The 54648-nt window shown below is 72.8% G+C and carries 64 protein-coding genes and 1 tRNA gene (1 of these 65 running past the window's edge); 28 read left to right on the top strand and 37 right to left on the bottom strand.

Going from position 1 to position 54648, the window contains the following annotated elements:
- Both secD and ACYVDA_RS07825 read left to right on the top strand, forming a co-directional pair.
- Positions 1-1144: the final stretch of a protein translocase subunit SecD gene (secD, locus tag ACYVDA_RS07830; RefSeq protein ID WP_460816867.1), read on the top strand. Its footprint begins 1253 nt before the window's first position; only the last 1144 of its 2397 coding nucleotides appear in the window; the start codon falls outside the window, past its left edge; the stop codon is at positions 1142-1144.
- Positions 1145-1307: 163 nt separating this feature from the next.
- Entirely contained in the window at positions 1308-2450 is a 1143-nt protein-coding gene (locus tag ACYVDA_RS07825; RefSeq protein WP_460816864.1) for an alpha/beta hydrolase, read from the top strand.
- Positions 2451-2502: 52 nt separating this feature from the next.
- Here ACYVDA_RS07825 and ACYVDA_RS07820 read toward each other — a convergent pair whose 3' ends face one another.
- On the bottom strand, positions 2503-3990 hold the full coding sequence (locus ACYVDA_RS07820; RefSeq protein WP_460816862.1) for an MFS transporter: 1488 nt from the start codon (positions 3988-3990) through the stop codon (positions 2503-2505).
- 225 nt (positions 3991-4215) lie between these two features.
- Here ACYVDA_RS07820 and ACYVDA_RS07815 point away from each other — a divergent pair, with 225 nt between their 5' ends.
- Both ACYVDA_RS07815 and ACYVDA_RS07810 read left to right on the top strand, forming a co-directional pair.
- A complete protein-coding gene (locus tag ACYVDA_RS07815; protein ID WP_460816860.1) occupies positions 4216-4407 on the top strand; it encodes a ferredoxin in 192 nt (63 codons plus the stop codon).
- 2 nt (positions 4408-4409) lie between these two features.
- On the top strand, positions 4410-5690 hold the full coding sequence (locus tag ACYVDA_RS07810) for an NAD(P)/FAD-dependent oxidoreductase (protein WP_460816856.1): 1281 nt from the start codon (positions 4410-4412) through the stop codon (positions 5688-5690).
- Between the two features lie 15 nt (positions 5691-5705).
- Here the strand turns inward: ACYVDA_RS07810 and ACYVDA_RS07805 are convergent, their stop codons facing one another.
- The 6 genes from ACYVDA_RS07805 to ACYVDA_RS07780 are packed head-to-tail and all read right to left on the bottom strand — an operon-like array spanning position 5706 to position 11752.
- Complete coding sequence (locus ACYVDA_RS07805; RefSeq protein WP_460816853.1) at positions 5706-6524, bottom strand: TauD/TfdA dioxygenase family protein; 819 nt, start codon at positions 6522-6524, stop codon at positions 5706-5708.
- Complete coding sequence (locus tag ACYVDA_RS07800; protein WP_460816851.1) at positions 6521-7624, bottom strand: D-alanine--D-alanine ligase family protein; 1104 nt, start codon at positions 7622-7624, stop codon at positions 6521-6523. The genes ACYVDA_RS07805 and ACYVDA_RS07800 overlap by 4 nt, the downstream gene beginning before the upstream one ends.
- Positions 7624-8967 (bottom strand): ATP-grasp domain-containing protein, encoded by a 1344-nt coding sequence (locus ACYVDA_RS07795; RefSeq protein ID WP_460816849.1) that lies wholly within the window; start codon positions 8965-8967, stop codon positions 7624-7626. The genes ACYVDA_RS07800 and ACYVDA_RS07795 overlap by 1 nt, the downstream gene beginning before the upstream one ends.
- Positions 8964-9803 carry an O-methyltransferase gene (locus ACYVDA_RS07790; protein ID WP_460816847.1) on the bottom strand — a complete coding sequence of 280 codons (840 nt, stop codon included), beginning with the start codon at positions 9801-9803 and terminating at the stop codon, positions 8964-8966. Before ACYVDA_RS07790 ends, ACYVDA_RS07795 begins: the two co-directional genes overlap by 4 nt.
- Positions 9804-9840: 37 nt before the next feature.
- Positions 9841-11052, bottom strand: coding sequence for a sedoheptulose 7-phosphate cyclase (locus tag ACYVDA_RS07785; protein ID WP_460816844.1), 1212 nt, complete (start codon positions 11050-11052; stop codon positions 9841-9843).
- Positions 11053-11089: 37 nt separating this feature from the next.
- On the bottom strand, positions 11090-11752 hold the full coding sequence (locus ACYVDA_RS07780; protein ID WP_460816841.1) for an HAD family hydrolase: 663 nt from the start codon (positions 11750-11752) through the stop codon (positions 11090-11092).
- 238 nt (positions 11753-11990) lie between these two features.
- Between ACYVDA_RS07780 and ACYVDA_RS07775 the strand changes: the two genes are divergently transcribed.
- Together ACYVDA_RS07775 and ACYVDA_RS07770 are read left to right on the top strand one after the other, a co-directional pair.
- A complete protein-coding gene (locus ACYVDA_RS07775; RefSeq protein WP_460816839.1) occupies positions 11991-12506 on the top strand; it encodes a hypothetical protein in 516 nt (171 codons plus the stop codon).
- Between the two features lie 152 nt (positions 12507-12658).
- The gene (locus tag ACYVDA_RS07770; RefSeq protein ID WP_460816837.1) at positions 12659-14788 is read left to right on the top strand and encodes a sensor histidine kinase; all 2130 of its coding nucleotides are present in this window, start codon (positions 12659-12661) and stop codon (positions 14786-14788) included.
- A gap of 61 nt (positions 14789-14849) precedes the next feature.
- Here the strand turns inward: ACYVDA_RS07770 and ACYVDA_RS07765 are convergent, their stop codons facing one another.
- The 5 genes from ACYVDA_RS07765 to ACYVDA_RS07745 all read right to left on the bottom strand — a co-directional run bounded on the left by ACYVDA_RS07765 (position 14850) and on the right by ACYVDA_RS07745 (position 17818).
- Positions 14850-15095 carry a DUF3618 domain-containing protein gene (locus ACYVDA_RS07765; protein ID WP_460816835.1) on the bottom strand — a complete coding sequence of 82 codons (246 nt, stop codon included), beginning with the start codon at positions 15093-15095 and terminating at the stop codon, positions 14850-14852.
- A gap of 114 nt (positions 15096-15209) precedes the next feature.
- Entirely contained in the window at positions 15210-16034 is an 825-nt protein-coding gene (locus ACYVDA_RS07760) for an energy-coupling factor ABC transporter ATP-binding protein (protein WP_460816833.1), read from the bottom strand.
- The gene (gene cbiQ / locus ACYVDA_RS07755; protein ID WP_460816831.1) at positions 16031-16753 is read right to left on the bottom strand and encodes a cobalt ECF transporter T component CbiQ; all 723 of its coding nucleotides are present in this window, start codon (positions 16751-16753) and stop codon (positions 16031-16033) included. Before cbiQ ends, ACYVDA_RS07760 begins: the two co-directional genes overlap by 4 nt.
- A gap of 1 nt (position 16754) precedes the next feature.
- Positions 16755-17111, bottom strand: a complete 357-nt coding sequence (locus tag ACYVDA_RS07750) for a PDGLE domain-containing protein (protein WP_460816829.1) — start codon at positions 17109-17111, stop codon at positions 16755-16757.
- Positions 17108-17818: an energy-coupling factor ABC transporter permease gene (locus ACYVDA_RS07745; protein ID WP_460816827.1), complete on the bottom strand. Its 711-nt coding sequence runs from the start codon at positions 17816-17818 to the stop codon at positions 17108-17110. The genes ACYVDA_RS07750 and ACYVDA_RS07745 overlap by 4 nt, the downstream gene beginning before the upstream one ends.
- Before the next feature lie 68 nt (positions 17819-17886).
- Between ACYVDA_RS07745 and bcp the strand changes: the two genes are divergently transcribed.
- Together bcp and ACYVDA_RS07735 are read left to right on the top strand one after the other, a co-directional pair.
- Positions 17887-18402, top strand: coding sequence for a thioredoxin-dependent thiol peroxidase (gene bcp, locus ACYVDA_RS07740; RefSeq protein WP_460816825.1), 516 nt, complete (start codon positions 17887-17889; stop codon positions 18400-18402).
- A 22-nt stretch (positions 18403-18424) separates the two neighbouring features.
- Positions 18425-18498: transfer RNA gene (locus tag ACYVDA_RS07735), tRNA-Leu, on the top strand.
- A gap of 124 nt (positions 18499-18622) precedes the next feature.
- Here the strand turns inward: ACYVDA_RS07735 and ACYVDA_RS07730 are convergent.
- The 13 genes from ACYVDA_RS07730 to clpS form a co-directional block, all read right to left on the bottom strand.
- Positions 18623-19240 carry a non-canonical purine NTP pyrophosphatase gene (locus ACYVDA_RS07730; protein WP_460816822.1) on the bottom strand — a complete coding sequence of 206 codons (618 nt, stop codon included), beginning with the start codon at positions 19238-19240 and terminating at the stop codon, positions 18623-18625.
- A complete protein-coding gene (rph, locus tag ACYVDA_RS07725) occupies positions 19237-19983 on the bottom strand; it encodes a ribonuclease PH (RefSeq protein ID WP_460816820.1) in 747 nt (248 codons plus the stop codon). The genes ACYVDA_RS07730 and rph overlap by 4 nt, the downstream gene beginning before the upstream one ends.
- A 72-nt stretch (positions 19984-20055) precedes the next feature.
- A complete protein-coding gene (locus ACYVDA_RS07720) occupies positions 20056-20865 on the bottom strand; it encodes an ABC transporter permease (protein ID WP_460816818.1) in 810 nt (269 codons plus the stop codon).
- Positions 20862-21812, bottom strand: a complete 951-nt coding sequence (locus ACYVDA_RS07715) for an ABC transporter ATP-binding protein (RefSeq protein WP_460816815.1) — start codon at positions 21810-21812, stop codon at positions 20862-20864. Before ACYVDA_RS07715 ends, ACYVDA_RS07720 begins: the two co-directional genes overlap by 4 nt.
- Positions 21813-21840: 28 nt before the next feature.
- Positions 21841-22599, bottom strand: coding sequence for an MBL fold metallo-hydrolase (locus tag ACYVDA_RS07710; RefSeq protein ID WP_460816813.1), 759 nt, complete (start codon positions 22597-22599; stop codon positions 21841-21843).
- A gap of 28 nt (positions 22600-22627) precedes the next feature.
- On the bottom strand, positions 22628-23440 hold the full coding sequence (gene murI, locus ACYVDA_RS07705) for a glutamate racemase (RefSeq protein ID WP_460816811.1): 813 nt from the start codon (positions 23438-23440) through the stop codon (positions 22628-22630).
- A 53-nt stretch (positions 23441-23493) separates the two neighbouring features.
- Entirely contained in the window at positions 23494-23913 is a 420-nt protein-coding gene (locus ACYVDA_RS07700; protein WP_460816809.1) for a hypothetical protein, read from the bottom strand.
- Positions 23906-24289 (bottom strand): hypothetical protein, encoded by a 384-nt coding sequence (locus ACYVDA_RS07695; RefSeq protein ID WP_460816806.1) that lies wholly within the window; start codon positions 24287-24289, stop codon positions 23906-23908. The genes ACYVDA_RS07700 and ACYVDA_RS07695 overlap by 8 nt, the downstream gene beginning before the upstream one ends.
- Positions 24286-25233 (bottom strand): PLP-dependent cysteine synthase family protein, encoded by a 948-nt coding sequence (locus tag ACYVDA_RS07690; protein WP_460816804.1) that lies wholly within the window; start codon positions 25231-25233, stop codon positions 24286-24288. Before ACYVDA_RS07690 ends, ACYVDA_RS07695 begins: the two co-directional genes overlap by 4 nt.
- A 23-nt stretch (positions 25234-25256) precedes the next feature.
- On the bottom strand, positions 25257-25547 hold the full coding sequence (locus tag ACYVDA_RS07685; protein WP_460817139.1) for a MoaD/ThiS family protein: 291 nt from the start codon (positions 25545-25547) through the stop codon (positions 25257-25259).
- Between the two features lie 8 nt (positions 25548-25555).
- Positions 25556-26002, bottom strand: a complete 447-nt coding sequence (locus ACYVDA_RS07680; RefSeq protein WP_460816801.1) for a M67 family metallopeptidase — start codon at positions 26000-26002, stop codon at positions 25556-25558.
- A gap of 43 nt (positions 26003-26045) precedes the next feature.
- Complete coding sequence (locus ACYVDA_RS07675; protein WP_460816798.1) at positions 26046-26624, bottom strand: DUF2017 domain-containing protein; 579 nt, start codon at positions 26622-26624, stop codon at positions 26046-26048.
- Positions 26621-26926 carry an ATP-dependent Clp protease adapter ClpS gene (gene clpS / locus ACYVDA_RS07670; protein ID WP_460816794.1) on the bottom strand — a complete coding sequence of 102 codons (306 nt, stop codon included), beginning with the start codon at positions 26924-26926 and terminating at the stop codon, positions 26621-26623. The genes ACYVDA_RS07675 and clpS overlap by 4 nt, the downstream gene beginning before the upstream one ends.
- Before the next feature lie 75 nt (positions 26927-27001).
- Between clpS and ACYVDA_RS07665 the strand changes: the two genes are divergently transcribed.
- Complete coding sequence (locus ACYVDA_RS07665; protein ID WP_460816791.1) at positions 27002-28324, top strand: nicotinate phosphoribosyltransferase; 1323 nt, start codon at positions 27002-27004, stop codon at positions 28322-28324.
- A 40-nt stretch (positions 28325-28364) separates the two neighbouring features.
- Positions 28365-29030, top strand: a complete 666-nt coding sequence (locus ACYVDA_RS07660; protein ID WP_460816788.1) for an isochorismatase family protein — start codon at positions 28365-28367, stop codon at positions 29028-29030.
- A 421-nt stretch (positions 29031-29451) separates the two neighbouring features.
- On the opposite strand, the gene ACYVDA_RS07655 is transcribed toward ACYVDA_RS07660, so the two are convergent.
- Positions 29452-30261 (bottom strand): enoyl-CoA hydratase-related protein, encoded by an 810-nt coding sequence (locus ACYVDA_RS07655; RefSeq protein WP_460816786.1) that lies wholly within the window; start codon positions 30259-30261, stop codon positions 29452-29454.
- Between the two features lie 124 nt (positions 30262-30385).
- On the opposite strand from ACYVDA_RS07655, the gene ACYVDA_RS07650 reads away from it, so the two are divergent.
- Both ACYVDA_RS07650 and ACYVDA_RS07645 read left to right on the top strand, forming a co-directional pair.
- Positions 30386-31084 (top strand): metallophosphoesterase family protein, encoded by a 699-nt coding sequence (locus ACYVDA_RS07650; RefSeq protein WP_460816784.1) that lies wholly within the window; start codon positions 30386-30388, stop codon positions 31082-31084.
- Positions 31078-31938, top strand: coding sequence for a ParB/RepB/Spo0J family partition protein (locus ACYVDA_RS07645; protein WP_460816782.1), 861 nt, complete (start codon positions 31078-31080; stop codon positions 31936-31938). The genes ACYVDA_RS07650 and ACYVDA_RS07645 overlap by 7 nt, the downstream gene beginning before the upstream one ends.
- Before the next feature lie 133 nt (positions 31939-32071).
- Here the strand turns inward: ACYVDA_RS07645 and ACYVDA_RS07640 are convergent, their stop codons facing one another.
- From ACYVDA_RS07640 to ACYVDA_RS07610, 7 genes are all read right to left on the bottom strand, one after another.
- Positions 32072-33259: an ABC transporter ATP-binding protein gene (locus tag ACYVDA_RS07640; protein ID WP_460816779.1), complete on the bottom strand. Its 1188-nt coding sequence runs from the start codon at positions 33257-33259 to the stop codon at positions 32072-32074.
- Positions 33260-33289: 30 nt separating this feature from the next.
- Positions 33290-34129, bottom strand: a complete 840-nt coding sequence (locus ACYVDA_RS07635; protein ID WP_460816778.1) for a carbohydrate ABC transporter permease — start codon at positions 34127-34129, stop codon at positions 33290-33292.
- The gene (locus ACYVDA_RS07630) at positions 34126-35046 is read right to left on the bottom strand and encodes a carbohydrate ABC transporter permease (RefSeq protein WP_460816775.1); all 921 of its coding nucleotides are present in this window, start codon (positions 35044-35046) and stop codon (positions 34126-34128) included. Before ACYVDA_RS07630 ends, ACYVDA_RS07635 begins: the two co-directional genes overlap by 4 nt.
- Positions 35043-36320, bottom strand: coding sequence for an ABC transporter substrate-binding protein (locus tag ACYVDA_RS07625; RefSeq protein WP_460816773.1), 1278 nt, complete (start codon positions 36318-36320; stop codon positions 35043-35045). Before ACYVDA_RS07625 ends, ACYVDA_RS07630 begins: the two co-directional genes overlap by 4 nt.
- 106 nt (positions 36321-36426) lie before the next feature.
- Positions 36427-38103, bottom strand: a complete 1677-nt coding sequence (locus ACYVDA_RS07620) for a glycoside hydrolase family 13 protein (RefSeq protein WP_460816771.1) — start codon at positions 38101-38103, stop codon at positions 36427-36429.
- Entirely contained in the window at positions 38100-38639 is a 540-nt protein-coding gene (locus ACYVDA_RS07615; protein WP_460816768.1) for a DUF1697 domain-containing protein, read from the bottom strand. The genes ACYVDA_RS07620 and ACYVDA_RS07615 overlap by 4 nt, the downstream gene beginning before the upstream one ends.
- Before the next feature lie 4 nt (positions 38640-38643).
- Positions 38644-39849, bottom strand: coding sequence for a homogentisate 1,2-dioxygenase domain-containing protein (locus tag ACYVDA_RS07610; protein WP_460816765.1), 1206 nt, complete (start codon positions 39847-39849; stop codon positions 38644-38646).
- A gap of 37 nt (positions 39850-39886) precedes the next feature.
- Between ACYVDA_RS07610 and ACYVDA_RS07605 the strand changes: the two genes are divergently transcribed.
- The 5 genes from ACYVDA_RS07605 to ACYVDA_RS07585 all read left to right on the top strand — a co-directional run bounded on the left by ACYVDA_RS07605 (position 39887) and on the right by ACYVDA_RS07585 (position 43670).
- Entirely contained in the window at positions 39887-40777 is an 891-nt protein-coding gene (locus ACYVDA_RS07605; protein ID WP_460816761.1) for a hypothetical protein, read from the top strand.
- On the top strand, positions 40774-41979 hold the full coding sequence (gene fahA / locus ACYVDA_RS07600; RefSeq protein WP_460816757.1) for a fumarylacetoacetase: 1206 nt from the start codon (positions 40774-40776) through the stop codon (positions 41977-41979). The genes ACYVDA_RS07605 and fahA overlap by 4 nt, the downstream gene beginning before the upstream one ends.
- 124 nt (positions 41980-42103) lie before the next feature.
- Positions 42104-42634, top strand: coding sequence for a hypothetical protein (locus ACYVDA_RS07595; protein ID WP_460816755.1), 531 nt, complete (start codon positions 42104-42106; stop codon positions 42632-42634).
- An 8-nt stretch (positions 42635-42642) separates the two neighbouring features.
- Positions 42643-43290: a hypothetical protein gene (locus ACYVDA_RS07590; RefSeq protein WP_460816751.1), complete on the top strand. Its 648-nt coding sequence runs from the start codon at positions 42643-42645 to the stop codon at positions 43288-43290.
- Between the two features lie 92 nt (positions 43291-43382).
- Entirely contained in the window at positions 43383-43670 is a 288-nt protein-coding gene (locus ACYVDA_RS07585; protein WP_460816748.1) for a DUF1905 domain-containing protein, read from the top strand.
- Between the two features lie 168 nt (positions 43671-43838).
- Here the strand turns inward: ACYVDA_RS07585 and ACYVDA_RS07580 are convergent, their stop codons facing one another.
- Positions 43839-44249 carry a hypothetical protein gene (locus ACYVDA_RS07580; RefSeq protein WP_460816746.1) on the bottom strand — a complete coding sequence of 137 codons (411 nt, stop codon included), beginning with the start codon at positions 44247-44249 and terminating at the stop codon, positions 43839-43841.
- 139 nt (positions 44250-44388) lie between these two features.
- Between ACYVDA_RS07580 and ACYVDA_RS07575 the strand changes: the two genes are divergently transcribed.
- Positions 44389-45663: an MFS transporter gene (locus tag ACYVDA_RS07575; RefSeq protein WP_460816744.1), complete on the top strand. Its 1275-nt coding sequence runs from the start codon at positions 44389-44391 to the stop codon at positions 45661-45663.
- Here ACYVDA_RS07575 and ACYVDA_RS07570 read toward each other — a convergent pair.
- On the bottom strand, positions 45651-46280 hold the full coding sequence (locus ACYVDA_RS07570; RefSeq protein ID WP_460816742.1) for a hypothetical protein: 630 nt from the start codon (positions 46278-46280) through the stop codon (positions 45651-45653). The genes ACYVDA_RS07575 and ACYVDA_RS07570 overlap by 13 nt on opposite strands.
- A 118-nt stretch (positions 46281-46398) precedes the next feature.
- Between ACYVDA_RS07570 and arr the strand changes: the two genes are divergently transcribed.
- The gene (gene arr / locus ACYVDA_RS07565) at positions 46399-46821 is read left to right on the top strand and encodes an NAD(+)--rifampin ADP-ribosyltransferase (RefSeq protein WP_460816739.1); all 423 of its coding nucleotides are present in this window, start codon (positions 46399-46401) and stop codon (positions 46819-46821) included.
- Here arr and ACYVDA_RS07560 read toward each other — a convergent pair.
- Entirely contained in the window at positions 46818-47258 is a 441-nt protein-coding gene (locus ACYVDA_RS07560) for a MarR family winged helix-turn-helix transcriptional regulator (RefSeq protein WP_460816736.1), read from the bottom strand. The two genes, arr and ACYVDA_RS07560, sit on opposite strands and share 4 nt — an antisense overlap.
- Before the next feature lie 62 nt (positions 47259-47320).
- On the opposite strand from ACYVDA_RS07560, the gene ACYVDA_RS07555 reads away from it, so the two are divergent.
- The 5 genes from ACYVDA_RS07555 (at position 47321) to ACYVDA_RS07535 (ending at position 50848) form a co-directional block, all read left to right on the top strand.
- Positions 47321-47689, top strand: coding sequence for a VOC family protein (locus tag ACYVDA_RS07555; RefSeq protein ID WP_460816735.1), 369 nt, complete (start codon positions 47321-47323; stop codon positions 47687-47689).
- Between the two features lie 19 nt (positions 47690-47708).
- Entirely contained in the window at positions 47709-48779 is a 1071-nt protein-coding gene (locus ACYVDA_RS07550) for a CPCC family cysteine-rich protein (protein ID WP_460816733.1), read from the top strand.
- 44 nt (positions 48780-48823) lie between these two features.
- Complete coding sequence (locus ACYVDA_RS07545) at positions 48824-49600, top strand: cyclase family protein (protein WP_460816730.1); 777 nt, start codon at positions 48824-48826, stop codon at positions 49598-49600.
- A 25-nt stretch (positions 49601-49625) separates the two neighbouring features.
- The gene (locus tag ACYVDA_RS07540; RefSeq protein WP_460816728.1) at positions 49626-50096 is read left to right on the top strand and encodes a tRNA (cytidine(34)-2'-O)-methyltransferase; all 471 of its coding nucleotides are present in this window, start codon (positions 49626-49628) and stop codon (positions 50094-50096) included.
- An 80-nt stretch (positions 50097-50176) separates the two neighbouring features.
- Positions 50177-50848, top strand: a complete 672-nt coding sequence (locus tag ACYVDA_RS07535; protein WP_460816725.1) for a hypothetical protein — start codon at positions 50177-50179, stop codon at positions 50846-50848.
- A 7-nt stretch (positions 50849-50855) separates the two neighbouring features.
- On the opposite strand, the gene ACYVDA_RS07530 is transcribed toward ACYVDA_RS07535, so the two are convergent.
- On the bottom strand, positions 50856-51761 hold the full coding sequence (locus ACYVDA_RS07530; protein ID WP_460816723.1) for an AurF N-oxygenase family protein: 906 nt from the start codon (positions 51759-51761) through the stop codon (positions 50856-50858).
- A 61-nt stretch (positions 51762-51822) separates the two neighbouring features.
- Between ACYVDA_RS07530 and ACYVDA_RS07525 the strand changes: the two genes are divergently transcribed.
- The 4 genes from ACYVDA_RS07525 (at position 51823) to ACYVDA_RS07510 (ending at position 54609) form a co-directional block, all read left to right on the top strand.
- Positions 51823-52530, top strand: coding sequence for a TetR/AcrR family transcriptional regulator (locus tag ACYVDA_RS07525; protein ID WP_460816720.1), 708 nt, complete (start codon positions 51823-51825; stop codon positions 52528-52530).
- Positions 52527-52814, top strand: coding sequence for a DUF4873 domain-containing protein (locus tag ACYVDA_RS07520; RefSeq protein WP_460816718.1), 288 nt, complete (start codon positions 52527-52529; stop codon positions 52812-52814). The genes ACYVDA_RS07525 and ACYVDA_RS07520 overlap by 4 nt, the downstream gene beginning before the upstream one ends.
- 83 nt (positions 52815-52897) lie before the next feature.
- A complete protein-coding gene (locus ACYVDA_RS07515; protein ID WP_460816716.1) occupies positions 52898-53341 on the top strand; it encodes a MarR family winged helix-turn-helix transcriptional regulator in 444 nt (147 codons plus the stop codon).
- Positions 53342-53394: 53 nt separating this feature from the next.
- Complete coding sequence (locus ACYVDA_RS07510; RefSeq protein ID WP_460816713.1) at positions 53395-54609, top strand: MFS transporter; 1215 nt, start codon at positions 53395-53397, stop codon at positions 54607-54609.
- Positions 54610-54648 lie beyond the last annotated feature (39 nt).

The raw sequence follows: 54648 nt of genomic DNA, 5'->3' as shown, positions 1-54648 counted from the left end.
GCTGCTGTTCTTCTTCGCCTCGGGGCCCGTCAAGGGCTTCGGCGTCACGCTGTCCATCGGCGTGGTGGCCTCGATGGTCTCGGCGCTGGTGGTCGCGCGCGTCCTCACCGATTGGGCGGTGCGGCGCTCCTTCGCCACCGGCCGGGTCTCGGGCATCGGCGGCACCGGCCGGCTGCGCACGTGGCTCACCGAGCGGGGGCCGTTCCTGATGCGCCGGGTCGGCGCGTGGATCGCGGTCACCGTGGTCGCCGGGGTGGTCGCGGTCACCGGCATCGCGACCCGGGGACTCGACCTGGGCGTGGAGTTCACGGGCGGGAGGATCGCGGAGTACTCCACCAGCCGCGACGTCTCGGTCGAGCAGGCCCGCGCCGCCGTCAGCGAGGCCGGCTTCCCCCAGGCGGTCGTGCAGACCTCCTCGGGCACCGGCGCACGCGAGAACATCACCGTCCGCACCGGCCAGATCAGCAACGACGAGTCGGCGACCATCCGCGACACCCTGAGCCGCGAGGTCGGCACGGTCACCCAAGAGCGCGACGAGCTGATCGGCCCCACCCTCGGCTCCCAGCTGCGCACCCAGGCGCTGATCGCGTTCGTCATCGCGGTCGCGGCCCAGATGGCCTACCTGGCGTTCCGCTTCCGGTGGACGTACGCCGCCGCCGCGGTGCTCTCGATGGGCAGCGTCGTGCTGACCGTGGTCGGGGTCTTCGCCTGGTGGGGCAAGCCGGTCGACGGGGTGTTCCTGGCGGCGGTGCTCTCGATCATCGGACTCGCCGTCAACGACACGATCGTGGTCTTCGACCGGATCCGCGAGGGGGTCCGGGGACCGAGCGGCGACCGGGCCGGGCTGCGGCGCACGGTCAACGACGCGATCCTCAGCACCGTCCCGCGCACGGTCAACACCGGGCTCGGCGCGATGCTGATCCTGGCCACCCTCGCGGTGCTTGGCGGCGACTCGCTCCAGGACTTCGCCATCGCGCTGCTGCTCGGCCTGTCGGTGGGCATCTACAGCACGATGTTCACCGCGGCGCCGCTGGCGATCTGGGCCGAGGAGCGCTGGCCCGCGAGCGCCGCGCGTCGGCGTACGGCCTCGCCCGACCCCTACGCCGCGGTGCCCGTCGCCGGCCGCGAGAGCGGGTCCCTGTGACGGTCCTGGAACCCGCCGGAGCGTGGTCCGCGAGGCCCGTCTGACGGGGGGCTGAACACCGCCGGGGATGGAGCGGGCCCGTCAGCCTGCCGACAGCCTGACGGCCGTTCCGTTGTCACGTGACCACGGTGGTCACGCTCGGATGGCAGGACTGGTGATGGGGATGCCCTCGCTGACAGGCTCGTTCTTCCTCGACGGTGTGGTCGTCGTGACCGTGGCGGCGTTCGTGGCCGTGGTGGTGCTGTGGCCCCGGCTCGGCGGTCACAACCCGGTGCGGATCGTGACGCGTGCGCTGCTCCTGCTGATGGTCAACGTCCTGGTCCTGCTCACCGCGGCCACCCAGCTGAACTCGGCCTTCCTGTTCTTCGCCGACTGGTCGGACCTCCAGGGGGCGATCACGGGCCACGTCGCGCAGACGCACCTCAACCGCGGCGGGGTGGCCTCGCACGCGGTGCACCAGAGGGTCCGGGGCGCGCACGCGCGCAACGTCGCGTCGGTCCCGCCCCTGCGGGCGCCCGTGACCCGCTCGGGCGTGGCCACCTTCACCGTGCACGGACGGCGCAGCGGGCTGACCGGGCAGGTGGTCGTGCAGCTCCCGGCGGGCTACTCGGCGCCGGGCAACGCCCAGCAGCGCTACCCGGTCCTGGAGGCGTTCCACGGCTACCCCAGCCAGCCGCTGAACTGGGTGAAGGTCTTCCAGATCGGGCAGGCCGTGGAGCAGCAGGTCGTCGCGGGCAAGCTCCGGCCGACCCTGGTGGTGATGCCGCAGATCGAGTTCCCCGACGGCGTCGACACCGAGGGGGTCAACGGCAACCCGGGCCTGCCCCAGGTGGAGACCTGGTTGACCCGCGACGTCCCCGACTTCGTCGCCCACACCTTCCGGGTGCGCCAGGAGCGCAGCGCCTGGTCGACGATCGGCTACTCCGCCGGCGGCTGGGACGCCGCGATGGCCACGGTCCTGCACCCGGCGCAGTACGCCGCCGGCATCATCCTCGGCGGCTACTTCCGGCCCGAGTTCGGACCGTTCTACGAGCCGTACGCCCCCGGCAGCCCGCTGTCGCAGCGCTACGACCTGCCCGCGCTGGTCGAGCGCACCCCGCCGCCGGTGGCCCTGTGGGTCGAGACCTCCCACGCCGACGCCATCTCCTACACCTCGAGCGCGAGCTTCCTGCACCACCTGCGGGAGCCCACCGCGGTGCACGCCGTCGTGCTCCAGAACGCCGGCCACCGCGACTCGGTGTGGATCGCGCTGCTCCCCCAGGCACTCTCCTGGCTCGGCTCCCACGTCGCCGGCTTCCACCCCTGACGGTCCCGCTCCGCCACCGTCGCCGGTGGCCCGGGTACGCCGCCGCTCGGCGTCAGCGGGCGGCGGCGGGGACCGGCTCGGGGGCGGCGGGCGCCGCGACCTCGTCGAAGCCCGGGACCGCGTGGGTGCGGGCCTTGACGACGGGGACGATCAGGGAGACCACAGCCGCGAGACCGGAGGCGACGGTGAGGAACAGGAAGCCGTTGCCGTAGCCGCCCTCGACCGGCAGACCGTCGGGCCGGGCGCCCGAGGTGACGACCGCGGCCATCACTGCGCCGCCGAGGGCACCGCCGACGGTGCGGATGTTGGTGTTCATGCCGCTGGCCACGCCGGTCTGGTGCTGCGGGACGGCGTCGACGACCAGGTTGGACATCGCGGCGAAGGCGAGGCCGAAGGCCAGGCCGAGCACGATCGTCTCGGCCGCGATCATCCACACGGCCGAGTGGAACAGCACCAGGCCGAGCGTCCCCAGGCTGGTCGCCGCGGCCCCCACGAACAGCACCGGCTTGGAGCCGAAGCGTCGCGACAGCGGGCCCGAGGCCAGGCCGGCCAGGAAGGTCGCGGCGGCCTGCGGCAGGAGCAGCAGGCCCGACTCGGTGACGCTGAGGCCGAAGCCGTAGCCGGTGACGCCGGGGGTCTGCAGGAACTGCGGGAGGAACGCGAACATCGAGTACATGCTGGCCCCGAAGAGCAGCGCCACGAGGTTGACCGTCCACACGGTCGGCAGGCGCATCATCCGCATGTCGATCAGCGGCGTGCGGCTGCGGGTCTCGCTGACCACCCAGATCGGCAGCAGCACCACGAAGGCCGCGAACAGCGCGATCACGCCGCCGGAGGCCCAGCCCCAGTGGCCGCCCTCGCTCACGGCGAGCAGCAGCGCCACCAGCCAGGCGCTGAACAGGACGGCGCTGACCAGGTTGATCGGGCCCGGGGTCTTCTCGGGCGACTCGGGCACCAGGAACGCCGCGGCCAGGGCGGCCACCAGCGTCATCACCATCGGGATCCAGAACAGCCAGTGGTAGCTCAGCGCGTCCACCAGCGGTCCGGCCACCACCAGGCCCACGCCGCCGCCGACGGCGAGCAGCGCGGCGGAGACGCCCACGGCCCCGCCGACCTTCTCGCGCGGGAACTCGTCGCGGATGATGCCGAAGGTCAGCGGCAGCACGCCGCCACCGATGCCCTGCACGACGCGGGCGATGATCAGCACGCCGATGGTCGGCGCGAGGGCCGCCACCAGGGACCCGACCGCGAGGGCGGTCAGCGCCAGCACCAGCATCCGCTTCTTGCCGACCTTGTCGCCGACGCGACCGATGATCGGGGTGAAGACCGAGGCCGAGAGCAGGTACGCCGTCAGCACCCACGTCACCGTGACCTGGTCGGTGTGCAGCGCCTTCTCGATGGTCGGCAGGACCGGGTTGACCATCGACTGGAGCAGGGAGAACGACGAGACCGCCACGCAGAGCACCGCGAAGGTGACCCGGTAGTCGGTGCGCGACGCGTCCACGTGGGGCAGGTGGGGGGCGTGGGCGGTGGGGGGCACGGTGCTCCTACAAGCTCAGTAAGACGGCGAGGCCGCGGGGCGCACCGGTGCGCCCGCCGCCAGACGGTTGCACTCGACAACTCCCCACCGGACCGGCGCATTCCTGGCTGGAGCCCCTGTGGTGCAGGCAACAGCCCCGCCTGGTGGAGCGCTGCTAGGTTCGCCCCGGCACCGGGGTGTGTCGGTCAGCGGACCGCACCCGGCCCCCGTCTCCCGGAGGAACCCATGAAGATCGTGCTCGACGAGTCGAAGTGCACCTCGATCGGGATGTGCGAGTCACTGGCCCCCGACGTCTTCGAGATCGGCGACGACGGCTACATGACGGTGCTGGAGACCAGCCCGGAGGAGTCGCGCCGCACCGAGATCCAGGCCGCGTGCGACGCCTGCCCCAACTCCGCGCTCGAGCTGCAGGACTGAGCGTGGCGGGTCCCGACGGGCCCGAGGGTGCTGACCCGCCGGGCCACCTCGTGGTCGTCGGCGCCTCCCTGGCGGGCGTGCGTGCGGCCGAGTCGGCCCGCAAGGCCGGTCACACGGGACCGATCACGCTGGTCGGGGCCGAGGACGAGCTGCCCTACGACCGGCCGCCGCTGTCCAAGCAGGTGCTCGCCCAGGACGGTCCCAGCGACCCGACCCACCACCGCACCGCCGACCAGCTCGCTGAGCTCGACGTCGAGGTGCGGCTCGGCACGAGGGCCACCGCGCTCGACACCGGCGCGCGCACGGTCACCCTGGCCCGGGAGGACGGCGACGAGCAGGCGGCGTACGACGTCCTCGTGGTCGCCACCGGCGCGACGGCCCGTCGCCTCGACGTGCCCGTCGAGGGGCAGGACGTGACGGCACCGCTCCCCCGCGGCGTCACCACCCTGCGCACCCTGACCGACGCCCGCACCGTCCGGTCGGCCCTGGACTCCGAGGCCCGCACGGTCGTCGTCGGCGCCGGCTTCATCGGCCTCGAGGTCGCCACCGCCGTGCTCGCGCGGGGACGGTCCGTCACCGTCGTCGAGGCCGCCGAGCGACCGCTGGCCCGCGCCGTCGGACCGGATGCCGCCGACCTGCTCGTCGCCCTGGTGCGCGACGCCGGCGCCGACCTGCGCACCGGCACGGGTGTCGACCGCCTGCGCGCCGCCGACGGCCACGTCACCGAGGTCGTGCTCGCCGACGGCACCACGCTGCCCGCCGACCTGGTCGTGACCGGGGTCGGCGCCGTCCCCGCGACCGGCTGGCTGGACGGCAGCGGTCTGGAGCTCGAGGACGGCGTGGTCACCGACGCCACGCTGACGACCTCGGTCCCGGGCGTCCTGGCCGCGGGCGACGTCGCGCGGGTGCGCCACGGCGACCACGACCGCCGCGTCGAGCACTGGACCGCGGCCGCCGAGGAGGGGGCCCTGGCGGGCGCCAACGCGGTCGCCCACCTCCGCGGCGACGACCCGCGCGCGCTGGCCACCGTCCCCTACTTCTGGTCCGAGCTGTTCGGCAGCAAGGTGCAGATGCTCGGCGAGGCCCACGGGGCCGACCGCTCCGAGGTCCTCGGCGGGCCCGACGGCCCGTGGCTGGTGCTGCTGGGACGCGACGACCGGCTCACCGGCGTGCTCAGCCGCGACCTGCCGGGCCGGATCATGAAGTTCCGACCGCTCCTCGCGGCCGGGGCGTCGTACGCCGACGGGCTGGCGCTCGCCCGCAACAAGCCCCTGCCGACCTGAGCTGGGACGACGGGGCTAGGCCGACCAGCCGCTCCCGCCGGCCGTCTCGAGCAGCGCGGACCCGGCCACCATGCCGCGGTGCATCACCCGGTCCCCGCTCACGTCCGCGTGGTCGGCCCGGTGGAGCACGCAGCCGTTGTCCCACATCACCACGTCGCCCGGCGACCAGGCGTGGCGCACGGTGTTCTCCTCGCGCGTGGAGTGCTCGAAGAGCGCCTGCACGGTGGCCGCGGCCTCCTCGTCGTCCATCTCGCTGACCGCCGCGCACCGCGCGGGGGTCGAGAGGAACAGCACGGGGCGACCGGTGCGCGGGTGCGGCCGCACGACCGGGTGGACGGCGCTGGTCTCGGCGTCGTCGTCGAGGTCGTCGAGACCCGTCACGACGTGGGTGATGCTGCGGCCCGACACCCGCTCGCGGAGGTCCTCGGGCAGCGTCTCCAGAGCGGCGTACTGGTCAGTGAAGAGGGTCTCGCCGCCCCGCTCGGGCACCTCGACGGTGCGCAGCGCGGTGTAGGCCGGCGGCACCCGGAGGTAGCTGGAGTCGACGTGGAAGGTGCTGCGCGGTGGCGTCGTGCGGCCCACGTTGCTGATCACGTTGAGGTCGGGGTGGTCCTCGACCGGCGTCTCGCCCTGGGTGAAGGCCAGGTCGCCGAAGCCGCGCAGGAACCTCACGAAGGCGTCGTCGTCGAGGTCCTGCCCGGGGAAGACGGCGACACCGTGCTCGGCGAGCAGGTCCTTGAGCTCCTCGGTCTGGTCGGGCGTGACGTCGTGGAGGTCGAGGTCGGTCACGACGACGCCGAGGGTGGAGCCGGGAGTGGCGGGAGTGGTCTTCACGGGGTCCTCCGGTGGGGGGTGGTGGACGGGCGGTCGGACAGGAGGGCGCTCGGGCCGCGGGAGCCGCGGGACAGCGCCTGGTCGACGCCGGCGCGGAACAGGTCGGGCAGCGCGATCCCGGCGGCCGCGGCCATCACGCTGACCACGCTCTTCTCGGCGTAGGAGCAGTAGAGCCCGGCCTCGAGGAACCACGGCCGCCCCTGGGCGTCTACGCGGAAGTCGAAGAGGCTGTAGTCGCGGCAGCCGAGCGCCACGTGGGCCCGGCGCGCGGCCTCGTGAACCGACGGGGTGACCGGGTCGTCGGTGGGCAGGATCCAGGCGTGGTCGGCGTCCTTGGCCACCAGCGCCAGCGCTCCCGGAGCGCCGTCGTCGCCGCCGTCGCGACGCAGCTTGTCGCCCGCGTCCCGGACCGGCTTGGTGTCGCGGTCGACGGCGTACTCCTCCAGGGGCAGGGCCACCAGTTCGCCGTCGACATCGAGCACGCCGCAGCGCACCTCGCGGCCCAGCTCGACGTAGGTCTCGACCAGGGCGGCCGGCGAGTGCTCCAGGGCCCCGGCGACCGCGGCGGCGTACTCCCCCTCGGAGCGCACCAGCGTGAGGCCGGCGGAGTTGTCGGCGTCGACGGGCTTGACCACGACCGGCAGGGCCAGGGGGACGATCGAGGTGTCATCCCCCGCCCGCACGAGCACGCCGTCGGGCACGCGCACACCGCCGCCGGCCACCACGGCCTTGGCGCGGGCCTTGTGGGCCGCGATCCCCATCGCCTCGGCGGTGTTGCCGACGAACGGCACCCCGAGGGCGTCCAGGAGCGAGCGGTAGGTCGTCATCCCGGCCAGGCAGAACATCTGCGGCACCGCCACCTCGGGGTCGAGGTCGGCCACCACGCGCAGCGCCGCGGGGAGGTCCAGCGGCTCGGCCGCGGCGAGCGCGGTCGAGGAGAGGTCGGTCGGGAAGCGCCACGTCCCGCCGGGCTCGACGTGCGCGACCGTGACGTCGTACGCCGGGTCGGCGGTCGCGCGCAGGCAGTCGGCGGCGTACAGGCGGGACAGCTCGGCCATCTCCTCGCTGGTGGGCGAGCCCACCAGGTGCAGGACGCGCATCAGTCGCCGCCCGCCTCGACCAGCTTGCCGATGTTGAAGTCCACGCGGATCCACGCCGTACGCCGGCGCAGGGTGCGCAGGAGCAGCCACGGCACCTGCACGTGGTGCTCCATGAAGAACGGCAGCGGGTCGGAGCGCTCCAGGATCGCGTCGGTCCCGCTCGCGATCGTGCGCAGCCGGGCGAGCCGACCCGGCTCGGTGAGCAGCCGCCAGACTTCGTGGTAGGTCCAGTACGTCGGGCGGCTGGCCGCCGTCGGCACGACCGGCCAGGTCTCGCCGGCCGGCGGCTCGTCCTGGAGGTAGGCCGCCGCGAGGCCGGGGTGGTCGTGCAGCATCGTGATCGCCGAGTGCGTGCGAGGGTTGCACTCGATCGCGAACACCTCGCCGCCGGGCTCCTCGATGAAGTCCAGCGAGACCTGCCCGGTGAACGACGTGCCCTCCACGAACCGGTCGACCCAGGCCCGGATCCCCGGGTGCTCGACCATCGCGTAGTTGATCTGGAACGGCGAGGACTCGCAGCACAGGTAGACCGTCAGCCGCCCGTCGCGCACGGTGCCGTGGGTGCAGTACTCCTGGCCCTCGACGAACTCCTGGAGGATCCAGGGGTTGTCCTCGCTGATCGGCAGCGACCGCACGAACCGCTCCATCGCCTCGACCGGCCCGAAGGGAAGGCGGGTCAGGTCGAGGCGGTGGACCGGGTCGTAGGTAATGCTCTTGAGGATGTAGGGCCGGGTGGCGTCACCGAAGTCGTGGTCGAGCACCTGCTGGGGGTCGGTGACCAGGTGCGTGTCGGGCACGCGCAGCCCCAGCGACTGCGCCATCCGGGCGAAGCGGAGCTTGTCGTCGACCTCCTCGAGCACGTCGGCGTCCAGGTGCACCACCTCGCAGTGCTCGGAGAGCTGCTTCTTGGCGCGGGCGTCGGGCAGGCTCGAGGCCGGGCTGCACACGGGCACGTAGACGTCGACGCCCTCGGAGGTGACCACGTCGACCAGCGCGTCGGCGTACGCCGGGTCCGTCGCGTCGGGGACGGTCCGGAACACGTCGACGGCGCGGGAGAAGCGGTGCCCGGTCAGGGCGTACTTCCCGGCCTCGACCAGCACCACCCGGTGCCCCGCGTCGTGGAAGGCCCGGCACAGGGCCAGCGCCTTGGTCATCTTGCCGCCGCTGACCATCACCGTCAGGGGGCGGTCGCTCGACGTCACGGGCCGCACCGGGCCACGCACCCGGCCGGTCACCCACGCACCGGCCGTGACCGCGGCGTTGACCGGGGCCAGCGCGGTCAGCAGCCCGAGCAGCCCGAGGGTCCGGACGACGTCGCGGGCCCCGGCCCGGGGCGCGCTCACCGGTCGACCCGCCGGATGAGCGTGATCCCGTCCCGGACGGGCAGGACGACCTGGGCGACCCGGGGGTCCTCCGCGACGACCTGGTTGAAGTGGGCGATCGCCGCACCGTTGGGCGAAGGCTCACCCCCGAGCCAGGGGTCGCCCTGCATCAGGGTGTTGTCCACGCAGACCAAGGCGTCCGGTGCGAGCAGCTCCCGATCGAGCAGGGTGGAGAGGTAGTCGGCGTACCCGCCCTTGTCGGCGTCGACGAAGACCAGGTCGAACACCTCGCCGTCGTCGGCGAGGGCGTGCAGCGTGTCGGCGGCCGGGCCGACGCGCACGTCGACCAGGTCACCGGCGGGCGAGGCGGTGAAGCAGTCGCGGGCGAAGCCGGCCACGCCCGGGTCGAGCTCGCAGGCCACGACACCGACCCCCGGGCCCGGGGTCGCGCCCATCTCGTGGAGCGCCTCGGCCATCGCCAGGGCGGAGTAGCCGGTGAACATGCCGACCTCGAGCACCCGCCGCGCGCCGGTGACGTGGACCAGCATCTTGAGCAGTTGACCCTCCAGGTGGCCCGAGAGCATCTCCTGCTCCAGGCCCGGGACGGGACCGCCGGCCGCGCGGGCGCCCCAGTCCTCGGCCGCCGTGCGCGTGGCCAGGCCGGCGAGCGCCTCGGACTCCGGGGTGGAGAGCCGACCCGTGTAGTCGTCGAGCCCCCCGGCCAGCGCCGTGGCCCGACGCAGGTCGGCGAGCACCTCCGCCTCCACCCCCGACCCGTCGAGACGGTCGCTGATCCGCACGAGGGTGTCGGCCAGGATCGAGACCGGGGTGACGGGCCGGGGGGCGGGGAGGGTCATGGGGGGCTCCTGGGAGTCGTGGGTGCTCGGGGACGGGTCAGGCGGCGTCGGAGGTGAACATGTCCTCGCCGTCGCCCCCGCGCGGGTAGGCCTTCACGGTCTCCTTGTGCACCGCCAGGATCCGGTCGAGCTGGTCGGCGTCCAGGTCGTTGGCGAAGACGCAGGTCCCGATCGGCCGCGGGAGCGCCGCGCGCAGGAGCCCGTCGCGGGTCTGCATGATCGAGTCCGTGCCGTGACGCAGCAGCTCCGAGGTGAGGTAGGGGCTGTCGAGGGCCAGGCCCAGGCTGCTCATCACGCCGAGGATGCGGTCGCGCTCGGTGTCGGAGAGGTAGCCCAGCTCGTGCGCGACGGTCGCGCTGAACGCCATGTCGACGTTGATCGCGTGCCCGTGGAAGTACGGCGTCTCCGGGGTCAGCTCGAGCGTCGGGCTCCAGGTGTGGCCGTAGGCGATCACCCGGTCCAGGTCGAGCTCGTGCAGGTTGGGCACCTCGAGGGTGAGCATCGTGCGGATCGCCTCGTAGGTGATGGTGTCGGCGGCGTCCTTGAGGGTGTCGTCGCCGTCGAGGTGGCCGAACCGCGTGCGCAGGAGGTCCTCGCCGTACTTCTCCAGGAGGTCGAAGATGTCGGCGTTGGCCACGACCGCGATCTTGATCAGCTCGGCCATGCCGTTGCGGACCTGGTCCTCGGGCAGCGTCTCCAGCAGGGAGAAGTCCAGCAGCACCTTCTGCGAGGCGTGGTAGGCGCCCAGGCGGTTCTTGTGCTTGCCGTGGTTGACCGCGACCTTGATCGAGACGCTTGCGTCGATCAGCCCGATCAGGGTGGTCGGGATCCGGATGTAGTTCGTGCTCCGGCGGTACGACGCGCAGGCGAACCCCGCCACGTCGGTGGTCAGGCCACCGCCGACCACCAGCACCGGCTCCTTGCGCAGCAGCCCGAAGTCGGCGAACGCGTCGACGATCTTCTCCACCGTCGCCAGCGTCTTGCGCTTCTCCCCGATCCACAGCGAGAAGATCGTCAGCGGGATGTCGTGGTGGGCGAAGTACGCCTCGATCCGGTCCCCGTGCAGGTCGCGGACGTTCTGGTCCACGACCATCAAGCACCGGCCGTAGTCGCGGTAGGTGTCGGCGAGCTCGGTGTTCTCGGGGTCGAACACACCCCGGCTGTAGACCAGGCTGAAGTCGATCGACTCCCGGCCGCGGACGTGGAAGGCGGAGTCGGTCGACTCCAGCTGGGCGTGCACCTGTGACATGTCGTGGGTCTCCTGGGGTGTCAGGCGTCGGTCGGGATCAGGCGATCAGGTCGGGGAGGTCGCCGAAGGACAGCGACTCGATGCGCCGGTCGGCGCGGTCGAAGTCGTGGTCCGCGGTGTTCTCGTTGGGGAAGGCGAGGACTCGCAGGCCGGCCTCGGCCGCGGCCTCGACGCCGCCCACGTTGTCCTCCAGCGCGACGCAGTGCTGCGGCTGCTCCTGCAGGCGGGTCAGGGCGTAGAGGTAGGCGGCGCGGTCGGGCTTGGGCCGGTCGACCTGCGTGGCGTCGACGACGAGGTCGAAGCGGTCGAGGTCGACCTCGGAGCGCACGGCCTCGGCCAGGGCCGCGACGTTGGCCGGGGAGGTGGTGGTCACCAGGGCCAGCCGCATCCCGCCGCTGCGGGCGGAGTCGACGGTCTCCTTCACACCCGGCCGCACGCGGATCTCGCCCTGGCCGAGCTTGGCCACGAACAGCTCCGACTTGGTGCGGTGGATGGCGTCGGCGTCGACGTCCTCGCCGCGGCTCCTCGCGAACTCGGCGATCCGGTCGCGGCCGCCGGAGGAGGCCAGCATGGCGCGGTAGTCGTCGCGGTCCCACTGCCAGTCGAGGCCGTGCTGGGCGAAGGCCTCGTTGAAGGACTCGCGCTGCAGCTCGGAGGTGTCGGCGATGGTGCTGATGGACCCGAAGAGGATGGCGGACATCGTGGGTGCTCCCTGGTTGACGTGGTGGCCGTACTGGTGGCGTTCGGTCGGTTCGTACCCCCTCATCAGAACCTCAACACGTTGTTGACCCTATTTTGTTGAACTTTTTGCTCGGGTGGCGGCACCGGGCGTCTGGGGGTTGTCGTTTCGCCCCCATCCGCCCGGGTACGGGTGACAGAAGGTCCGACAACGCCCTGGCACAGGGGCAGCGGACGAGAAGCAAGAAGAGGGAGCCCCCATGAAGTGGCTGATCATCGCCGTCGTCGTCATCGCCGTCCTGCTGCTGCTCGCAGTGGTCCTGCGGTCGACGCAGCGCAAGAAGCAGGAGGTGGCCCGCGAGCGGGCCGGTGAGCTGCGCTCGGAGGTGGCGACGTCCGCCCACGAGCACCGGGAGCAGGACGCCCTGGCCCGCGAGCGGGAGGCCGAGGCCGAGCGGGCCCGCGCCCAGGCCGACCGGCTCCAGGCGCAGGCCGACCGCGAGCGCACCGCCGTCGACCAGACCCAGGCCCACCACGAGGACCGCCTGCGCGAGGCCGACCGCCTCGACCCCGACGTCGACCACCGCGCCGACGACTACGCCCCCACCGGCACCCGCGACGGCGGGCACGACGCCGGGCACGACGGCCTGCACGACGGGGGCCGCCAGGAGACCCGCACGGGCGACTTCACCTCCGACGGGCGCACCGACGGGCAGGCCCGCGACGGCGGCCTCGAGGACCCCCACCAGCGCGGGGACGGCTCCGACCGCGTCTGAGCACACCCGCACCACCCGGGGTAGTTGATGTCCGAATTACCCCATTTCTGAGTCAGCGCCCCACCTGAGGTCCTACGGTCGTCCTGCGATCCACGGCCCGGGTGGGGCCCGGCCCGGGGACGCTCCCGTCGTCTGACCGAGGACGTGTCGCCGTGCCCAACTCGCGCAACGCAGGACTGCTCACCCCGGCCCTCGTGGTCGGGGTGCCGGCGCTGACCGCGCTCTCGCTGGCCAACACGACCGACCCGGACGTCGTCACCCGCTGGTGGGTGGCCACCTCCGTGGCCACCGCGCTCGTGCTGCTCTCCCCTCGGCGACGCACCCGCCCCCTGCTCGGGCTGCTCGGTGTCCTGTTCCTGGTCGGCGGTCTCGCCGCCGGCCGCGGCTGGGGCTTCTCCGTCGGGTTCGCCCTGGCCAACGTCGTCGAGTGCGGCGTCCTGGTGTGGTGGCTGACCGGCCTGGAGCTCGAGCGCGCCGGGCTGCGCACGTGGACCGAGCTGCGCCGCTGGCTGTGCGGGGTGGCGTTGGCGTGCACCGCGGCCGGCGTCGTGACCGCGGCCACCTTCGGCGTCCTCGGCATCCAGGACGGGGCGCAACTGTGGCGCCCGCTGCTGTGGGTGGCGCTGACCCACGCGGAGTCCCAGGCGGTCCTGCTGCCCCTGGTGCTGAGCCGCGCCGCGCACCGCGTGCGGGTCGCGCGCGTCGAGGTGGCCGGCCACGTCGCGCTCCTGGCCGTGGGGGCCGCCGCCTGCCTCACCGCCACCCCCAGCGACCCCGTGGCGTTCCTGCTGCTGCCGCTGCTGGTGTGGTCCGCGGCCCGGTTCACCCAGACCTGGGCCAGCGTCGAGCTGCTCGGCGTCGCCGTCGGACTCGGCCTCCTCACCGCCGCGGGCCGGGGGCCCTTCGCCCACGACGGCCGCGTGCACAGCCTGCTGGAGATCGCGAGCAGCGCCCAGGCCTTCATCGCCGTCAGCGCCATCACCTCGGTGACCTTCTCGGTGGCGATGAGCCACCTGCGGGACTCCCTGCGCACGATCCGGGAGAACGAGGCCCAGCTCGGGCAGCTGCTGGACTCGGCCAACGGCACCGCCTTCGTGGCCACCGATCTCGAGGGCGTGATCACCTGGTTCAGCCCCGGCGCCGAGATCATGCTGGGGTACGCCGCGCACGAGGTCGTCGGCCGCACCACACCGATGCCCTTCCACGAGGCCCGCGAGGTGCTGGCCCGGGCCCGCGAGCTCGGCCGCACCCCCGACTTCGGCGTCGTAACGGCCCCGGTGGACGCCGGCGCCTGCCAGGACACCCGCGACTGGACCTACGTGCGCAAGGACGGCAGCCGGCTCTCGGTCTCCCTCAGCGTCACCGTGGCCCGCGGACCCGACGGGACTCCCACCGGCCACCTCAGCGTCGTCCGCGACGTCACCGACCGGCGCGCCGCCGAGCAGGCGCTCGTCTTCGCCCTGGACCGCGAGCGCGAGACCAACCAGAAGATGCTCGAGCTGGACCGCGCCAAGGGCGAGTTCGTGTCCTCGGTCAGCCACGAGCTGCGCACGCCCCTGACCAGCATCGTGGGCTACACCGAGCTGCTGGGCGACCCCGACGTGGTGGAGAACCTGACCGAGGTGCAGCGTCAGCTGGTCGGGCGCATCGAGCGCAACGGCGAGCGCCTGCTGGCCCTGGTCGAGGACCTGCTCACCCTGGCCCGCGTCGAGGACGGCAGCTTCGTGCTGGACCGCTCACGCGTCGACCTGCGCGACAGCGTCGTCCGCGCCACCGACGAGCTCGCCCACGCCGCCCACCAGCACCGGGTGCGGCTCACGACCCGGGTCCCCGAGGAGTCGGTGTGCGTCGACGGGGACCCCACCCACCTCGAGCGCCTGGTGCTGAACCTGGCCAGCAACGCGGTGAAGTTCACCGAGCCCGGGGGTCACGTCGACGTCGACCTGACCACCGACGGCGTCCAGGCCACCGTGGTGGTGCGCGACACCGGGATGGGCATCCCGGTCGAGGAGCAGGACCGCGTCTTCCAGCGGTTCTTCCGCTCCACGCTTGCCTCCGAGCACGCTATCCAGGGCACTGGCCTGGGGCTCAACATCGTCAAGGCGATCGCCGAGGCCCACGGCGGCGACATCGACTTCACCTCGGTCCCCGGCGCGGGGACGACCTTCCGGTTCACCGTGCCGCGCAGCCTGCCCGACCTCCTGGGCCCGGTCCCCCGGCCGGCGCTCGAGGTGCTGCCCGTCGACCAGCTCGAGATCCCGCTGGTGCCACGGCGGGTCTGAGCGGAGTCCGACCGTCCCCCGCCGGGACGGCCGGACGTGCCGGGGTGGGATCGGCCCCAGGTCAGGAGGCGATCTTGCGCACCAGCACGAAGAGCGCGACCACGCCGGCGACGCCGATGGCCACCTTGGTGATGTTGTCGGTGCGAGCCGCACCGCTGGGGTCGACGAAGTAGCCCTTCACGTCGGCGGCCTGGCGGCGCGCGATCGTCTTGGGGCTGCTGCGGTGGACGAGCTGGTCGATCGTGCTGGCCAGACGCTCCCTGGTCTGCTCGATGTCACGCTCGAGGGACGACACCTGGTCGGTCACGGTCACTGGCTCCTAGGTCTGCGCTTGATGGGTCTGCGCGAGGTGGGTCTGCGCGTGGTCGGTCGACGCGTCACGACGAGGCACCACCGAGGTGGGGCCGTCGTCGCCAGGAGGCTACCAAGCCCCGCGGGCACGTGGACGCGGGGCGATCGGCGTGGGCGCGACCGGTCGCGGACCCACGGTCGCCGGGTCGAACCCGAAGGGCAGCTCGAGGCGGTGGCGACGCATCAGCTCGGGGTCCCCCAGCAGCTCGTGGGTGGCCCCGTCGGCCACGACCTGGCCGTCGTGCAGGATCACCGCGCGCGGGCACAGCTCCAGGGCGTAGGGCAGGTCGTGGGTCACCATCAGGACCGTGACGTCCAGCGAGCGCAGGATGTCGGCCAGCTCGCGGCGCGAGGCGGGGTCGAGGTTCGACGACGGCTCGTCGAGCACCAGCACCTCCGGCTCCATGGCCAGCACCGTCGCCACGGCCACGCGACGTCGCTGCCCGAAGGACAGGTGGTGCGGCGGCCGGTCGGCGTACGCCGCCATGCCGACCTGCTCGAGGGCGGCCTCGACCCGGACGTCCAGGGCCGCGCCCCGCACCCCGTGGTTGGCCGGGCCGAAGGCGACGTCTTGACGCACGGTCGGCATGAAGAGCTGGTCGTCGGGGTCCTGGAAGACCACGCCGACCCGGCGGCGCACCTCCGCCAGGTGCTTCTTGCCCACCGGCAGACCCGAGACGTGGACGCTGCCCGCCCCGGCCTCCAGGATGCCGTTGAGGTGGAGCACCAGCGTGGTCTTGCCCGCGCCGTTGGGGCCCAGCAGGGCCACCCGCTCCCCGCGGTGGACCTGGAGGTCGACCCCGAACAGCGCCTGGTGGCCGTCGGGGTAGGCGTGCGCCAGGCGGCGTACGTCGAGGACGGGCTCGCCCACCTTCTCCTCCACCTGCTCGCTCACCGCGCCACCTGCGGCGCCGGGCCGTGCGCGTGCGGCGAGGACAGGTCGGGCATGGTGCCGGTGTAGCCGCGCGACAGCATCGCCAGGTGCACCCGCTCCCCGCGCTCGTAGGACCGGATGAACAGCGCGCCGAGCGACCGGGCCAGCACGGGCCAGTGCCGCGGTGACCGCGGGTCGCAGCCGCGGGAGCGCATCGCGGTGCCCATCCGGGCCATCTCCGCCGACACCACGTCGAGGTAGCGCAGCATGAAGCCCATGATCTGCACGATCAGGTCCGGCACATGCAGCCGTCGCAGACCCACCAGGACCTCCTGGGGCTGCGTGGTCGCGGCCAGGGTCAGGGAGGCCAGCACGCCGAGCGTGCCCTTGGCCAGCAGACCCAATGCGGCCCACAGGCCCGGCTCGGAGACCGACAGGCCCAGCACCTGCACGCGGGCGCCCTCGGAGACGAACGGCACCAGCAGCGCGAACACCACGAAGGGCGTCTCCACCACCATCCGCCGGGCGAGGTACGCCGGGGGGACGCGGCTGAGCCGGACCACCCCCAGCAGGACCACGAGGTCCAGCGCCAGGAGCAGCATCCACGCCGAGGGCCCGCGAGGCGTCGCGACGACGACGAGCATGAAGCCGACCAGCGCGAGCAGCTTCAGGTGCGCCGGCGCCCGGTGGACGGGGCTGTGACCGTGGAAGTGCAGGCGGTGACCGTGACCGGCGCCCACCTCAGCGCCCGGTGCGGGACGGACCCGCGGTCTCGGCGTCGTCCTCGTCGTCGCTCCCGCGACGCAGGACCCAGAACAGCGAGCCGCCGATGGTCAGCACCAGCAGGCAGCCGGCCACCCCGGCCAGGCCGCGGCTGAGCCGCTGGTCGCTCACGCCCTTGGTCTCGTAGTGACCGAAGGGGCCCCCGGCCGTCGGCGAGGTCTTCTCCCGGTCTATGAAGCCCGCCTTCGCGGCGACGAAGTTCAGGCCGTCGGGGTGACGGCTGGCGTAGAAGCTGCCGAACCCGGCCAGCAGGAGGGCCAGGAGCAGGCCCACCGCCACGAAGCGGCCGCTGCGCCGGGGCGTCGGGTCGCTCACGGGCGACCACCGGTCGACGCGACCGCGACCGGGTCGCGCACCTCGAGCACCCGGGCCAGGAGCGCGGGCCGGGCTCCGTGCACGAGGTCGGGTCGCACCGCGATCACCGACCCCACGACCAGGCCGGTGATCAGGGCCTCGCCCACGCCGATCACCAGGTGCCACGACACCATCGCGACCAGCACCTTGACCGGCGAGACCGGTGCGGTGCCGCCGATGGCGAAGAGCAGCGAGAACGCGGCGGCGGCCACGGGCACGCTCACGAAGGCCGCGACCGCGGCGGCCGGCGCCACCATGCTCAGACGCCTCGGCAGCAGGCGGCGCACGCCGAGGAAGACCAGCCAGCCCACCCCGACCCCGACCAGGCCCATCAGGGTCACGTTGGTGCCGAGCGCGGTGATCCCGCCGTCGGCCATGAAGAGGGCCTGCACCAGGAGCACCGTGGAGAGGCAGAGCACGGCCGTCCAGGGCCCCACCAGCACGGCTGCCAGGGCCCCGCCGAGCAGGTGCCCGCTGGTGCCGGCGGCGACCGGGAAGTTCATCATCTGGCCGGCGAAGACGAAGGTCGCGACGAGGCCCGCGAGTGGCGCGGTACGGTCGTCGAGCTCGCGACGGGCCCCCCGCAGGGCCAGGGCCACGCCTCCGACCGCGATCACCCCGGTCGCCACCGAGGTCGGGGCGTCCAGGAATCCGTCGGGAACGTGCATGCGCGTCACACTACGTTGTTGCAAGTAGTTCGCAACAACCCTCCGAACGGACAGGAGACCACCTCCCCATGAGCAGCCCCGACCACGCCGACGAGACCGCACCGGCCGCGCCCCACCGCCTCTCCCCCGGCGACGAGGCCCCCGACTTCACGCTGGCCACCGACACCGGCGAGGAGGTCTCGCTGTCCGCGCTGCGCGGACGCAAGGTGATCGTCTACTTCTACCCGGCCGCGATGACCCCGGGCTGCACCAAGCAGGCCTGCGACTTCACCGACTCCCTGGACTCCCTCAAGGCCTCGGGCTACGAGGTCGTCGGCATCTCCCCCGACAAGCCCGCCAAGCTCGCGAAGTTCCGCGAGCGTGACGGCCTGACCATCACCCTGGCCTCCGACGAGGACCGCTCGGTGATGATGGCGTACGGCGCGTTCGGCGAGAAGAAGCTCTACGGCAAGGTCGTGCAGGGCGTCATCCGCTCCACCGTCGTGGTCGACGCCGACGGCCGCGTCGAGGTCGCGCAGTACAACGTCAAGGCCACCGGACACGTCGCCAAGCTCCGCAAGGACCTCGGCCTCGCCACCTCCTGAGGCCACCTAGAGTGTGGGGCGCGCGCCCGTAGCCCAACAGGTAGAGGCCTCAGGTTTAGGTCCTGACCAGTGCGAGTTCGAATCTCGTCGGGCGTACGACGACACCCGGTGCTCCCGGTGCTGGGTCCGCCGAGTGCCACGCCAGGGTCGTGGACGGACGGTCCGGACGACCCTGGTGCGGCACTCGGTGACCCGCGGCCACCTCGGGGCCGAGCCCGGCTCAGCCGAGCAGGCGGGCGACCTCGGGGGCGATGGCGCGCAGGGCGCGGCCGCGGTGGGAGATCGCGTCCTTGGCCTCGGGGGCGAGCTCGGCCGCGGTCAGCCCGGCCTCGGCGCCGGGGCCCTCGTCGGGGACGAAGAGCACGTCGTAGCCGAAGCCACCGCTCCCCCGGGTCTCCCGGACCACCCGGCCCGGCATCGCGCCGGGGACGACGACCTCCTCGCCTCCCGGCACGCACAGGGCGACCGCGCAGCGGAACTGGGCCGCGCGGCGCTCGTCGGGCACGTCGGCGAGCTGCTGGAGCAGCAGCCGGTTGTTGGCGTCGTCGTCCTTGGCCGTGCCCGACCAGCGGGCCGAGAGCACCCCGGGCATGCCGTTGAGGGCGTCGACGCACAGGCCGCTGTCGTCGGCCAGCGACGGCAGCCCGGTGTGGGCCAGGCCGGCGCGGGCCTTGAGCAGGGCGTTGCCCTCGAAGGTGGGCTGGTCCTCCACCGGCTCGTCGTACGCCGTGACGTCGTCGAGCCCCACCACCTCCAGGTCCGGGACGTGCTCGCCGAGGATGCGTCGCAGCTCGGCCAGCTTCTTGGCGTTGCGCGAGGCCAGGAAGACCCGGCTCACGAGCCGGCCAGCGCCTGGGTCTGCAGCCGGGTCAGGTCGGCGCAGCCACCCTGGGCCAGGTCGAGCAGCGCGTCGAGCTCGGCGCGGTCGAAGGCCGCCCCCTCGGCGGTGCCCTGGACCTCGACGAAGGACCCGGCGCCGGTCATCACGACGTTCATGTCGGTCTCGGCGCGGACGTCCTCCTCGTAGGGCAGGTCCAGGCGCGGCACGCCGTCGATGATGCCGACCGAGACCGCCGCCACCGAGCCGGTCAGCGGCTCGCCGGTGACCGCGCCGGAGGCGCGCAGGTGCGCGACGGCGTCGGCCAGGGCGACGTAGGCCCCGGTGATCGCGGCGGTGCGGGTGCCGCCGTCAGCCTGGAGGACGTCGCAGTCGAGCACGATGGTGTTCTCGCCGAGGGCCTGGTAGTCGATCACCGCACGCAGCGAGCGGCCCACCAGCCGCGAGATCTCGTGGGTGCGCCCACCGATCCTGCCCTTGACCGACTCGCGGTCCGAGCGGGTGTTGGTGGCCGAGGGGAGCATCGCGTACTCCGCGGTCACCCAGCCCAGGCCCGAGCCCTTGCGCCAGCGCGGCACGCCCTCCGAGGCCGAGGCGGCGCACAGCACGCGGGTGCGGCCGAACTCGACCAGCACCGAGCCGGCCGGGTGGTCCTGCCAGTGGCGGGTGATCGTGATCGGGCGCAGCTCGTCGTCGGCGCGGCCGTCGGCCCGGGTCGGGGCGGTGGAGGGGGTGCTCGTCATGGGGCCGACCCTAGACGCCCGGGCCGACGGCTCCCGACCCGTCCCCCGGGGTCGTCGGGGCGGGCGAGGTGCCTACTTCACCTCGGCGCGCAGGACGCGCCACAGACCCAGTGCGAGGGGGACGCCGAGCCACAGCAGCCCGGACACCACGAGGTGGGCCCACCCCTCGCCGCTCATCGACCCGTCGAAGAGGGGCCGTTGCGCGTCGGCGAAGTCGATCCACGGCCGCAGGTCGGAGAACCAGCCCAGGAAGTTGGCCCCGAGCGCGAACAGGATCGGCAGCACGAAGCTGTAGGCGAAGTAGACGACGATCGCGGCCGCGGTGTTGAGCAGCAGCGCGGCCAGGGCGAAGCCGGTCAGCATCGCGAACAGCTGGGTGAGCAGGAACCCCCAGATCGACACCTTGTCCAGCGACCACGTCGACCCGGCCGAGGTCAGGGAGTAGAGCGCCGTGGCCAGGACGGCCGCCACCATCGCGACCAGCGCGACGCCCAGCGCCAGGAGCAGGCCGGCCACCAGCTTGGCCAGGATCACCCGGGACCGGTGCGGCTCGAGGGTGAAGGTGACCATCGCGGTGCGCTGCCCCCACTCGCCCGTGACCAGCATGATCCCGAGCACGGGCAGCAGGAAGGAGGAGGTGTACGCCGTGGTTCCGATGAAGGAGCCGAGCGACAGCGCGACGTCGTGCGTGGCGGCGACCAGGAACACCACGACCATCGCCACGGTGGTCAGGATCGCGGTGACCAGCAGCAGCCAGAACCCGGCGCGGGTGTCGTAGCTCTTGCGCAGCTCGACCCGGGTCAGCGTGGCGAACGAGATCGGCCGGTGACGGCCGAGGTCGATCGTGCCGGGAACGGCGGGTGCGGTGGCGGTCGAGCTCATCGGGGACCTCCGGGGGTCGTCGGGGCGGGGGGCCGCGGCGCGGACGACGGGGCACCCGCCGGCTCGCGGGCGTCGGCGGCGGTGAGCTGGAGGAACATCTCCTCCAGGCCGGCGCCCTCGGCCGGGCGCAGCTCGACCAGCACCACGCCGGCCCGGGCCGCGGCGCGCCCGACCTCGACGGGGTCGGTCTCGGCGCGCACTCCCCCGTCGCCCGACGCGGTGTGGGCGATGCCGGCCGAGGCCAGGGCCGCGGCCAGCGCGCCGGCGTCCTCGGCCTGGGCGTAGGTGCCCCGGGTCTGCAGCAGCTCGGCCTTGGTGCCCTGGGCCACGATCCGGCCGCGGCCGATCAGGACCATGTCGTCGGCGATCATCTCGACCTCGTGCAGCAGGTGCGAGGACAGCAGCACGGTGCCGCCGCGCCCGGCGAAGGTGCGCAGCAGCCCGCGCATCCAGTGGATGCCCGCGGGGTCCAGGCCGTTGACCGGCTCGTCGAGGATCAGGATCGAGGGGTCGCCCATCAGGGCGTGGGCGATCCCCAGGCGCTGGCGCATGCCGAGGGAGTAGTCCCGCACCCGGCGCTTGGCCTCGGTGCCGTCCAGTCCCACGAGGTGGAGCATCTCCTCGACGCGGTCGGCGCCCAAGCCCATGGTCTGGGCGCCCACCCGGAGCACCTCGCGCCCGGTCCGACCGCCGTGCTGGGCGGAGGCGTCGAGCAGCACACCGACGTGGCGGCCGGGGTTGGGCAGGTCGGCGAACCGGTGCCCCCCGACCAGCGCGGTGCCGGAGTCCGCCGGGGTCAGGCCCACGACGATCCGCATGCTGGTCGACTTGCCGGCGCCGTTGGGGCCCAGGTAGCCGGTGATCCGCCCGGGGCGCGCGGAGAAGGAGACCTGGTCGACGGCGGTGAACGAGCCGTAGCGCTTGGTGACGTTGTCGAGTGTGATCATCGCGACCCATCATGCCCGCCACGAGCGGCTACACGTCGTACGTCGTCCCCACCCGGGCGAGTTCCACGGGGCCGTCGTAGGCCTGCACGGCCTCGGACAGCACCCGCTCGGCGTCGTGCCACGGCGGCACGTGGGTCAGCACGAGGCGCCGGGAGCGTGCGCGCGCGGCGGTCGCGCCGGCCTCGAGCCCGGTCAGGTGCAGGTCGGGCGGGTTGGGCGCCCCCTCCAGGAAGGACGCCTCGCACAGGAACAGGTCGGCCTCGCGGGCGGAGTCGTCCAGGCCGTGGCAGACCCCGGTGTCGCCGGAGTAGGCCAGCACGCGACCGTCGGCCTCGATCCGCAGGGCGTACGCCGTGACCGGGTGCACCACGCGCCGGGCGGTGACGGTGAACGGCCCGAACCGCACGGCCGTCTGGTCGTAGGACACGAAGTCGAACTCCTCGGTCATGCCGGGGTCCTCCTCCAGGTCGTAGGCCCGCGCCATCCGCGCCGCCGTGTCCGAGGGTCCCCACACCGGGATCCGGGGCATCGCGCCGTCGGGGTGGAACTTGCGCATCACGTAGTAGCCGCACAGGTCCAGGCAGTGGTCGGCGTGGAGGTGGGAGAGGAAGACACCGTCGACGGTGGCGGCGTCGACGTGCTGCTGGAGCGTGCCCAGTGCGCCGCTGCCGAGGTCGAGCAGGATCCGCCAGGTGCGGCCGTCGTGGTCGGCCTCCAGCAGGTAGCAGCTGGCCGAGGACGCGGGGCCGGGGTAGGAGCCCGAGCAGCCGATGACCGTGAGCCTCACCGCGCGCACCTGCCGGGCCGAGCCCGCCTCACGCCGACATCACCCACGCGCCGCCGGTGAACTGGGTGGCCCGCTGGAGCTCCGGGCCCAGGAAGCGGCGCCCCGTGGTCGCGAACTCCTCGGGCTGGCCGGTGGTCAGGAAGCGGTGCTCGGGGTCGCCGTCGGTCTCCTCGAGCCCGTGGCGCACCAGCGTGCGGTAGACGTCCTTGGCGCACTCCTCGGCGCTGCTGACCAGGGTCACCTCGTCGCCGACGACCATCGAGATGACGCCGGTGAGCAGCGGGTAGTGGGTGCAGCCGAGGATCAGGGTGTCGACGCCGGCGGCCACCAGGGGGTCGAGGTACTCATGCGCCGCGGCCAGCAGCTCCGGTCCACCGGTGACGCCGCGCTCGACGAACTCCACGAAGCGGGGGCAGGCGCGGGTGGACAGGGTGACCTGAGGAGCCGCGGCGAAGGCGTCGTCGTAGGCCATCGACTCGGCCGTGGCGCGCGTGCAGATCACGCCGATGCGGTCGTTGCGAGTGGCCGAGACGGCCCGGCGGGTGGCCGGCAGGATGACCTCGACCACCGGGACGTCGTAACGCTCGCGGGCGTCGCGCAGCATGGCGGCGCTGGCGGAGTTGCACGCGATCACCAGCATCTTGACGCCCTGCTCCACCAGGTGGTCCAGGCACTCCAGGGCGTACTCGCGGACCTCGCCGATCGGCTTGGGGCCGTAGGGCTGCCGCGCGGTGTCGCCGAGGTAGACCAGCGCCTCGTGCGGCAGCTGGTCCATCACGGCCCGGGCGACGGTCAGTCCTCCGAAGCCCGAGTCGAAGATCCCGATCGGCGCGTGGCTCACAAGCGCAGAGCGTAGTGCGCCCGGTGGCGCCGTGGGTCGATTGGCGACCCAGGTCACCCGCGCGGCGACACGCGGTCGCGCCTGCTCAGCAGCCACCACAGCCCGGCGATCGGCAGCACCAGCGGCACGAAGCCGTAGCCCGCACCGAAGTTCGACCACACGGTCTGGTCGGGGTAGTCCTGGGGCAGCAGCAGGCTGGTGACCCCCACCGCGAGGACGCCGACCAGCTCGGTGCCGACCGTCACCAGCGCGAGGCGCCGACGGCCGGTGGCCAGGGCGTACGTCGCGACGCAGTAGACGACCGCCGCCAGCGCGCTCAGCAGGTAGGGCACCGGGGCCTTGGAGAACTCCGTGCTCAGCTGGAGGACCGAGCGACCGGTCGCGGCGAAGGCGAAGATGCCGTACACGAAGACGAGCACCCGGCCCGGCCCACGTCCGGTCGAGGCGCGGGAGGCCGCGTCGCGCTCAGCCACGGGCCCCGCCCGCCTGGGCCCAGATGTCGTGCAGGCGCAGGAACATGAAGGGCACCACCAGCACCGCCACGAGCAGGACGGCGGTGCCGCCGCGGGTGCGCTCGCCCGAGGACCACACGACGCCGGCGGGGACGAGCAGGACGGCCCCGAGCAGGTAGCCGACGTACTCCCAGGTCGCCAGGCCGGCCGGCGCGTCGGTGAACGCGCGGACGGCGCCGAGGACCAGGTGGAGCACCAGCAGGGCCTCGACGCCGGCGAGCACGTTGAGCAGCCCGCGGCCCGGGACCCGGTCCCGCACGAGCAGCACGACGAGCCACACGACCGCGGCCGCGCAGCCGACGCCGACCAGCGCCTGGACGACCTCGAAGGCGCTCACGCCCAGAGCTGCCCTTCGAGCCGGTCCTCCGCCTCGTCGACGGTGCCCTCGTAGGCGCCGGTCGAGAGGTACTTCCAACCGCCGTCGCAGACGATGAACACGATGTCGGCGCGCTCGCCGGCCTTGACCGCCTTGGCGGCCTGGCCCAGGGCGGCGTGCAGGATCGCGCCGGTCGAGATGCCCGCGAAGATGCCCTCGGCGGCGAGCAGCTCGCGCACCCGGCGGACCGCGTCACGGGGTCCCACCGAGAAGCGGGTGTCGATCAGGGAGGCGTCGTACAGCTCGGGGACGAAGCCCTCGTCGAGGTTGCGCAGCCCGTAGACCAGCTCGCCGTAGCGCGGCTCGGCCGCGACGATGCGCACGTCGGGCTTGTGCGCCCGGAAGAAGCGGCTGACGCCCATCAGGGTGCCGGTGGTGCCGAGCCCGCCGATGAAGTGGGTGACCTCGGGCAGGTCGGCCAGGATCTCGGGGCCGGTGCCCTCCTCGTGGGAGAGCGCGTTGGCCTCGTTGCCGTATTGGTAGAGCATCACCCAGTCGGGGTGCTCCTCGGCGATCCCCTTGGCCTTGCGGACGGCCTCGTTGGAGCCGCCGGCGGCCGGGGACGAGACGATCTCGGCGCCCCACATCCGCAGCAGCTGGCGGCGCTCCTCCGAGGTGTTCTCCGGCATCACGCAGACCAGGTGGTAGCCCTTGAGCTTGGCCGCCATCGCCAGGGAGATGCCGGTGTTGCCCGAGGTCGGCTCCAGGATCGTGCACCCGGGTCGCAGGGTGCCGTCCTTCTCCGCCTGCTCGATCATCCGCAGGGCGGGGCGGTCCTTGATCGAGCCCGTGGGGTTGCGGTCCTCCAGCTTGGCCCACAGCCGCACGTCCGGGGACGGCGACAGCGTCGGCAGGCCCACCAGAGGGGTGTGCCCGACCGAGTCGAGGAGGTTGTCGTACCGCACGGGCGCCGTTCTCGCAGCCGGGATCAGACCGCGCCGCCGGCGACGGCCGGCAGCACGACGACCTGGTCGCCGTCGGAGAGCTCGGTGCCGAGGCCGCCGGTGAAGCGGACGTCCTCGTCGTTGACGTAGAGGTTGACGAAGCGACGCAGGTCGTCCTGGCCGTCCTTCTGCTCCACCAGGCGGTCCTTGAGGCCGGGGTGGTTGGCCTCCAGGTCCTCGATCAGCGCCGCCAGCGTGGCGCCGGAGGCCTGCACGGCCTTCTCGCCGCCGGTGTAGGTGCGCAGGATGGTGGGGATACGGACCTCGATGGCCATGGTGTGGGTCACTCGCTCTCGGTGGTGGTGGCGTCGCCGGGGGTGACGTGGACGTCTTCCTCGGTCACCTCGCCGTCGATGATTCTGTAGGACCTGAACTCCACAGGGCCTTCACTATTCCCGTGCTCGCGTGTGCTCACGAGCACGTAGTGGGCGTTCGGCTCGCTGGCCAGGCCGATGTCGGTGCGGCTGGGGTAGGCCTCGGTGGCCGTGTGGGAGTGGTAGACCACGACCGGCTCCTCGTCCGCGGCCCACATCTGCTTGTAGAGCGCGAGCAGCTCGGAGGAGTCGAACTCGTAGAAGGTCGGGCTCCCGGCCGCGTTGACCATCTCGACCACGCGCTCGGCCCGGTCGCTGCCCTCGGGACCGGCCACGATGCCGCAGGCCTCGTCGGGGTGGTCGCGCTTGGCGTGCGCCACGATGGCGTCGCGGATCTCGGCGGTGAGCGTCAGCACGTCCGCCAGCCTAGGTGAGCCCGGCGCACGTTCCGGCGCGAGGTCAGTGCACGGACCGGACGAGCGTCTCCTGCAGGTAGCCCAGCCAGTCGTAGATGTCGTGGACCTGGGCGCGCGGGTCGTCGTCGGGCAGCTCGGCCCAGACCTCCTCGTCGCCGTCCTCGACCCCGAGGCGGGTGGCGATGGCGAGCCGCATGTCGGTGAAGGAGCGCATCCAGGTCAGGGCGGCGGCCTCGTCGAGCTCCACGTCGATGAACAGCCCGTCCTCGGGCTCGACCGGGAGGCCGGCCTCCTCGAGGTCGTCGACGACCTGGCTGGCGGCGACGGCCTTGCCCTCGCGCAGGCCCCCCTCGGTGAAGCGGCGGAAGTCGCCGGCCGCCTCCTCGTCGTCGGGGTACGCCGTGGGGAACAGCCGCCGCAGCACCGGGTCGTCGGGCTCGGTGGTCGGTCCGGTGAAGTCGAACATCGCCTCGAGCGGGTCGTCGCTGGTCGTGGGCGTGGCCGACTCGTTGCGCAGCAGCTCGATCAGCTGGGAGGCCAGCGACCGCAGCAGGTCCGCCTCGTACGCCGTGAAGGTGGCCAGGCTGCGACCGCTCCGGCGGTGGCGCCGGAACCCGCTCACGCCTGGTCCGCGCGCTGCATGGTCGCCCACAGGCCGTACTCGTGCATGGCCTGGACGTCGCGCTCCATATCCTCGCGGGTGCCGGTGGAGACCACCGACCGCCCGTCCTCGTGCACCTCCATCATCAGCTTCTCGGCCTTGGACCTGCTGTAGCCGAAGTGCTTCTGGAACACGAAGGACACGTAGGACATCAGGTTGACCGGGTCGTTCCAGACCAGGGTCACCCACGGCGTCTGCAGCTGCTGGAGGTCTTCGACCTCGGGCTCGTCGAGCTCGACCGGTGACGTGGACACGGCGTCCATTGTGCACGTCACCGGCGGCCGGGTCGCCTCCACGGGGTGAGCCCGGGGAGGCGCGCACGTGTCTAGGGTGAGCCCGTGCGCACCCCGACGGCGGCCTCGACGGCCCTGCTGACCGACCACTACGAGCTGACCATGCTGCAGGCCGCGATCGCCTCGGGCGCGGCCCACCGGCGCTCGTTCTTCGAGCTGTTCCCCCGCCGGCTCCCCGAGGGCCGCCGCTACGGCGTCGTCGCCGGGGTCGGCCGGGCGCTGGACGCCATCGAGGCGTTCCGGTTCGGTCCCGAGGAGATCGACTTCCTGCGCTCGGAGCAGGTCGTGGACGAGGCCACGCTGGAGTTCCTGGCCGGCTTCCGGTTCCACGGCAACGTGTGGGGCTACGCCGAGGGCGAGACCTACTTCCCCTACTCCCCCCTCCTCGTGGTCGAGTCGTCCTTCGCCGAGGCGGTGCTGCTGGAGACGGTGCTGCTCTCCATCTACAACCACGACTCGGCGATCGCGTCGGCCGCGTCCCGGATGACCTGGGCGGCCGGGGACCGGCCCTGCATCGAGATGGGATCGCGGCGCACCCACGAGGCGGCGGCCGTGGCCAGCGCCCGCGCGGCGTACGTCGCCGGGTTCACCGCGACCTCCAACCTGCGCGCCCGCCAGCAGTACTCCGTCCCGTCGACCGGCACCAGCGCCCACTCCTTCACGCTCCTGCACGACACCGAGACCGACGCGTTCCGCGCCCAGGTCGACTCGCTCGGCCGCTCGACGACGCTGCTGGTCGACACCTACGACATCGCCGAGGCGGTGCGCCTGGGGGTCGAGGTGGCGGGGACCGAGCTGGGGGCGGTGAGGATCGACTCCGGCGACCTCGGTGTGCTGGCCCACCAGGTCCGCGAGCAGCTCGACGGGCTCGGGGCGCGCGAGACCCGGATCATCGTCACCTCCGACCTCGACGAGTTCGCGATCGCCGGGCTGTCGTCGGCGCCGGTCGACGGCTACGGCGTCGGCACCGAGCTGGTCGTGGGCAGCGGGCACCCGACCTGCGGCTTCGTCTACAAGCTGGTCGCCCGCGAGGACGACGCCGGCACGCTGGTCGGGGTGGCCAAGCGGAGCAAGGACAAGAACTCGATCGGCGGTCGCAAGTACGCCCTGCGCCGGCGTACGGCGAACGGGACGGCGTCCACCGAGGTCGTCGGCATCGGCGAGCCCCCGACCGACGACGGCGACGACCGGGCCCTCATGGTGCCCCTCGTCGAGCGTGGCGAGGTCGTCGGGCGCGAGCCCCTCGAGGCCGCCCGCGAGCGCCACCTCCGCTCCCGCGGCGAGCTGCCGCTGCGGGCCCGCCAGCTGTCCAAGGGCGAGCCGGCGATCGAGACGGTCCACGAGGACCACCAGCACGGCGGTTCGTGAACCAGTCGCCTGAACCAAGGTCCTCGGTAGCCTCGGCCCCATGAGCGCCCCGGACTCCCCCGCCTCGCCTGACTCGCCGTCGGCCCACCAGGTCGCCCGTCGGGCGCTGGTCGTCGTCGACGTGCAGAACGACTTCTGCGAGGGCGGCTCGCTGGCCGTCGCCGGCGGTGCCCGGGTGGCGGCCGACGTCACCGCGCTCCTGCGGCGCCGTGCGGCCGGCCCCTCCGTCGACGGTCCGGGCGACGACGCACCGGGTGACGCCGCCCCCGGTCGGTGGGACCTGGTCGTGGCGACCCGCGACCACCACGTCGACCCTGGCGCGCACTGGTCGAGCACGCCGGACTTCCGCGACAGCTGGCCCGTGCACTGCGAGGTCGGCACCCCGGGCGAGCAGTTCCACCCCGACCTCGACGCGAGCCACCTCGACGCGGTCTTCCTCAAGGGCGAGCACCAGGCGGCGTACTCCGGCTTCGAGGGCAGGTGCGAGGACGGCTCCTCGCTCGCCGACTGGCTGCGCGAGCGCGGCGTCACCGAGGTGGACGTCTGCGGGATCGCCACCGACCACTGCGTCCGCGCCACCGTCCTGGACGCCGTCGCCGCCGGCTTCGCCACCCACCTCCTCACCGACCTCGCCGTCGGCGTCGCCCCCGAGACCACCGAGGCGGCCCTGGCCGAGATGCGCTCCGCCGGCGCCACCCTCACCTGACCCCAGCACCCCCACCCACAGGCGCCAGAACCCCAGGCCCCCAGGCCCCCAGGCCCCAGACCCGGACCCCCAGACCCACCAGGGGTATGCCGAGGAGGCCCATCTGTACGGCGAGGGGGCCCATCTGGTCGCCGAGGAGGCTCGTGTGGTGGCCGAGGAGGCTCATGTGGTGGCCGAGGGGGCTCGTGTGGTGGCCGAGGGGGCTCGTCTGGCCCCCTCCTCGCCCGCCAGGTGAGCCCCCTCACCCGCCAGGTGAGCCCCCTCACCCGCCAGATGAGCCCCCTCACCCGCCAGATGAGCCCCCTCACCCGCCAGATGAGCCCCCTCACCCGCCAGATGAGCCCCCTCACCCGCCAGATGGGCCCCCTCGCCCGCCAGGTGAGCCTCCTCGCGCGGCAGGTGGGCCTCCTCGGCGGGGTGCTCAGGCGCCGTGGAAGTCGGGGGCGCGCTTCTCGCTGAAGGCGCGCATGCCCTCGGCGGCGTCGGCGGTGCGCAGCAGCAGCGACTGACCGGCGCGCTCGCGCTCGAAGGCCTGCTCGAGACCGGTCAGGGTGGCCGCGTTGACGGCGCGCTTGGTGGCGGCGAAGGCCAGGGGCGGGCCGGCGGCCAGGGAGCGCACCAGCGCCTCCAGGCCGGAGGCGAAGTCGGCGTCCTCGTGCAGGTGGGTGACCAGCCCGGCGGCGTGGGCCTCCCCCGCGCCGAGCCGCTCGGAGGTCAGCGCCATCGACATCGCCCGCGCCCGACCCACCGAGGCCGCGACCAGGGCCGTCGCCCCGCCGTCGGGCATCAGCCCGATCCGCGTGAAGGCCAGCGAGAACGAGGCTGACGCGGTGGCCACGACCAGGTCGCAGGCCAGCGCGACCGAGACCCCCACCCCGGCCGCCACCCCGTTGAGGCCGCAGACGACCGGCTTGTCCAGCTCGATGATCGCCCGCACCAGCAGGTTGGCGCCGTCGACCGAGCCCCCGTCGTACTTCTCGTGCGCGGCCTCCCCGCCAAGGTCGGCCCCGGCGCAGAACGCGCGGCCGGTGCCGGTCAGGACGACCACCCGCACGTCGTCGCGGGTCACCGCGTCCCGCAGCGCCGCGGTCGTGCCGGCCACCATCGCCCCCGTGAGCGCGTTGTACGCCGACGGCCGGGTCAGCGTGATCCACAGCGCCCCGGCCTCGTACCGCACCTCGAGCCCCTCGACCCCGTCCTGCACCCCGTCCGCCCGCCGTTCCTCGGTCACCGCCTCATCCAAGGTCGAGCGCCCGACCCTGTCAACGAGCGGTGAACAGCGCCCTCCAGAGCGGATCGGCTCCCGACGGGTCGACAGCGGTGCGCGCCCCGGCACGCGCGGCTAGGCTCCGCAGATGGTCAAGGTCCTGGTCATCGCCGACGAGGTCGCGACCAACCTCCACGTCCACACGCTGCGGTCCCTCGCCCCCGACCTGGTGCTGTCGGCCGGCGACCTGCCGTGGGACTACCTGGAGTACGTCGCCTCGACCACGAACGTCCCGATGGTCTTCGTCCCGGGCAACCACGACCCCGAGATCGTCAGCGCCAAGGTGGGACGCAACGGCGTCTACACCAGCGACGGGATGCCGTGCGACGCCCCGCGTCCCCGCGGAGCCGTGAACGCCGACCAGCAGGTCGTCGACGCGGCCGGTCTGCGGATCGCCGGTCTGGGCGGGTGCGTGCGCTACCGGCCCGGACCCCACCAGCACACCCAGCGCCAGTTCGAGCGGCGCGCCAAGCGGCTGCTGCGCCGGGCCCGCAAGGGACCTCCGGTCGACGTCCTCCTCACCCACGCCCCGCCGTTCGGGCTCGGCGACGGCGAGGACCGTCCCCACGTGGGGATCGAGGCGCTGCACCCGGTCCTGGAGCGGCTGGAGCCGACGTGGCACCTGCACGGCCACATCCACCCCTACGGCCAGGACATGCCGGACCGGACCGTGGGTCGCACCACGCTGCGCAACGTGATCCCGTGGCAGGTGCTGGACATCACCCCGGTCGGGGCCCTGGAAGGGCGTGAGCCCAGCCCGGCACGACGGACAATGGGGACATGGTGAGAGACACCGGGTCCCCCCGCGCCGACGCCGAGAACGACTTCCTCCGCGTCCGGCGCCACCAGGTGCTGTCCTCCCTCGCGGGCTGGATGCGCCACGACTCGCACACCACTAACGAGACCCTGTCGTTCAGCGAGGTCGTCGACGCCCTGGGTCGTCGCGGCGAGCGCTCCCTGGGCGTCCGGGTGATCCCGCTGGACGCGATCGTGGGGTCGGTCGACAAGGCCCGCGACTTCGACCGCCGGTTCCGCCCCACCTCCAACCGCAGCCGCCAGCGCTGGGAGTCGATGGCGCTCAAGAGCCGCACCGGTGGCTACCTGCCCCCGATCGACGTCTACAAGCTGGGCAACCTGTACTTCGTGCGCGACGGCCACCACCGCGTCTCGGTGGCCCGCGCCCTGGGCTCGACCAGCATCGAGGCCCTGGTCACCGAGATCGACACCGTGGTCGACACCGAGGGCATCGGCGGGCGCCGCGACCTGGACGCCAAGAACTGGGGCCTGCGGTTCCTCAAGCGGGTCCCGCTGACCGGCGAGCGCCGCGCTGCGATCAACTGCACCGACCCGGCCGGCTACCACCAGCTCGCGGAGATGATCGAGGCCTGGGCCTGCCGGCTGATGCACCACGAGGCGGCGTACTTCGACAAGCCGACGATGGCGCGACGCTGGTACGACGAGGAGTACGTCCCCGTGCTGGAGATGATCGACGCGGCCGGCGTGCGGGGCTCCGAGGAGACCGGCGCCGACGCCTACCTGCGGGTGGCCGGCGAGCGCTACCGGCTGATCCGCGAGCACGAGTGGAACCGCGACGTGATGCAGAAGATCGCCGAGCAGGGACGCCCGGGCCGCAAGCGCTGACGCGCCCCCGCCGCGCCCGGGCTCGACAGTGGCCCGAGGGGCCCGGGTCGATCCCTCCCCGGAACCACCCGCGCCCCTCGGGCCTGGTCTCGACGCCGGGCCGGGCGACCCTGCTCGACCGACGTGCGACCGCTCAGGCCGGGGCGTGCGCCCCGCGGTCGGAGATGGTCAGGTTGGCGCCGGTCTCGGCGTCGAAGACCTGCATCTTGTCGGTGTCGATCCACAGCCGCGCCTCGTGACCGGCCTGGACGTTGGCCGCGGCGTCGAGGCGGGCGTTGACCTGGGTGCCCTCGCCGCGCATGTCCTGACCCGCGTCGCGAGCCAGCTCGTCGAGGTCGCCGGAGGCGGCGGCCCCACCGCGGACGGTGAAGTAGGCGTAGACGTCCGAGCCCATCGACTCGACCAGGTCGACCGGCACGGTGACCAGGGCCCCGGGAGCGTCGCCGACGAGCGAGGCGTCCTCGAAGTGCTCGGGCCGCAGGCCGATGATGACCTCGCGGTTCGAGCTGCTCTCGACGGCACGACGCACGCGGTCGGGCATCGGGATCTTGCCCAGACCGGAGTCGAGGGTGTCGCCCTCGACGGTGGCGGGCAGGAAGTTCATCGACGGGCTGCCGATGAAGCCGGCCACGAAGAGGTTCTTCGGGCTCTGGTAGAGCTCGGTCGGCGAGCCGACCTGCTGCACGATGCCGCCCTTCATCACCACGACGCGGTCGCCGAGCGTCATCGCCTCGGTCTGGTCGTGGGTGACGTAGAGGGTGGTGGTGCCCAGCGTCTTCTGGATCCGTGCCACCTGCGTGCGCATCTGCACGCGCAGCTTGGCGTCGAGGTTCGACAGCGGCTCGTCCATCAGGAAGGCCTTGGGGCTGCGGACGATCGCGCGACCCATCGCCACCCGCTGGCGCTGGCCACCGGAGAGGTTGGCCGGCTTGCGGTCGAGGTGCTGGGTCAGCTCCAGCATCGCGGCGGCCTCGTCGATCTTGGACTTGATCGTGCCCTTGTCGACACCGGCGAGCACCAGCGGGAACGCCATGTTCTCCCCCACCGTCATGTGCGGGTAGAGGGCGTAGGACTGGAACACCATCGCGATGTCACGGTCCTTGGGTGCCTTCTCGTTGACGACCTGGCCGTCGATCTTGAGCTCACCCTGGGTGATGTCCTCCAGACCGGCGACCATGTTGAGGGTGGTCGACTTCCCGCAGCCCGAGGGCCCGACGAGGATGATGAACTCCCCGTCGGCGATGTGCAGGTTGAAGTCATCGACGGCGAGTGCTCCGTCGGGGTAGCGCTTGACGACGTGGTCCAGGACGATTTCAGCCACGATGTGCTCCTTCTCTAGTGGTCGCGGGCCTCAGCCCTTGACCGCACCCGACGTGAGGCCAGCGACGATGCGACGCTGGAAGAACAGGACGAAGATGACGATGGGGATGGTGATGATGACGGCGGCGGCCGCGATCGCCGCGGTGGGCTTCTCGAAGGTCGTCGCACCGGTGAAGTAGGACATCGCCGCGGGGACCGTGCGGGCCCGGTTGGTCGAGGTCAGCGAGATCGCGAACAGGAAGTCGTTCCAGCAGGCGATGAACACCAGGATCGCGGTGGTGAAGACCCCCGGCATGGCCAGCGGCGCGATCACCCGGCGGAAGGCCTGGAACGGCGTGGCGCCGTCCATCTTCGCGGCCTTCTCCAGCTCCCACGGGATCTCCCGGAAGAACGCCGAGAGGGTGTAGATGCCCAGCGGGAGCGCGAAGGTGATGTAGGGCAGGATCAGCCCGGGCCAGGTGTCGAAGAGCCCCAGCCCGGTCTCGATCTTGAACAGCGGCGTCACCAGCGCGATCTGCGGGAACATCGAGATCAGCAGCGACATCCCGACCATGATCTTCTTGCCGGGGAACTCCAGCCGCGCGATGGCGTACGCCGCCATGGTGCCGACCACCAGCGCGATCGCGGTGCTGATCAGGCAGATGCCGATCGAGTTGATCAGCGCCCGGATGAAGTCGTCGTTGGCGAAGATCGTGCTGTACGCCGTGAAGTCGGGGTTGGCGGGCAGGAACTTGCCGTCGTTGAGGGTGTCGCCACCCTTGAGCGACAGCGAGATGATCCAGACGACCGGGATGAAGGCGTAGAGCAGGACCAGGACGTCGGCCGCGGCCCAGCCGGCCCTGCGACGCGGTGTGATCGTTGCCGTGCTCATCGCTTCTCCCCTGCACCCGGTGCTGCGGCTCCGAAGAGCTTGACGAAGACGAAGGCGATGATCGCGATCGTCAGGAAGATCAGCACGGCCATGGTGGAGCCGATGCCGAGGTTGAGCCCGCGGATCAGGTTGTTGTAGCCGACCATCGACACCGACGCGGTGCCGTTGGACCCGCTGGTCAGCACGAAGATGTTGTCGAAGATCCGGAAGGCGTCGAGCGTGCGGAACAGCAGCGCGACCAGGATCGAGGGCTTGATCAGCGGGATCGTGATGCGCACGAAGCGCTGCCACCCGTTGGCGCCGTCCATCGAGGCCGCCTTGAGGAGGTCCTCGGGCACCAGTGCGAGGCCGGCCATCAGCAGGAGCGCCATGAACGGCACCGTCTTCCAGACCTCGGCCAGGATGATGATGAAGATCGAGGGCCACTTCTCGGTCAGCGGGGCGGACCCGCCGGCCAGCCAGCCCAGGTCCTGGGTGAAGGCGAAGCGCCAGGAGAACGCCGCCACCACGGTGACGATGGCGTAGGGCACCAGCGCCGAGGTGCGGACCAGGCCGCGACCGACGATGGTGCGGTGCATGACGACGGCGAGGACCATGCCGAGCACCAGCTCGAGCACCGTGCTCACGACCGTGATCAGCATCGTGATGCCGAACGCCTGCCACCAGATCGAGCTGCTCAGCACGGTCACGTAGTTGCCCAGGAAGACGAACTGGTTGGCGTCCGGCGTGCGCAGGTCGGCCTTGAACAGCGAGAGGTAGAAGGCGTAGATGATCGGGTAGCCGGTCACGGCGATCATGATGATCGCGGCCGGGGCGATCAGCATCAGGCCGAGACGGGCCTCGGCCCGCTTGCCCTCCGAGGCACGCTTGACGGCGATCTGCACGCCCTCGTCCTCGGGTGCCATGGTGGTGGTCACGGCAGGATCCCCTTCCCGTCGATGGCGTCCTGGATCTGGGACTTGAGCTCTTGGGCGGTCTTGTCGGGGTTGATCCCCTGCGGGGGCGACAACGTCGAGGACACGACCGTGGAGATGTTCTGGTAGAGCGGCGTCACCGGTCGCGGCCGGGCGGTCTTGAGCTCGGCCAGGATGTCCTCGGAGAAGGGGTAGACCTTCTTGAAGGACGGCTGCTCGAAGACGCTCTTGAGGGTCGGCACGTTGCCGGCCGGGCTGAGCGCGCCCTTGAGCTGGCTGGACGGGTTCCGCAGGCACATCGCCGCCTGGTAGGCCAGGTCGGGGTGCTGGGAGTACTTGCTGATGGCGTAGTTCAGGCCACCGAGGGTCGCGCGCGACTCCTCGCCGGACTTGAACTCCGGCAGCTTGCTCACCGCGAGGTCCTTGGCGATCTTCGGGTTCGCGGCCTGCATGGCCGAGAGCACGTAGGGCCAGTTCATGATGAACGCCGCCTGGCCGTTCTGCAGCTGGGCGAAGACCTCGGGCTCCTGGCTGTTGGACAGCGAGGCGCTGGCCAGGCCGCCGGTGGCCAGGTTCTGGAGGATCTTCAGCGCCTCCACCGTCTTGTCGTTGACGGTCACCTTGGTGCTGGTGGGGTTGACCAGCGTGCCGCCCAGCGAGGACAGGATCGTGTTGAAGCCGACCACGAGGCCTTCGTACTGCGCCCCGGTGATGCCGATCTGGTAGGGCTTGCCCTCGCTCTTGAGCTTCTTGGCGTCCGCGAGGACCTCGTCCCACGTGGTGGGGGCGTTCGGCACCAGCGACTTGCGACGCCACAGCAGCTGCACGTTGGTGCTGCGCGGGATCGCGTAGAGCTTGTTCTTCCACATCGCGGTGCCCGCCGGCGGACCGAGGACGTCGTTGAGCGCCTGGGTCTTCTGGTCACCGGTCAGCTCGCGGATCCAGCCGGCCTCGGCGAACTCGGCGGTCCAGGTCACGTCCATGCCGAGGATGTCCATGCCGCTGTCGTGGGCGGCGAGACGCCGCACGAACTGCTCGCGCTGGCTGTCGGCGTCGCTGGGGATCAGGTTGGGAACGATCTTGTACTTGCCCTTGGCCGCCTCGTTGCAGGGCCCGAGGACCTTGTCGAAGTCGGCGTCGGACGCGCTGCCGTAGAGGTTGATGGTCGGCACGCCACCACCACCGCCACCGCACGCGGTCAGGAGGGCGCTGACGGCGACACCCGCGCTCGCCAGCGCCACCCCCTTGCGAATTCGTCGTGAACGTCGTGCATCCATGGGCGTTGTCTCCTCCGAGCCAGGATCGACCGTACGCGTGGGTGATCCACGTCACACGGAACCTAACCGGGGGGTCTTGCGCCTGGCAAGGACGCCGAACGTCGAGTTACGGCACCGTGACCCAGACGGTGGTGTCGGTGGGGAGACCGACGTCCGTGAGCGGACCGCTCGCGACCAGGACCTCCGCACCGTCGGGGAGCGCGACCGTGGGGCCGCCGACGTTGACCACGACCCGCACCGCGGGCGCGGACGGGTCGGCCGTCCTCACGTCGAAGGCCAGGACGTGGTCCGCGGGCTGCTCACGCCAGGTGAGCGAGCCGCGCCCGAGGCGGTGCTCGCGCCGCAGCCGCAGCAGGGTGCGGTAGAGCTCGAGGGTCGATCCGTCGACCCCGGCCTGGCGGTCCACGGCGAGGTCGGCGTACGCCGCGGGCTGCGGCAGCCAGGTCTCCCCGGTCGGGCCGAAGCCGAGGCCCGGGGCGTCGCCCTCCCAGGCCATCGGGACGCGGCAGCCGTCGCGGCCGGTGCGCTCGCCGCCCGTCTTCTCGTACGTCGGGTCCTGGCGCACCTCGCCGGGCAGCTCGGTGGCCTCGGGCAGGCCGAGCTCCTCGCCCTGGTAGAGGTACGCCGAGCCCGGCAGCGCGAGCATCAGGGTCGTGGCCGCACGTGCGCGCCGCAGCCCCACCTCGGCGTCGGGCTGGGGGTCCGAGGGGCCGATGCCGTCCATCACGACCGGGCCGGGCTGGGGCTCGAAGCCCAGCCGCGAGGCGTGCCGGACGACGTCGTGGTTGGACAGCACCCAGGTCTGCGGGGACCCGTGCTCCACGACGGCCTCGAGCGACTCGGCGATCGTCGTGCGCAGCTCCTCGGCGATCCAGGGGCTGACCAGGAACGGGAAGTTGAAGGACTGGTGCAGCTCGTCGGGCCGGTTGTAGAGCGCGAGCGCCTCGAGCGGGGTCACCCAGGCCTCGGCGCACAGGATCCGGTCGGCGTCCTGGCCCTCCACCGAGTAGGAGTCGGTGACCTGGCGCCAGCGGCGGTAGACGTCGTGCACGCCCGGCTGGTCCCACATCGGCTGGTCGGAGGTGCGCCCGGCCAGCTCGTGGCGGATCGCGGTGGAGTCGGGCAGGCCCTCGGCCTTGACCAGGCCGTGGGCGACGTCGATGCGGAAGCCGTCGACGCCGCGGTCGAGCCAGAACCGGATCACCGAGACCATCTCGTCCCCGACGTCGGGGTTGGTCCAGTCGAAGTCGGGCTGGGTGACGTCGAAGAGGTGGAGGTACCACTGCCCCGGGGTGCCGTCGGCCTCGGTCACCCGGGTCCAGGCGGGACCGCCGAAGTTGCTGGTCCAGTTGTTCGGCGGCTCGGAGCCGTCGGGCCCCCGGCCCTCGCGGAACATGTAGCGGGCGCGCTCGGGGCTGCCGGGCGCGGCCGCCAGCGCGGCCTGGAACCACGGGTGCTCGCTGGAGGAGTGGTTGGGCACCAGGTCGACGATCACGCGCAGGTCGAGCTCGTGGGCGCGGGCGATCAGCGCGTCGGCGTCGGACAGCGTGCCGAAGCGCGCGTCGACGTCGCGGTAGTCGGCCACGTCGTAGCCGGCGTCGTTCTGCGGCGAGGTGTAGAACGGCGAGAGCCAGACCGCGTCGACCCCGAGCTCGGCCAGGTGGGGCAGCCGCGAGGTGATGCCGGGCAGGTCACCCAGGCCGTCGCCGTCGCCGTCGGCCCAGGACCGCGGGTAGATCTGGTAGATGACGGCGTCGCGCCACCACTGCTGCTGCTCGCTCATGCGCCCCACTTCTCGGTCAGCTTCGTGATGACGGTCAGGCTACGGGTGGTGGCGACCCCGAGCTGGCGCTCCACCTCGGCGTTTCCGGTGCGGGCCTCGTGGAACTTCACCGAGCTCAGCATCAGGTGGACCGCGCGCTCGCCGACCACCACCTCCTCGCCGTCCCTCGAGCGCGCCTCCAGCAGCGCGATGTCCTTGGCGTACGCCGGTCGGGCCAGCAGCGCGAGGTAGTGGCCGCTCAGGTCGCGCCCCTGCTCCAGCTCCAGCGCCTCCTCGTGCACCTCGACCAGCTCGGCCGGGGTCATCAGCACCACCGGCACCTCGAACCCGCGGTCCTCGCGCATGGCGGTCTCGAGCGCCGCGGTGATCCGCTCGCGCGAGCGCATCGAGGTGGCGAACCGGACGTTGCCGGTCTGGATGTGGGTCTCGACGTCCTCGAAGCCCGCCGCGGTCAGCGCGTCCCGCAGCTCGGCCATCGGGTAGGCGCGCCCGCCCACGTTGACGGCGCGCAGGAACGCGACGTACGTCGTCGTCACCGGCTCAGGCCTCGTCGCCGGGAGTGCCCGGACCGCGACCGGCCCACGACCAGGCGTACGCCGGGTCCTCGACCGCGCGGCCGGCCTCGCCCAGCTCGAGCGGGGCGAAGGTGTCGACCATGACCGCCAGCTCGTCGAACGCCTCCACCCCGATGGAGGGCTCGATCGCGCTCGGCTGCGGCCCGTGGGCGTGCCCGCCGGGGTGCAGGGAGACCGACCCGAGGCCGATCCCCGAGCCCTTGCGCGCCTCGTAGTCGCCGGCGACGTAGAGCATCACCTCGTCGGAGTCGACGTTGGAGTGGTAGTAGGGCACCGGGATCGACTGCGGGTGGTAGTCGACCTTGCGGGGCACGAACGCGCAGACCACGAAGCCCCCGCCCTCGAAGACCTGGTGGACCGGCGGTGGCTGGTGCACCTTGCCCGTGATCGGCATGAAGTCCTCGACGTTGAAGGTGTAGGGGTAGAGGCAGCCGTCCCACCCGACCACGTCGAACGGGTGCGTCGCGTGGGTCAGCCGCGTGCCGACGATCCCACGCGAGGTGCGGTGCTTGACCAGCACCTCCACGTCGACGCCGTCGGCGAGCAGCGGCCCGGCCGGGCCGTGCAGGTCGCGCTCGCAGTACGGCGCGTGCTCGAGCAGCTGCCCGTAGCGCGAGAGGTAGCGCTTCGGCGGGGCGACGTGGCTGTTGGCCTCGATCGCGTAGAGCCGGGTGACCTCGCCGTCGACGTCCGAGGGGATCCACCGGTGCGTGGTCGCCCGCGGGACCACCACGAAGTCGCCGGGCCGGTAGGCCAGCGCGCCGAAGACCGTCTCGACCGTCCCGGTGCCGTCCTCGACGAAGACGCACTCGTCGCCGACGGCGTTGCGGTAGTACGGCGACGGAGCGTCGGCCACGACGTAGGAGATCCGCACGTCGGCGTTGCCCATCACCAGCCGCCGCCCAGTCACGGGGTCTCCCCCGGCGGGCAGGTCGTGCAGCCGCAGGTGCCTCGGCTTGAGCGGGTGGTTCGGGGTGGTGGTGAGGTCGGGCAGCTCCCACACCCGGCTGTCCACGATCGCCGAGGGGACCCCGGCGTGGTAGAGCAGCGAGGAGTCGGAGGAGAAGCCCTCCTCCCCCATCAGCTCCTCGAAGCGGAGGTGTCCGCCCGCGTCGCGGAGGGCGGTGTGCCGGGTGCGCGGGACCTCGCCCAGGGATCGGTAGTAAGCCACGCCCCACCCTCTCGCCGTCTCCTCTAGCGTGTCCACCGTGAGAGTCGCCAGCACCCCGCCGGACCCGTTCCCGTCCCTGGTCGACGACGCCCGGGCCCTGCTGCCCGACGCCCCGGGCGGCCTGCACGACGTGTCGGCCGCGGCCGGGCGCCGGGCCCACCCGGCGGCCGGCGCGCTGCTCGTCCGCGACACCGACCTGCCCCTGCTCCGGGGCGTCACGGTGCCGCTGGCCGTGCTCGTGACCGGCGGGGCGGGCCAGGTCGCCGGCCCACCCGCGCTGTGCGCCCGGCTCGGCCTGCGGCTGGACCGTCTGCACGTGGTCCTGCGCGACCCCGCCGACCTGGCCGGCAACGCCCGCCGGGTGGTCGCCGCGGTCGACGACGCCCGCGGGTCGGGGTCCCTGGAGGAGGACGTGCCGGTCCACGTGGAGGTGCCCGACGGTCCCTCCGGCGGCGCCGCGGCACCGGGTCGCTCCTGGCTCGCGGCCGCCGACGAGGTCGCGGCCGCCGAGCTGGCGCTCGCGCTCCCGCTGGCCCGTCCGTGGACCGCGGCTGCCGGCGACCCCGGGACCGCGACCGTCCCGGCGGCGCAGGTGGTCGGGTGGGTCGACGCGGCCCTGGACCGGGAGACGCCGTTCTCCTTCCTGGGGGCGAGCGGCGCGGTGTCGGGGTCCGGCGGGCCGGGCGGGTGGGGCGGGTGGGGCGTGCTGAACGCGCTGGTGTCCACCCGGCTGGTCCTGGACGGTGAGCTCGAGGACGCCGTGGGCGCGTGGGCCGACGCCGATCCGGCGTCCCTGCTGGGCCGGACCACCCTCGAGGCCCTGGCCCGCGCCCGGCGCTGGTGCACGTCGGTCGCGACGTCCGAGGCCGACCGGGTGCTGACCGGGCTCACCGGGCTGGCCGGCCCCACGGGGAGCGGGGACCGGTGACGGCGCCGACCGGTGGCTCGCGGTGCTGGGTGCCCGGCGCGGCGGGGTCGGCGTACGACGTGGACAACCTGCCGTACGCCGTGTTCTCCACGCCCGGCACCCGTCCTCGCGTCGGGGTGCGGATCGGCGACCTGGTGCTCGACCTGCCCGCGGTCGGGGAGGCCCCCGCGCTCGCCCAGCCCAGCCTGGACGCCTTCCTGGCCCTCGGCCGGGAGACCTGGGAGGCCACCCGGGCCTGGGTCCAGGACCTGCTCACCGACCGGACCCACCGCCACCTGGTCGAGCCGGCGCTGGTGCCCGTGGCCGAGGTGACGACGCGGCTGCCGTTCACGGTCGCGGACTACGTCGACTTCTACTGCTCCCTCCAGCACGCCACCAACGTGGGTCGGATCTTCCGGCCCGACGCGGAGGCGCTCACGCCGAACTGGCGGCACCTGCCGATCGGCTACCACGGTCGCGCCGGGACGGTCGTGGTGTCGGGCACCGACGTGCGTCGCCCTCGCGGCCAGCGACCGAGCTCCTCGGGGCAGCCGACCTTCGGGCCCACGCGGCGGCTCGACCTCGAGGCCGAGGTGGGCTTCGTGGTGGGCACCGGGTCGGCGCACGGCGAGCCGGTGCCGACCTCCGCGCTGGCCGACCACGTCTTCGGCGTCACCCTGCTCAACGACTGGTCCGCGCGCGACGTCCAGGCCTGGGAGTACGTCCCGCTCGGACCCTTCCTGGGCAAGTCGTTCGCGACCTCGGTCAGCGCGTGGGTCACCCCGCTCCAGGCGCTCGAGGCCGCGCGCGTCCCGCTGCCCGGCCAGGACCCGGCGCCGCTGCCCTACCTCGAGGTCGAGGAGCCGGCGGGGCTGGACCTCGAGCTCGAGGTGGTCGTCAACGGCGAGGTCCTCAGCCGCCCGTCGTACGCCGACCTCTACTGGTCGCCCGCCCAGATGCTGGCCCACATGACGGTCAACGGCGCGAGCCTGCGCACCGGTGACCTGTTCGGCTCCGGCACGGTGTCCGGCGACCGGCCCGACCAGCGCGGGTCGCTGCTGGAGCTGAGCTGGGGCGGGCGCGAGCCGCTCGCGGACGGGCGCACCTTCCTCGAGGACGGCGACACCGTCACCCTGCGCGCCACCGCCCCCGGCGCCCTGGGCGGCCGGATCGCCCTCGGCGAGGTCACCGGCACCGTCCTCCCCGCCCTCCCCCAGCGCTGAGGGGGCCCGTCCGGTCCGCGATGAGGCCCATTCGGCGCGCAAGGAGGCTGGTCGGGCGGCGCCGCGACGCAGATCACAGTCACGATCCGGTCTCGGACCCCCCGGCCACGGGCACTGGTCGGGCATGAGCAACGACAAGTCAGCACAGGCCCGCGAGGGGCTCCTCGACAACCTGGCCGGCAAGGCCAAGGAGGTCGCCGGGGCGGTCACCGGCAAGGACGACCTGGTCGAGGAGGGTCAGCTCCAGCAGGCCGAGGCCCAGCACCGCAAGCAGGCCGTGGCCGACGAGGCCGTCGCCGACGCGAAGCGCCAGGAGGCCACCGAGGAGCTCCGCGAGAAGAGCCGCGAGACCGCCGAGGAGAAGGGGCGGGCCCAGACCCGCGCCGACGCCGAGGAGGCCGTCGCCGAGCGCGAGCGCACCACCCAGCACGACGCCGCCGCCCGCGACGCCGAGCGCCAGCGCGCCACCGGCGAGGAGGCCGCCGAGAAGCGCGCCGACGCCGTGGCCGAGACGCGTCTGCAGGACGCCGAGCGCGTGCAGGCCGACGCCGGTGCCGCCGAGCGAGAGGCCAGCGAGGAGCAGGCCCGCCTCCAGCGCGAGGCCCAGGCCGACGAGACCAAGGCTGCGCAGCTGCGCGCCGACACCCAGAAGTGAGGACCACCATGATCGCCCAGCTCATCGCCCTGCCCTACGAGATCGCCCGCTTCCCCCTGTCCACCGTGGACCGCACGGTGACCAGCCGCTTCTCCGACACCTCGCCGCTGCGCGCCGGTGTCGACCGCGTCCTGGGCTCCTCGGACAAGGTCGCCGGACAGCTGCTCGGCAACGCCGCGATCGCCCAGCGCGGCGCCGACCGCCTCGAGCGCTCGCACAAGCTGATCGAGGCCGCCGAGCTCGAGGCCCAGGCCGCCACGCGTCGCGAGGAGGCCAGGAAGACGGCCGCCCAGGGCCGGGCCACCGCCCAGAAGAAGCGTCGCCAGGCCCAGGAGCGCGCCGAGGCCGGCCTGAAGGAGGCCGAGGAGACCGAGGCCCGTGGGAAGGCCGAGGCCGCGAAGGCCGCCAAGAGGGCCGCCGCGGACAAGAAGCGCGCCGCCGACAAGCAGGCCGCGGAGAAGAAGGCCCAGGCCGACCGCCGCAAGGCCGACGCCGACGCGAAGGCCGAGGCCGAGAAGAAGGCCGCGACCGCCAAGGCCAAGGCCGAGATCGACGAGGCCCGCGAGTCCAAGCAGGCCGCCGACCAGGCCAAGGCCGACGCCGCTCGCCTCGAGGACCTCACCGAGGCCAAGAAGGCCGAGCGCACGTCCAGCTGATCCCGCTCCGCCCGACGGGCCGGTCCCCCCTCACCGGGGTGGCCGGCCCGTCGGCGTACGTCCGGAACGGGGGTCGGTGCCATCCTGGACCGGTGGACTTCGAGTTCGACGGGCCGATCGTGGAGTGGCGCGGGCCGGCGCCGTACTTCTTCGTGCGGATCCCGGAGGAGGAGAGCGAGGACATCAAGCTCGCCGCGAAGGGCATCGAGTACTGGGGCCAGGTCCCGGTCGTCGTGCGGATCCACGGTCACGAGTTCACGACCGCGCTGTTCCCCCGCGACGGGGTCTACCTGCTCCCCCTCAAGGCCGCGGCCCGCGCGTCCGCCGGCATCGGCACCGAGGGGGTCGTGGGCGTCGCGCTCGACGTCGGCCGCCGCTGACGGCGTACGCCGCGGGCCGCTGCCGGCCTGTGGGCGTCAAGAGCCACACCCGAGCGACATGCAGTTGGGCTGACCGCTCGTCTGCCCAGACTCCAGCCCGGCGGTCGGCCGGACGAACTGCATGTCGTTCGGGTTGGGAGACCGCGGCGATCCCTGCGTCGTGCGCGATCAGGCCCGTGCACGCGCCACCTCGTGCTGGCGCCGGCCCCGGGCGACCGCCATCAGGACGGCGGCGACCACCAGCGGGGCGCCGACCAGGAGCACCAGCACCGGGATCCCGAGGTAGGCCGGCACGACCGTCCCCTCGCACACCTCCGGCCCCCCGTTGGAGGACCAGCACCCCTGTGCCGGTGCGGTCAGCAAGAAGACCACCGGAAGGTAGCCCAGCGGCCAGACCAGGGTGCCCAGGACCTTGTGGCGCAGCTGCCAGCGATCAGAGGACCACAGGAGCACCTGACCGACGATCCACGCCACGGGCCCGATCAGGGGGAGGGCCGATCCCAGCGTCAGCAGGAACAGGGCCTCCGACTCCCGGAGGAGGCCGCGCACGGGCCTCGTCACGTCCACGTCCTGCGACACCGTCGTCATCGTCTTCCCCCCGGAGAGCCCGCACCGGCCCCACGCCGGTCCGCCGATCCTAGGTGGGCGGGCGCCGCCACGTCCGGACACCGGACGCACGGGTCGGCCGATCGCCGTGGCGAGGTCCTAGGCTCAGCCGGTGCGTGGGGTCTCGTGGGTGCTGCCGATGCGCCGCAACCGCGACTTCATGTGGCTGTGGTCCGGTGAGGCGGTCTCGGAGATCGGCAGCTCGATGAGCGTGCTGGTGTTCCCGCTGCTGGGCTACTCCCTCTCCGGCTCGACCCGCGTCGCCGGCCTGGCCACGACCGGCGTCCTGCTCGGCGGTGTCCTGGCGGCGCTCCCGGCGGGTGTCGTCGTGGACCGGTCCTCGCGCCGCCGCGTGCTGGTGGCGGGCAACCTCGTCGGGGCGGCGGCGTACGCCGTGCTGGCCGCGCTCGCCCTCACCGGCACCCTGACGATCACGGCGATGGTGGTCATCGGCGTGGTGGCGGGAGCGGCGTCGGCGTTCGTCGGGCCGGCGTACGGCGCGGCGCTGCGGGCCGTCGTCCCCCCGCGCGAGCTGCCCTCCGCGATGGCGCAGAGCCAGGCCCGCCACCAGGCCGCCAGCCTCGCCGGACCTCCGCTCGGCGGCGCCCTGTTCTCGCTCGCGCGACCGTTGCCGCTGGTCGTCGACGCGCTGAGCTTCCTCGTCGCCGCGGTGACGGTCACGCGCCTGCAGCACCCCCTGCCCCGACCGACCTCGCTCGTGGACGGCGACGGTGAGCGCGAGCCGCTGCGACGCAGCCTCGTCGGGGGCCTGCGGTTCGTGTGGGAGAACCGGGTGATGCGGGCGATGATGGGCTGGGCCTCGGTGAACAACCTGGCCGGGGTCTTCCTCGGCGTGCTGATCACCTTGCGGCTGGTCGAGGCCGGGGTCGCCCCGGCGGCCATCGGCGCGGTGGACACCATCGCCGCCACCGCCGGTCTGGTCGGGGCCGTGCTGGCCCCCGCGATCGTGCAGCGGGTGGCGACCGGGTGGTTCACCGTGGTCACGGGCGTGGTCTCGGCCCTCGCGCTGCTGGCCACCGCCTTCACCGTCGACCCGGTGTTGATCGGGCTGTGCTGGGCGTGCTCGTCGGTGCTGTTCCCGGCGACGAACGCCGGGATCGGGGGGTACGCCGGCGCGGTGGTGCCCGAGCAGATGCAGGGTCGGATGCACGCCGCTGCCGGCGTCGTCGCCAACGGGACTACGCCGCTGGCGCCGGCGATCGCGGGCGTGCTGCTGGCGGACCTCGGCGGCCTCTGGGCCACGGTGGTCGGCGCGGTCGTCCTCGGGCTGGCCGTGACGCCGATCGTGCTCACCCGCGAGACCCGCACGCTCGGCAGGCCGAGCACCTGGGTCCTCGACCGGGAGACCGATCCTCAGAACGCGTAGCCGAACCGCACCAGGTCTGCGGCGTGCGCCTGCTCGACCAGCCGGCGCCCGTCGACGGAGTACGAGCGCCAGTAGGCCCGGCTCCGCTCGGTGACGTTGGTGGCCGGCACCCGCAGGTCCAGGCCCAGCAGGTCGAGCAGGTCGGCCTCGAGGTGCTCCATGCGCAGCACGACGTCGGCCTCCTCGACGTGGCCGCGGTTGATCCGCCGCGGCTCGGCCGGGTCACCGATGGCGGCCGCCAACCAGTCGTCGAAGTCCAGGGTGACCGCCTCGACGATCCGGTCGATCGCCCCGGGCGTGCGGTGCACCCAGGACGACGGGTCCCTGAGCTCGTGCACCCACCGCGTGCGGGTGCGCTGGTGCTCGGCGACGTAGAAGTCGAAGGGGTTGCGCGTGGTCGTGACGACCCGCAGCCCGTGGTCGACCGGGAGCAGGTCCGCGGCGACCAGCTGCGCCACCGTGCCGTGCTTGGCGTCGACCCCGTCGTGCCGCGTCCCTCCGGGCGGGGGCGCCTCCTCCACCGACCGCTGCGCCAGCAGCGCCTCACCCAGTGCCGTGCTCGCCGTACCGGGGGCTGCGGTGAAGACGAGCCCGGCCGCGACGTCGAGGAGCGCCATCAGCGGCGCACGGGCTGGGGGCGGGGCACCGCCCGACTGAACCACGACGTGTCGCCGACCGGCACCACCCCAGGGGTGGTTCCTCGCGAGGTCGCCCGGCGGGTCCTAGGGTGCCGGCATGGGCGACGACGTGCTGGACGACGGACCGTTCTTCCACGGCACCACGGCCGACCTCGGTGTGGGGGACCTGCTGACCGCGGGCCGCCGGTCGAACTACCGGTCCGAGGTCGTGATGAACCACGTGTACTTCACGAGCCTGCGCGACGGCGCCGGGCTGGCCGCCGAGCTCGCGGTCCTGCTGGCCGGGGGCGCCGCCGTCCCCCGGGTGTACGCCGTGGAGCCCACCGGCGCGTTCGAGGACGACCCCAACGTCACCGACAAGAAGTTCCCCGGCAACCCGACCCGCTCCTACCGCAGCCGCGAACCGCTCCGGGTGGTCGGCGAGGTGCTCGACTGGACACGCCTGGCCCCCGAGGCGCTCGAGGCCTGGCGCGAGCGCCTGGCGGTCCTGCGCGACACCCGCGCCGAGATCATCAACTAGCCCTCGCGCAGGGAGCCGATCATCCGCCGCAGCGTGCGGAAGGTGGTCGCCCGCTCCGCGTCGTCGACGCCGGTGAGCATCCGGACCTCCACGGAGCGCACGGCCACGGTCGCCCTCGCCAGGCTGCGGCGGCCCCGGGGGGTCAGCCGGGTGGGGAGTGCCTTGCCGACGGGCGCGCTCGCCGGGCGGGTCACGAAGCCGTCCCGCTCGAGTGCCTGGAGCAGCACGTTCATCGACTGGCGGGTCACGAAGGCTCCGCGGGCCAGCTCGGAGTTCGACAGTCCGGGGCGCTGGGCCAGGAGCTCGAGGCAGGAGTAGTGCGTGACCGTCATCCCCAGCGGCCGCAGCACCTCCTCCATGGCCGCCCGCAGGGCGCTGGCGACCTCCTTGAGCAGGTAGCCCATGGAGCTCTCGAGGTCGACGCCGTCTTGACTCATGTCAGGAGTCTGACATAGCTTCGTCTGTGTCAGACAACTGACACGAACCCGAGGAGCACCCCGTGCCCGTCACCGGCCCCGACTTCATCTCCCTCCAGGCGAGCGACCTGGCCGCCTCGCAGGCCTTCTACGAGCAGTACCTCGGCCTCGTCCGCTCCCCCGCCGGCCCCCCGCACGCCGTGGTCTTCGAGACGACCCCGATCGCCTTCGCCCTGCGCGACGTCCTCCCCGGCACCGACCTGGCCTCGCTCGCCCGACCGGGGATCGGCGCGGCGATCTGGATGCACGCCACCGACGTCCAGGACATCCACGACGCCCTGGCCGGCGACGGCCACGCGATCGTGTCCGCTCCCGTCGACGGCCCGTTCGGCCGCACCTTCACCTTCGCCGACCCCGACGGCTACCACGTCACGCTCCACGACCGGGCGTGAGACTGGCACGATCAGGGGCGTGAGCTCAGCTGGAGGGGTGACCACCCCCAACCCGGATGAGCGACACCCGTGCCCCTGCTGCGGCCACCTCACGCTCCCCGACGGCCCCGGCGGCTACGACCTGTGCCCGGTCTGCTTCTGGGAGAACGACGGCACGCAGCTCCGGTGGCCCATGGGCGGCGGCGCGAACGGGATCAGCCTGGTGGAGGGTCAACGGGCCTACCGGCGGCACGGGGCGGTGGACAGGCGGTTCCGCGGCCGGGTCCGTCCCCCACAGGAGGACGAGCCCCTCGACACCGGGTGGCGGCCGTTCGACGCGGCTCTCGACTGGACGGACCCCACGCTCCCGGGGAGGCGCTGGCCGAAGAACCACGAGGCCCTCTACTACTGGCGTCCGACGTACTGGAACGGCGACCCGGACCGCCTCCCGGCACCACCCACCGAGGTCACCGGCGGGGAGCGGCTGGTCGCGCACCTGCGCGAACAGGTGCCCGGGACCCGCGCCGTCATCGAGTCGGTGGAGTGGGAGTGGGGCACCGCGGCCCCGATGAGGTGCTGCCGCCTCGTCGCCGACCTCGCCGTCGAGGCCTACCGGGGCGGCGACCCGGATCTCGGGCTCAGCATCGTGACCGCCCTGGCGCCAGGGCTCGACGAGGCCTCGGACCTGCACGCCCCGAACTGCGTCGCCATCGGGCTGCTGGAGAACGTCGTCTGGCACGAGGCGTGGATGCAGCCCCACCTGGAGCAGTGGCCCGCCCTCCTGCTGGAGGAGGTCCGCCGGCAGCAGGCGTACGTCGCCGAGGACGCCGCGAACGCCGAAGCGGCCGCCGCCGCGTGGTCGGAGCTGTGGCGCACCTCGCGGGGTCAGCCACCGCACCTGGTCGAGGAGCGGCTGGGCGCGTTCGAGCGGCACTCCTTCCCCTACCCGGCCCGCGAGCTCCACCGGGCGCTGGCCGCTCGCGTGATGAGCGACCGGCACTGGCTGCGTCACCACCCGGCGGCGGCGATCGGCCTCGCGTGGCGCCACCGGGGCGTGCAGTCGCCGTGGCGCACCGTGCGTTGGTTGCTCCGCCCCCGGCTCGCTGGCTGATCGTCGATCCCGGGCCTGGACCCCCGCCCCCTAGGTTGGTGCCCATGACCGAGCCTGCGCCTCTCGCCCCCCTCAGCGACGTCCTCGACCGCCTCCGCTCGTGCGAGTGGATCGACCTGACCCACGCCTTCGGGCCCGGCATCCCGCACTACTCGGCGTTCCCCGACGAGGTCCGCGAGACGACCTTCCACTTCGACGCCGGTGTCGGGTCGGCGGGCACCGGCTTCCTGGCCCACACCTACACCCACATCGGGCAGTGGGGCACCCACGTCGACCCGCCGGCCCACTTCACGCGCGGCGGCCGCTTCCTCGACGAGCTCCCGGTGACCGACATGATCCTGCCCCTGGTCGTGGTCGACGTACGCCGCCTGGCCGAGGCCGACCCCGACCACACCGTCACGGTCGCCGACCTCGAGGCGCACGAGGCCGAGCACGGCCGGATCCCGGCCGGCGCCTTCGTCGCCCTGCTCACCGGCTGGGCCGACCGCTGGCCCGACGGGGACGCGATGGCCAACCGCGACGCCGACGGTCTGGCGCACTACCCCGGCTGGGGTGTCGAGGCCCTGACCTTCCTGGTCGAGCAGCGGCAGGTGACCGCCGTGGGCCACGACACGACCGACACCGACCCCGGGGCCGTCGTGGGCGGCGGCTCGGCGCCGGCCGAGACCTACGTCCTGGCGGCCGACAAGTGGCAGATCGAGATGCTCGCCGGGCTCGACCGCGTGCCCGCGACCGGCGCCCTGGTCGTCGCCACCTGGCCCAAGCCCCACGAGGGCTCGGGCTTCCCGGCCCGGGTCTTCGCGATCGTCGACCGGGGCTAGGGACGCTCCGGGGTAGCGTCCAGCCGTGTTCCACGTGATGTTCCTCGAGCCACGCATCCCCCCGAACACCGGGAACGCGATCCGGATGGTGGCCGGGACGGGCGCGACGCTGCACCTGGTCGAGCCCCTCGGGTTCGACCTGTCCGAGCCCAGGCTCAAGCGTGCGGGCCTGGACTACCACGACCTCGCCTCGGTGGAGGTGCACCCCGACCTCGAGACGGCGCTCACCAGCGCCCCCCTGGCCGCATCGCGCGTCTTCGCCTTCACCACCCAGGCGACCCGGTGGTTCACCGACGTCGCGTTCGAGCCGGACGACGTGCTGCTCTTCGGGCCGGAGCCGACCGGGTTGCCGGACGAGGTGCTGGGCCACGACCGGGTGACCGACCAGCTCCGGATCCCGATGGTCCCCGGTCGCCGCTCGCTCAACCTGTCCAACTCCGCCGCGGTGGTGGCGTACGAGGCGTGGCGCCAGCGCGGGTTCCCCGGAGCGCAGTAGCAACCCGACGCCGCCCGGGCGGCACGCCGAGGCGGACGGGCAGGACGGGAAGGCCCGTGTCGCGGGTGGACACTCGGGACGTGGCGTCGCAGGAGCGGTCTCGGGCAGGCACGCCGGTCGGTCACGACCCGGCGCGGCCGGTCCTCGACCTGGACTCGCTCCCCCGCCAGGCCCGGGCCGCGGTCGAGGGGGTCCTGGGCCGGCGCGAGACCGACGTCGTGAGCGGCGGGGAGGTCCTCGGGACCCTGACCTTCCGCGCGCGCGTCCTCGAAGGCAACGTCGTACGACCCCGCGAGCCGGACGACGAGACCGCGACCGCACCCCGACCCGACGGCGTCACGGTGGTCGCGACCACCATGCGGATGTCGTCGGCCGCCCGGGAGCGGCTCGCGACGGCGATGGGTGAGGGCTACCTGGTCGTGGACTTCGCCGACGCTCCCCCGACGACCGACGTCGTGCTGGCGCACGCGGTCAGCCACCAGCTGATGTCGACGTTCGCCGCGATGTTCCCCCGGGCCCGGATCGTGGTGACCGAGATCCTCGACGAGGAGCTCGGCCTGCACGTGCGCGGACCCGTCGGCGTGCTGCTCGCGGCCGGCGCCCACGCCTACCTCCCACCCCAACCCGTGGAGGACGTGGCCCGCACCGTCCACGCCTACCTCACGGCCCAGCCGGGCCCGGCGCTCGAGGCCGGCGGGTCCGGGTCACGGGCGCTCGGCCCGCCCTCCGGGAGCCCGGAGGAGCGGACCTGAGCACCGCTCACCCCAGCAGCAGCGAGGAGTGCCAGACCTTCTCCTGGTGACCCGGCAGCAGGCCGTTCTCGCGCAGGAAGGCGAGCGGCTTCTCCCCCATCCACTGCATCGTGGCGCGGTAGTGCGGGTTGCCGAGCGCCGCGCGCCGGCCGTCGCGCGGGTCGATCCCGACGGAGCGGTAGATCTCGGGGTTGACCAGCGAGCGCGCCACCATGAAGCAGGTCTGCGCGGTGAGCACCTGCTGGCGCAGCAGGGCCAGGCCCGACAGGTCGGCGACCTGGCGGCGCACCTCGTCGCGGGCGAAGGTCATGTGGCGCGCCTCCTCCAGCACGTGGATGCGCGCGACCATCCGCGTCACGGGCTGCACCCGCTCGTCCTTGACCAGGTCGCGCTGCCAGGTGTCGAGCACCTCCTCCGCGACCAGGATGGAGGCGTACGCCGAGGGGCCGCGGACGACCGCGTTGAAGAGCCGACCCAGGCGGTGCACCGACGCCGGGGGCCCGTACGCCGGCACGCCGAAGTGCGCGATCGACTTGCCGAACATCGTGGAGTGGCGGCACTCGTCGGCGACCTCGGTCAGGGCGTAGTGCATGTGCGCGCCGCGGGGGTCGGCGTCGTACAGGTCGCGCAGCATCATCTGCATCAGGATCAGCTCGAACCACAGCCCGACGCTCGCGATCGAGGCGACCTCGTGGTTGCTCAGCGTGATCCGCTGCTCCTCGCTCAGCCCCTCCCACAGCTCGGTGCCGTAGAGCGACATCCGCTCCGGCTGCATCCCCCACAGCGTCGGGTCGACCGGCGCGTCCCAGTCGATGTCGACCTCCGGGTCGTAGGAGTGCCGGGCCGAGGAGCGCAGCAGCCGCTCGGGGACGGTGGTGCCGGTGGGACCGGTCGCGATGGTCGTCGTGCTCATGGCGTCTCCTGACTCGCAGTAACTGTTACTTGCAGTAACGGTATCGGCTACTGTGGACACCATGGCCCGAAACGTCAAGAAGCAGGACTCCGGTCCCGAGGCGACCCCACCCGAGTCCGAGGACGGCCGGAGCACCCGCTGGGACGACCACCGCGAGGCCCGCCGGGCCGAGCTGGTCGAGGCCGCGGTCGCCTCCATCGACGAGCACGGCACCGGCGCCAACATCGCCCAGATCGCGGAGTCCGCCGGGGTCAGCAAGCCGGTGCTCTACCGCTACTTCTCCGACAAGGACGACCTCTACCGCGCCGTCGGGGCATGGGGTGCGGAGCAGGTGATCGCCGGGCTGCTGCCGGTGCTGCTCAGCGACGCCCCGCTGCGGGGCCGGGTCGAGAAGGGCTGCACGGCGTACCTCACCCTGATCGCGCGGCACCCGCACGTGTTCTTCCTGCTGGTCGAGCACCGAGGCGGCGACGACCCCCTGGCCGACGGCAAGGAGATGGTCGCCGCGACCATCTCGCGCACCCTCGGTGACGCCCTGCGCGACCTCGGTCTCGACGCCGCGGGCGCGGAGCCGTGGGCCTACGGCCTGGTCGGCCTCGGGCTCTCGACCGGCGAGTGGTGGCTGCGTCGCAAGACGATGAGCCGGGCCGCGGTCTCGCGCTACCTCAGCGCGTTCGTCTGGAACGCCTTCGAGGGGATCGCGGCCGAGCACGGCGTGCGCATCGACGGCGAGGGCCGCCTGCGCCTGGTGGCCGGGGACGACCGGTGAGCGCCCCCGTGGGCAGCGAGATCCGCCACCTGCCCGGCGAGGAGTACGACGGCCCCGCGCGCATCGACGACGTCGAGCTCGAGGTGCGCCTGCGCGGTCACTTCGAGCCCATCGACGGCCGCTTCCACTGGTGGGGTCGGCTGGCCCGCGGCACCGAGCTCCCCCACGCCGCCGGCGCCACCGTCACCCTGACCCTGCCGACCGGGTCGGCCGAGGGTCGGCTCTCCGACGTCGACCCGTGGGGCCGGTTCCGGATCAGCGGCACCGGCCGCCCACCCTTCTGAGCCCGCCTTCCCGAGCCTGCCGGAGCTTCTCCCGGGGTTACCTCCGATTGAACTGCATAGGTTCCCTATGTATATTGGTGGTCATGGACAACCACCAGGTGCGCGAGCTGAGCAACGACCTGGTCGTGCTCGTCGCCCGCCTCGTGCGCGAGGTGCGGCGCCACAACACCGACGTCCCCGCCGCGAGCACCCGCCTGATGAGCCTGCTCGACGAGCTCGGCCCCAGCACCGTGGGCGCGCTCGCGCAGGCCGACCGGTGCAGCCAGCCGACGATGACGGGCCTGGTCAACGGCCTCGTCCTCAAGGGCTGGCTGGTGCGCACGCCGCACCCCGACGACGCCCGCTCCTCGCTGGTCTCGATGACCGACGAGGGCGAGCGCGTGCTCGGTGGCGTGCGCCGCACCAACGCGACCCTCGTCGCCGACCGGATCGCACGCACCGGCCGGACCCCCGAGGAGCTCGCCACCGCCGTGGCCGTCCTGTCCGACCTGCTCGGCGTCGACGAGCGGCTCGCCCCGGCGCGCTGAGACTCCGTCACCGAGAAGCACCACCCATCCCCTGCAAGACAGAGAAGGAAGTCATGCTGAAGCAACCTCGTGCCGTCTGGGCCGTGGCGTTCGCCTGCGTCATCGCGTTCATGGGCATCGGTCTCGTCGACCCGATCCTGAAGTCGATCGCCGCACAGCTCCACGCCACACCCAGCCAGGTCTCGCTGATGTTCACCAGCTACATGGCGATCATGGGCGTCGCGATGCTGGTCACCGGTGTCGTCTCCAGCCGCATCGGCGCCAAGCGCACGCTGCTCGGCGGCCTGGTCCTGATCATCATCTTCGCCGCGCTCGCCGGCGCCTCGAACTCCGTCAGCGCGATCGTCGCCTTCCGCGCCGGCTGGGGCCTGGGCAACGCGCTGTTCGTCGCGACCGCGCTGGCCACCATCGTGTCCTCGGCCAAGGGCTCCACCGGCCAGGCCATCGTGCTGTTCGAGGCGGCCCTGGGCATCGGCATCGCGTCCGGCCCCCTCATCGGCGGGCTGCTGGGCGAGCAGTCCTGGCGCGCCCCGTTCTTCGGCGTCTCGGTGCTGATGCTGATCGCCCTGGTCGCGACCTCGTTCTTCCTGCCCTCGACGCCGCCCACCGGTCGGCGTACCTCGATCGCGGACCCGTTCCGGGCGCTGAAGCACAAGCCCCTGCTGCTGATCGCCCTGACCGCGATCTTCTACAACATCGGCTTCTTCACCATCCTGGCCGCCGGCCCGTTCGCGCTGCCGGGCGCCGGCATCATCCAGATCGGCTGGATCTACTTCGGGTGGGGCGTCCTGGTAGCGCTGGTCTCGGTCGTCGTGGCTCCCAAGATCCAGCGCGCCATCGGCACCGTGCCGGCCATCCTGGCCACGCTCGTGCTGTTCACCGCCGACCTCGCCGTGATGGGGATGTACGCCGACAACAGCACCGTCGTGACCATCGGGATCATCGTCTCGGGTGCCTTCATCGGCAGCAACAACACCCTGATCACCGAGGCCGTCATGGGCGCTGCTCCCGTCGAGCGGCCCGTCGCGTCGGCGGCGTACTCCTTCGTCCGGTTCACCGGCGGCGCCGTCGGTCCCTACGTCGCGCTGAAGCTGTTCGGCTCGGCCGAGGCCCCGCACGTCCACGCGCCGTTCTGGTTCGGCGCGATCATGGTCGGCATCGGCGTGGTCGTCCTGGCCGCCGGCGCCCGCACGGTCGCCGCGACCACCCGGCACGAGGAGACCGTGGAGGACGAGCTCGAGGCCGTCCTGGTCGGCGACCTCGACTGAGTCCCGCCTGACGCCACGAACCGCCGGCCCCCTCCTCGG

This window comes from Nocardioides korecus, assembly GCF_054778395.1.
This window is presented reverse-complemented; position numbering and strand designations above follow the sequence as displayed.

What these genes read in the sequence shown, in the direction of transcription:
- ACYVDA_RS07825 (WP_460816864.1), top strand. Translation starts at nt 1,308, where the DNA reads ATGCCCTCGCTGACAGGCTCGTTCTTCCTCGACGGTGTGGTCGTCGTG.
- ACYVDA_RS07815 (WP_460816860.1), top strand. Translation starts at nt 4,216, where the DNA reads ATGAAGATCGTGCTCGACGAGTCGAAGTGCACCTCGATCGGGATGTGC.
- ACYVDA_RS07800 (WP_460816851.1), bottom strand. Translation starts at nt 7,624, where the DNA reads ATGCGCGTCCTGCACCTGGTGGGCTCGCCCACCAGCGAGGAGATGGCC.
- ACYVDA_RS07790 (WP_460816847.1), bottom strand. Translation starts at nt 9,803, where the DNA reads ATGACCCTCCCCGCCCCCCGGCCCGTCACCCCGGTCTCGATCCTGGCC.
- ACYVDA_RS07785 (WP_460816844.1), bottom strand. Translation starts at nt 11,052, where the DNA reads ATGTCACAGGTGCACGCCCAGCTGGAGTCGACCGACTCCGCCTTCCAC.
- ACYVDA_RS07780 (WP_460816841.1), bottom strand. Translation starts at nt 11,752, where the DNA reads ATGTCCGCCATCCTCTTCGGGTCCATCAGCACCATCGCCGACACCTCC.
- ACYVDA_RS07775 (WP_460816839.1), top strand. Translation starts at nt 11,991, where the DNA reads ATGAAGTGGCTGATCATCGCCGTCGTCGTCATCGCCGTCCTGCTGCTG.
- ACYVDA_RS07745 (WP_460816827.1), bottom strand. Translation starts at nt 17,818, where the DNA reads ATGCACGTTCCCGACGGATTCCTGGACGCCCCGACCTCGGTGGCGACC.
- bcp (WP_460816825.1), top strand. Translation starts at nt 17,887, where the DNA reads ATGAGCAGCCCCGACCACGCCGACGAGACCGCACCGGCCGCGCCCCAC.
- rph (WP_460816820.1), bottom strand. Translation starts at nt 19,983, where the DNA reads ATGACGAGCACCCCCTCCACCGCCCCGACCCGGGCCGACGGCCGCGCC.
- ACYVDA_RS07720 (WP_460816818.1), bottom strand. Translation starts at nt 20,865, where the DNA reads ATGAGCTCGACCGCCACCGCACCCGCCGTTCCCGGCACGATCGACCTC.
- ACYVDA_RS07715 (WP_460816815.1), bottom strand. Translation starts at nt 21,812, where the DNA reads ATGATCACACTCGACAACGTCACCAAGCGCTACGGCTCGTTCACCGCC.
- ACYVDA_RS07685 (WP_460817139.1), bottom strand. Translation starts at nt 25,547, where the DNA reads ATGGCCATCGAGGTCCGTATCCCCACCATCCTGCGCACCTACACCGGC.
- clpS (WP_460816794.1), bottom strand. Translation starts at nt 26,926, where the DNA reads ATGGACGCCGTGTCCACGTCACCGGTCGAGCTCGACGAGCCCGAGGTC.
- ACYVDA_RS07660 (WP_460816788.1), top strand. Translation starts at nt 28,365, where the DNA reads ATGAGCGCCCCGGACTCCCCCGCCTCGCCTGACTCGCCGTCGGCCCAC.
- ACYVDA_RS07650 (WP_460816784.1), top strand. Translation starts at nt 30,386, where the DNA reads ATGGTCAAGGTCCTGGTCATCGCCGACGAGGTCGCGACCAACCTCCAC.
- ACYVDA_RS07645 (WP_460816782.1), top strand. Translation starts at nt 31,078, where the DNA reads ATGGTGAGAGACACCGGGTCCCCCCGCGCCGACGCCGAGAACGACTTC.
- ACYVDA_RS07635 (WP_460816778.1), bottom strand. Translation starts at nt 34,129, where the DNA reads ATGAGCACGGCAACGATCACACCGCGTCGCAGGGCCGGCTGGGCCGCG.
- ACYVDA_RS07625 (WP_460816773.1), bottom strand. Translation starts at nt 36,320, where the DNA reads ATGGATGCACGACGTTCACGACGAATTCGCAAGGGGGTGGCGCTGGCG.
- ACYVDA_RS07620 (WP_460816771.1), bottom strand. Translation starts at nt 38,103, where the DNA reads ATGAGCGAGCAGCAGCAGTGGTGGCGCGACGCCGTCATCTACCAGATC.
- ACYVDA_RS07595 (WP_460816755.1), top strand. Translation starts at nt 42,104, where the DNA reads ATGAGCAACGACAAGTCAGCACAGGCCCGCGAGGGGCTCCTCGACAAC.
- ACYVDA_RS07590 (WP_460816751.1), top strand. Translation starts at nt 42,643, where the DNA reads ATGATCGCCCAGCTCATCGCCCTGCCCTACGAGATCGCCCGCTTCCCC.
- ACYVDA_RS07570 (WP_460816742.1), bottom strand. Translation starts at nt 46,280, where the DNA reads ATGGCGCTCCTCGACGTCGCGGCCGGGCTCGTCTTCACCGCAGCCCCC.
- arr (WP_460816739.1), top strand. Translation starts at nt 46,399, where the DNA reads ATGGGCGACGACGTGCTGGACGACGGACCGTTCTTCCACGGCACCACG.
- ACYVDA_RS07560 (WP_460816736.1), bottom strand. Translation starts at nt 47,258, where the DNA reads ATGAGTCAAGACGGCGTCGACCTCGAGAGCTCCATGGGCTACCTGCTC.
- ACYVDA_RS07545 (WP_460816730.1), top strand. Translation starts at nt 48,824, where the DNA reads ATGACCGAGCCTGCGCCTCTCGCCCCCCTCAGCGACGTCCTCGACCGC.
- ACYVDA_RS07530 (WP_460816723.1), bottom strand. Translation starts at nt 51,761, where the DNA reads ATGAGCACGACGACCATCGCGACCGGTCCCACCGGCACCACCGTCCCC.
- ACYVDA_RS07525 (WP_460816720.1), top strand. Translation starts at nt 51,823, where the DNA reads ATGGCCCGAAACGTCAAGAAGCAGGACTCCGGTCCCGAGGCGACCCCA.
- ACYVDA_RS07515 (WP_460816716.1), top strand. Translation starts at nt 52,898, where the DNA reads ATGGACAACCACCAGGTGCGCGAGCTGAGCAACGACCTGGTCGTGCTC.
- ACYVDA_RS07510 (WP_460816713.1), top strand. Translation starts at nt 53,395, where the DNA reads ATGCTGAAGCAACCTCGTGCCGTCTGGGCCGTGGCGTTCGCCTGCGTC.